This is a genomic window from Bradyrhizobium sp. Y36 (genome assembly GCF_002531575.1).
Classification (GTDB): Bacteria; Pseudomonadota; Alphaproteobacteria; order Rhizobiales; family Xanthobacteraceae; genus Bradyrhizobium.
Window position 1 is genome coordinate 1 of sequence record NZ_NWTI01000025.1, and the last position, 57,671, is coordinate 57,671.

Sequence of the window (57,671 nt, forward strand, 5' to 3'; positions counted from 1 at the left end):
GAAGGCGCTCGCCGAGCAGACCGCGAAGGCCACCGGCGAGATCGGCCAGCAGATCTCCGGCATTCAGGCGGCGACCAACGAATCGGTCGGCGCCATCAAGGAGATCTCCTCGACCATCGAGCGTCTGTCCGAGATCTCGTCGACGATCGCCGCCGCGGTGGAAGAGCAGGGTGCGGCGACGCAGGAGATCGCCCGCAACGTGCAGCAGGCCGCGCAAGGCACCCAGCAGGTCTCCTCCAACATCACCGACGTGCAGCGTGGCGCGACCGAGACAGGTTCGGCCTCCTCGCAGGTGCTGTCTGCGGCACAGATGCTGTCCAACGACTCGGGCCGGCTGAAGAGCGAGGTCAGCAAGTTCCTGACCAACGTCCGCGCGGCCTGAACCTGCACCGGCCAAACGACGAGCGGCGCCGAAAGCGCCGCTCGTTCTGTTTTTGCGGCAGCGATGATATCGCCCGCAGGTAGCAATCTCTGGGATCGCCCGTGGTGTTACGGGTGGCGCCTTTCACTGATGGTTAAATCGGATTAACGACAATCGAGGCGAGGGCAGCTTCGCGTTGGCGACGATCCCGTTTGAATAATCGATATTGCATTCCATCTTTTGGGGAGCCTGATGCGCAAGAATCTTCCCGTCACCGATCTAGAATATCCCGTCAGCGACGAAACGCTGATCGTCTCGCGGACCGATCTCAAGGGCAAGCTCAGCTTCTTCAACGAGGATTTCATCGCGGCCGCCGGCTTCACGTCGGCGGAGCTGATGGGGCAGCCGCACAACATCGTCCGTCATCCCGACATGCCGCCGGAGGCGTTCGACAATCTCTGGGACACGCTGAAGGCCGGCAAGCCGTGGCTCGGCGCCGTGAAAAACCGCCGCAAGAACGGCGACTTCTATTGGGTGCTGGCGACGGCCTCTCCGATTCGTGAGAACGGCGAGGTCAAGGGCTATACTTCGATCCGCACGAAGCTGCCGGCCGACCAGCGCAAGCTCGCTGAAGAGGTCTACGCGGCGATCCGCGAGAAGAAGTCGCATGGCTATCGCATCGACGCCGGCATCATCCGCCGCCGCTCGTGGCTCGACCGCTTCAGCCTCTTCACCGGCACGCTGAAGGCGCGCCTCGTCACCACGATGGTGCTCCAGGGGCTATTCATGCTCGCGCTCGGCATCGTCGGCGCGCTTTCCACCAGCGGCTCGACCAGCCTCATCCTGGCGGCACTGGCCGTCGTCGGCACCGCCATGGTCGGCTTTGCGGGCCTCTCAACCATGCGCGCGATCCAGGAGCCGATGCAGCGGCTCAACGAGATCCTGGTCAATCTCGTGCAGGACAAGCTCGACAACCGCATCGTGATCGAGCGCGACGACGAGATCGGCGAGGCGCTGCGCAACCTTCAGACCGTGCAGACCATCATCCGCTTCAGCCGCGACGAGGTGCAGGCGGTACAGCGCCGCGCCGAGACCCAGCGCAAATCCGACATGACCAAGCTTGCCGACGGCTTCGAGGCCGCGATCGGCGAGATCGTCGAGACCGTGTCGTCGGCCGCAACCGAGCTCGAGGCTTCGGCCTCGACGCTGTCCTCGACTGCGGGTCGGGCGCAGCAATTGGCAACGGCGGTCGCAACCGGCTCGGAAGCGGCTTCCTCCAACGTCCACTCGGTCGCCTCCGCCGCCGAAGAGATGTCGTCCTCGGTGCGCGAGATCGGCCGCCAGGTGCAGGACTCCTCACGGATTGCGGGCGATGCCGTCAATCAAGCGCAAGCCACCACCGAACGTGTCGGCGAATTGTCGCGCGCCGCGTCCCGAATTGGTGATGTCGTCGAACTGATCAATGCCATCGCCGGCCAGACCAATCTGCTGGCGCTCAATGCCACGATCGAGGCGGCACGGGCCGGCGAGGCCGGTCGCGGCTTTGCCGTCGTGGCCTCCGAGGTCAAGGCGCTCGCCGAGCAGACGGCCAAGGCCACCGGCGAGATCGGCCAGCAGGTCGGCGGCATTCAGGCCGCGACGCAGGAATCGGTCAGCGCCATCAGCGAAATCTCCGGCACGATCGCGCGTCTGTCCGAAATATCGTCGGCGATCGCGGCAGCGGTGGAGCAGCAGGGTGCTGCAACCCAGGAGATCGCCCGCAACGTTCAGCAGGCCGCCCACGGCACTCAGCAGGTGTCGTCCAATGTCGGCGACGTCCAGCGCGGCGCCTCCGAAACCGGCTCGGCGTCCTCGCAGGTGCTGTCGGCGGCGCAGATGCTGTCGCGCGATTCCAACCGTCTCAAGCTCGAGGTCGGCAAGTTCCTGAATTCCGTCCGCGCCGCGTAGCTGCGGGTTCAGCTAAGCTCGCATGACGAACAACCAAGCTGCGATCGCTCCGATCGCAGCTTGGTTGCTGCTTGCGCGGCACTTGGCAGGTAACGATTCGATAGTCATACGATCGATGAATCGCACTGGAGGCGAGGTTCGGCGAAGATCTTTGACGTGAGTCAATCCCAAGTTGCCTAGGCCGACTATTGCTTCGCGGAAATGCTGCTTTTTATTTGTTGCCCACGATAGGACGGCGAGCCGTGCATTTGCGAATTGGAACGATCCTGCCTCTGATTGTCTCGGCTCTCGCCCTGATGGGAGTGGCCGCCACCGGTTACACTGCCTTCGGGGCCTATCACGACCGACAGGAGGCGAACGCCTTCGTCGAGCTCAACGGCATATCGCAACAGCTGCTGCACAGTGCGGGGCAATGGGCTCTGGAGCGGGGAATGACCAACGCGGCGCTCAACGCGCCCGAGGCCATCGCTGCAGATCGCCGCGCCGAGATCGATCGGGTCCGTACAGCTTCGGGTCGGTCGTTCCACGATGCCGCGCAGCGCCTGCGCGGCCTGCCCGCGCTGAAATCCATCGAAACCAACATTGCGGATGCCGAGCGCGTTCTTGAAGGAGTCGAGAGCCTGCGCCGCAAGGTTGACGCTGATCTGGTCAAGCCGAGAGCCGAGCGCGATCCCGCCGTCGTCAGGGCCGTCGTTCCGGCCTTGACCGAGCTCATCGAGGTCGCCGCCAACCGGCTGCGATTGACCTTGGAGACGCTGACCGATTCGCCGTCGGCCGCGATGACACGGCTTGTCGGGCTTCGTCATCTCACCGCGGAGATGGCCGAGAATGCCGGCCGCGAGCGAGCCTTCCTCGGGGGCCTGATCAGCGCCCGTGCGAAACTTACCGCGGACGGCATCGGCGTGATGTCCGGGTTCCGCGGTCATGTCGATCTCGCCTGGGAGACCATCTCCCCTGTCGCCCAGCGCGCCGATGTCTCGGCGGACCTTGGCAAGGCGATCAAGGACGTGGAGCAGAAATACTTCGGCACTTACGGTTCGCTGCGCGGAGACGTGATTGGTGACGGCAGGACGGGCGAATACAAAATCTCGGGCAACGACTATGTAGCGAGCGCCACGAGCGCCATCGATGCGATCCTCAAGCTTGGTCAGGCCATCGCCGCGGATGCGGATCGGGAAGCCGCCGGCCTTGCCGCAAGGAGCACGTCTAATCTGATTGCCAGCGGTGGGATCCTCCTTGCGAGCGTCGCGCTGGCGCTGCTCAGCTTCTGGGTCGCGTTTTCGCGGATCTTGCGCCCGCTGTCTGCCCTGACGGGCGCCATGGGCGAACTTGCCGCCGGCCATTTCTCCATCGTCCTGCCCGGCCTCGGCCGCAAGGACGAGATCGGCGACATGGCGCACGCGGTCGAAGCCTTCAAGGTCAAGGCCGAAGAGAAGGCACGCGCGGAAGCCGAGGCCAAGATCACGCAGGATCGGATCGCCGCCGAGCAGCGCAAGGCCGACATGCACAGTCTCGCCGGGGCATTCGAGACCGCCATCGGCGAGATCATCGAAACGGTGTCCTCAGCGTCGACCGAGCTCGAAGCCTCGGCGGGCACGCTGAATACGACTGCAGAGCGCGCACAGCAATTGGCGGGTGTGGTGGCAGCCGCGTCGGACGAAGCATCCTCGAACGTCCAATCGGTGGCCTCGGCGACCGAGCAGCTCTCGTCCTCCGTCAACGAGATCAGCCGACGGGTCCAGGACCAGGCCCGGATGGCCAACGAGGCGGTCGGCCAGGCGGGACGAACCAACGACAGAATCGGCGAATTGTCGCGAGCGGCCTCCAGGATCGGCGACGTCGTCGAGCTGATCGACCAGATCGCCGGCCAGACCAACCTCTTGGCGCTCAACGCCACGATCGAGGCCGCGCGTGCGGGCGATGCCGGCCGTGGCTTCGCGGTGGTCGCGTCCGAGGTGAAGGCGCTCGCCGAGCAGACGGCAAAAGCAACCGGGGAGATTTCCCAGCACATTACCGGCATACAGGCGGCCACCCAGGACTCCGTCGGCGCGATCCGGGACATCGGCGGCTCGATCGGACGTCTGTCGGAGATCGCCTCGGCCATCGCGGCGGCCGTCGAAGAGCAGGGCGCTGCGACCCAGGAGATCGCGCGGAACGTGCAGAAGGCGGCTCAGGGAACGCAACAGGTGTCGGCCAATGTCGGCGAGGTCGAGCACGGCGCCAGCGAGACCGGTTCAGCCTCGTCCCAGGTGCTGTCGGCAGCGCAGATGCTGTCCCGAGATTCCAATCGCCTCAAGCTCGAGGTCGGCAAGTTCCTGGACACGGTCCGCGCCGCCTGAGGACGGCCTGCCGCATGGCTGTGATGTCCGTTTCGCAGTGCGGTAGCAGGGAATTGAATGCAGGATAGTTCTGGTTATTAGCGTTTCCGGCGGTGCTCGGGTAAAGGGGAATGGGGATCGCCGTGGGGGCGGCTTCCGTAGTCTCGTTTGACCTGGATTTGCCTGGCGCATGATTGCTCTGGTCCGTATCGCCTTGAGCCGGCCCTATACGTTCGTCGTGCTCGCGCTTCTGCTGCTGATCATCGGACCGCTCGCGGCGCTGCGGACCCCGACCGACATCTTCCCTGACATCCGCATTCCCGTGATCGGCGTGGTCTGGCAGTACACCGGCCTGCCGCCCGACCAGATGTCCGGCCGTATCACGACGCCGTTCCAGCGTGCGCTGACGACGACGGTCAACGACATCGAGCACATCACCGCCAATTCCTACAACGGCTTTGGCATCATCAAGATCTTCTTCCAGCCCAATGTCGACATCCGCACCGCCAACGCGCAGGTCACCGCGATCTCGCAGACGCTGATCAAGCAGATGCCGCCGGGCGCGACGCCGCCCTTGATCCTGAACTACTCCGCCTCCACCGTGCCGATCATCCAGGTGGCGCTGTCGGGCGACGGCCTCACCGAGCAGAATCTCGCCGACATCGGTATCAACAATCTGCGCACGCCGCTGGTCACCGTGCCCGGCGCGGCCATCCCGTATCCGTTCGGCGGCAAGCAGCGGCAGGTCCAGATCGATCTCGATCCCACCGCGCTCCAGGCCCGCGGGCTATCAGGCCAGGACGTCGCCAATGCGCTCGCCGCGCAGAACCTGATCACGCCGGTCGGCACCCAGAAGATCGGCCAGTTCGAATACAACATCCAGCTCAACAACTCGCCGCTGAAGATCGACGAGCTCGGCAACCTGCCGATCAAGACCGTCAACGGCGCCATGGTCTATGTGCGCGACGTCGCCACCGTGCGCGACGGCAACCCGCCGCAGACCAACATCGTCCATGTCGACGGCAACCGTTCGGTGCTGATGATGGTGCTGAAGGCGGGCGCGACCTCCACGCTCGACATCATCGCCGGCATCAAGCAGAAGGTGATCGACGTCAAGGACCAGCTCCCCGACGCGCTCAAGATCGGCTTCATCGGCGACCAGTCGGTGTTCGTCCGCGGCGCGATCCAGGGCGTCGCCATCGAGGGCGTGATCGCGGCGCTGCTCACCAGCGTCATGATCCTGCTGTTCCTCGGCAGCTGGCGCTCGACCATCATCATTGCGGTGTCGATCCCGCTCTCGGTGCTCGGCGCCATCATCATGCTGTCGGCGATCGGCGAGACGCTCAACATCATGACGCTCGGAGGGCTGGCGCTCGCCGTCGGCATCCTTGTCGACGACGCCACCGTGACCATCGAGAACATCAACTACCATCTGGAGCAGGGCAAGCCGGTCGAACAGTCGATCCTCGACGGCGCCAACCAGATCGTGACGCCGGCCTTCGTCTCGCTGCTGTGCATCTGCATCGTGTTCGTGCCGATGTTCTTCCTCACCGGCGTTGCGCGCTTCCTGTTCGTGCCGATGGCGGAAGCGGTGATGTTCGCGATGATCTGGTCGTTCATCCTGTCGCGCACGCTGGTGCCGACCATGGCGAACTATCTGCTGCACGCCCACGTCCATCACGAGGGCGAGCCGCCGAAGTCGCGCAATCCGCTGGTCTGGTTCCAGCGCGGCTTCGAGAAGCGGTTCGAGCGCATTCGCGGTTTCTATCACGACTTGCTCGGCCTCGCGCTGGCGCACCGCGCGGTGTTCGTGATCGGCTTTCTCTGTGTCGTCGGCGCGTCGTTCGCGCTGGTGCCGTTCCTCGGACGCAACTTCTTCCCCGCGGTCGATGCCGGCAACATCCTGATGCATGTCCGCACGCAGGTCGGCACGCGCGTCGAGGAGACCGCCAACCAGCTCGCCGACGTGCAGAAGGCCGTGCGCAAGCTGATCCCGGGCGAGATCGAGACCATGACCGACAACATCGGCATGCCGATTTCCGGCATCAACATGACCTACAACAACACCGGCGTGATCGGCCCGCAGGACGGCGACATCCAGATCAAGCTCAGGGAAGGCCACAAGCCGACCGAGGAGCATGTGAAGGTGCTGCGCGAGCAATTGCCGCGGTTGTTCCCCGGCGTCAGCTTCGCGTTCCTTCCCGCAGACATCGTCAGCCAGATCCTGAACTTCGGCGCGCCGGCGCCGATCGACCTGCAGATCCGCGGCGCCAATCTTGCCGGCAACTTCGCCTACGCCAACAGCCTGCTGGCCAAGGTCCGCAAGATCCCCGGAGTGGCGGACGCACGCATCCAGCAATCCCCGAACGCGCCGACGTTCAACATCGATGTCGACCGTACCCGCGCGCAATATGTCGGCCTGACCGAACGCGACGTCACCAACAGCCTCGTGGTCAATCTCGCCGGCTCCTCGCAGGTCGCGCCGACCTACTACCTCAATCCCGACAACGGCGTGTCCTATTCGATCGTGATGCAGACGCCGCAATACCAGATCGATTCGCTCAGCGCGCTGCAGACGTTGCCGATCACGGCGGCCGGCAATGCGCAGTCACCGATCCTTGGTGGCATCGCCGACATCAAGCGCTCGGCCTCGAGCGCGGTGGTCTCGCAATACGACATCCAGTCGATGGTGCAGATCTTCGCGACGACCTCGGGCCGCGATCTCGGCGCGGTCGCCGCCGACATCCGCCAGGTGATCGCCGACACTGCCAAGGAGGTGCCGAAGGGCTCGTCCGTGGTGCTGCTCGGCCAGGTGCAGACCATGAACGGCGCCTTCACCGGCCTGTTGTTCGGCCTGCTCGGGGCGGTCGTGCTGATCTACTTCCTGATCGTTGTGAACTTCCAGTCCTGGTCCGATCCGTTCGTGATCATCACGGCCCTGCCGGCCGCGCTCGCCGGCATCGTCTGGATGCTGTTCACGACCGGGACCACGCTGTCGGTTCCCGCGCTGACCGGCGCCATCATGTGCATGGGCGTTGCTACCGCCAACAGCGTGCTCGTGATCTCCTTCGCGCGCGAGCGCTATGCCGAACTCGGCGACCCCATTGCGGCCGCGCTCGAAGCCGGCTTCGTCCGGTTCCGCCCGGTGCTGATGACCGCGCTCGCCATGATCATCGGCATGGCGCCGATGGCGCTGGGGCTGGGCGAGGGCGGCGAGCAGAATGCGCCGCTCGGCCGCGCCGTGATCGGCGGCCTGATCTTCGCAACCTTCGCCACGCTGATGTTTGTTCCCGTGGTGTTCAGTATGGTACACAAGAAACAAGGCGCCACAGTCGCCGCCCCCTTGGAGACCTCGCATGTCGCCCACTGAACCCCGCTCGCCGGTCTCGCACCGGAAACTGGGCATCTTCGGCGTGGTGGCGCTGATCGCGGCGGGCCTCGTCGTCGGCACCGGCATCCGCGCCCGCGAGGAGCAGGGCTCCAAGCTGAGGGAATGGACCGACGACCAGGCCATTCCGAGCGTGGCGGTGACGTTGCCGAGCGCCAAGGCGCTCAACGCCACCATCGACCTGCCCGGCCGGCTGGAAGCCTATTACCGCGCGCCGATTTTCGCGCGCGTCTCGGGCTATCTGAAGAGCTGGAGCGCCGATATCGGTGCGCGCGTCAAGGCAGGTCAAGTGATCGCCGAGATCGAGGCACCCGACCTCGACCAGCAGCTGCTGCAGGCGAGGGCCGACCTCGCCAGCCAACAGGCGAGTGCGCGGCTCTCGGAAGCCACGTTGAACCGGCGCAAGACGCTGGTCGCCTCAAACTTCGTCTCCGCCCAGGAGATCGACGAGCGCACCGCGGATCTCTCCAACAAGAACGCCGCGGTCAAGTCCGGCCAGGCCAATGTCGAGCGGCTGGAAGCGCTGGCCGGCTACAAGAAGATCACGGTGCCGTTCGACGGCGTGGTGACCTCGCGCGACACCGATGTGGGCGCGCTGATCAATGCCGGCGGCGGCTCGGGACCTGCGATGTTCGTGGTCTCGGACATCACCAAGCTGCGCGTCTATGTCAACGTGCCCCAGAATTATGTGCCGGCGATCAAGATCGGCGCCAAGGCCGTCATCACGTTGCCGGAATATCCGAACCGCACCTTCCAGGCGACGGTGGAGGCGTCCTCGCAGGCCGTCGACGTCGCCTCCGGCACCACGCGCATGCAGCTCGGGCTGGACAATTCGAACGGAGAGCTGATGCCCGGCGGCTATGCCAGCGTGAAGCTCAACCTGCAGCGCGATTCCGCCCCGCTCAGCATCCCGGCCAGCGCGTTGATCTTCAACAGCAACGGCTTGCGTGTCGCGACCGTCGGGACTGATGACAAGGTGCTGTTCAAGCCCGTGACCATCGCCCGCGACCTCGGCCGCGAGATCGAGCTCGCCTCGGGAATCGCCGCGGACGATCGCGTCATCACGGCCCCGCCGGATGGCTTGTCGGACGGCGATGCTGTGCGCGTCGTCGGCGCCAAGGGCAAGCCGGCGACGGCATCGGAAAAGCAGGCGCCGAAGGGCTGAAGCAGTCTCGTAGGGTGGGTTCGCGCAGCGTAACCCACCTCTTCTTTCTCCGCGATGAAAACACTGGTGGGTTACGCCTTCGGCTAACCCATCCTACGAGATCACGCCACGCGCCACGCCGGCGCACCATCCGCGGCCATCGTGATTTCGCCCAGCGATCCCACCGGCGTGCGGTTCATATCGAGCAGATGCGCCAGCGTCGCGCCATCGCTCGCCGGGATCCGCGCCAGCGTGCGCCTATCATCTTCCGTCCGCAGCATGACCACACCGTGCTCTACATCCCCGCTGCGGCCGTAGAGCACCGTGAAACTCTCGACCTTGCCCTTGCCCGCGGCTTCGCTGACGAACTCCGGCACCGCGCGCTTGTTGCGGTCGGCTTCGCCTTGCATGCTGGTTTCCTGCGCCAGCGCCGCGCGCGGCGCGGTTTTCGCCACCACCAGCGCGTGATGCTTGGTGACGAAGCCGCCTTGTCCGTAGAGCAGGCCGAGCTTCGCGCCGTCGCGCACACGCCGCACCATCGCGCAGGCCGCATGTGTCATGTAGGTGTTGAGCGGCGCGCCGAAGAAGGTGAGGCCGCCGGTCACCGTCGGCTGCACGTCGGCGCCGAGCCCGAGCGTCCGCCGCGCCATCTTGGGTACACAGGGGAAGCAGCTATAGAGCTCGATGGCGTCGAACCTCTTGCCGTCACCGCCGGCAAGGTCCATCGCCGCTCTCAATACCGCGTTCTGCGGATGGCTCTCGTAGAACTGATCCCGCAGCAGATAATCGCGTGGCTCTTCCGCCGAGGCGCCGCCGAGCGGATAGACCAGCTTGTCCTCGGGAATCTCGAGCGCACGCGCCTTGGCAAGGCTGGTCAGCAGCAGGGCGCCGCCCATGTTGACGCTGGGGTTGGCGACCATCAGCTTGTTGTAGGGCCAGGCGATCAGGCGGTTGTCGGCCGTCGGCGTCGTGATCTCCTCCGGCGTGTAGCGTCGCTTCAGCCAGGCATTGGGATTTTGCGCGGCGGCTTCCGAATAGCGCGACCACAATGTGCCCGACTCCGCCATCGCCTCGCGCGGCGTCTGGCCCCAATGCGCGGCGGAGGCGGCCTCGTAGAACGGATAGACCGTGACGGGTCGGAACACGCCGAGCGTCACCGCCAGCGGCTTCTGGAACGCCGCGCCGCGCTTGGGCTCCTCGACATCATGGGCGAACGGCGTCCATGGCAGCTTGGCGCCGGCACGCTCCGCCTTGGTTGCGGTGGACTGCGCCTCGGCACCGCAGACGGCCGCCACCGTGCATTCGCCGCGCGCGATCCGCTTGGCGGCTTCGTGAATGTAGCGGATCGGGCTCTCGCCGCCGACCGGACCGTAATAGCAATGCGTCGGCGAGACGCCGAGGCGCTGTGCCAACAGCTGCTCCGGATCGCGATAGCGCCAGCTCAGGAAGTTGACGACGTCGAGCGACTGCACCTCGCCGAGCAGCTTTGCGCCGGCGTCCGCCTCCGCGCGCCGCAGCGCCTGTTCGAGCAGGTCGAGCGGCTCGAGACCGGCGGTGATCTCCTTGGGGCGGTCGACGATCTCGCCGATGCCGACGATGACGGGGATGCGGTCAGGTGAAACAGTCGTCATTGTTCTTGCTTCTTTGCTCTCTCAGAAATCTCCGACCTCATCCTCAGGAGACTGCGCAGCAGGCGTCTCGAAGGATGGGCCGCGGGCTCTCATGGTTCGAGACGGCGCTTGTGCGCCTCCTCACCATGAGGATCTACAGCTACTCCGCCACCAGCGCATTCATGTGCTCGACGGCTTCGGCGAACTCTTCCTTGAACTCCTGCACCACGGCGCCGGCCGACTTCACGCTGTCGATCAGGCCGACGCCCTGGCCGACGAAATAGCTGACGAGATCGCGCGCCCGCGCATTGCCGCTCGCGGCGGCGCGGTCGATCGAGTTGAAGGCATCGCGGCTGATGATGCTCTGCAGCGGCATCGGCAGCGCGCCCGGGCTTTCGGCCGCGCGATCCCAGGCATCGGTCCAGACCGAGCGGAGCTGCCGGGCCGGCTTGCCGGTGCGGCCCTTCGAGCGCACCGCGTCGCGCGAGGACGCCGCGATCATTTTTTCGCGGAAGATTTCGCTGGTCTCGGACTCGACGGTGGCCAGCCACACCGAGCCGGTCCACGCGCCGGCCGCGCCCATCGCCATGCAGGCCGCCATCTGGCGGCCGGTCATGATGCCGCCGGCGGCGAGCACCGGCACGTCGCGGATCGGCTTGATCGCCTTGATCACCTCGGGCACCAGCACCATGGTCGAGACCTCACCGCAATGGCCGCCGGCCTCGGTGCCCTGCACCACGAGGATATCGACGCCAGCCGCGACCTGGCGCAGCGCGTGCTCCTTGGCGCCGACCAGGGCTGCGACCGGCACGCCGTGCTTCTTGCCCATCTCGATCATCGCTTTCGGCGGCACGCCGAGCGCATTGGCGATCAGGCGGATCGGATGATTGAAGGAGACCTCGAGCAGCTCCAGCGCCGTCTTGCCGTCGAACGGCTGCGGCTGATCGGCTGAGACCTCCGTCGTCGTCAGCTCGATGTCGTATTTCTTCAGCAGATCGCGCGTGTAGCTGCGATGCTCCTGCGGCACGCGCGCTTCCAGGCTCTTCCAGGTGACGTCCTTCTCGCCCGCGGTCGAGATGTTCTCGGGGATCAGCACGTCGATGCCGTAGGGCTTGCCGTCGACGTAATCGTCGATCCATTTCAGCTCGCGCTCGAGCGTATCGGGCGTGTGCACGGTGGCCCCCAACACGCCGAAGCCGCCGGCGCGGCTGACGGCGGCGACGATATCGCGGCAATGGCTGAAGGCGAGCAGCGGGAACTCGATGCCCAGCATGTCGCAGATCGGCGATTTCATGGTTCTATCTCCGGAGCAGCCCTCGCGTTTTCTGGCTTTTGCTCGCAAAGCAGGGGGACGCTGGCTGATCGATGACATGCCGGATTCGGCAAGGCATCTTGTGTGTAGGCGTCGCTCGGCGTCCGACCTGACGTCGTCATTCCGGGGCTCGCGCCAGCGAGAACCCGGAATCCATTTTTCCGAGCATTCCTGGCGGCGCGATGGATTCCGGGCTCGCCCTGCGGGCGCCCCGGGATGACGGGGAGGGGGCTTGCCATAACGAAACGGTGAGATGCCGCGCCCGGCCATGCACCTCATAGGGCTTGCCATCGGCCAATCGCGGTCTAATTAATGCAGACGCATCTTTCTGCCGGAGCCCCCGCATGACCGACACCCCCGCCTACGTGCCGCCCAAGGTCTGGACCTGGAACAAGGAGAATGGCGGGCAGTTCGCCAGCATCAACCGCCCGATCGCCGGCCCCACCCACGACAAGGAGCTCCCGATCGGCAAGCATCCGCTGCAGCTCTATTCGCTGGCCACCCCGAACGGCGTGAAGGTCACGGTGATGCTGGAGGAGCTCCTGGCGCTCGGCCACAAGGGCGCCGAATACGACGCCTGGCTGATCAAGATCGGCAACGGCGACCAGTTCGGCAGCGGTTTTGTCGACATCAACCCGAACTCGAAAATTCCGGCGCTGATGGACCGCTCCGGGCCGGAGCCGATCCGGGTGTTCGAATCCGGCTCGATCCTGTTCTACCTCGCCGAGAAGTTCGGCGCCTTCCTGCCGAAGGACATCAAGGCCCGCACCGAGGCGATGTCCTGGCTGTTCTGGCAGATGGGTAGCGCGCCCTATCTCGGCGGCGGTTTCGGCCATTTCTACGCCTATGCGCCGTTCAAGATCGAATACGCCATCGATCGCTTCGCGATGGAGACCAAGCGTCAGCTCGACGTGCTCGACCGGCGCCTTGCCGACAATGAATATCTCGGCGGCAAGGAGTACACCATCGCCGACATCGCGGTGTGGCCCTGGTACGGCGCGCTCGCCAAGGGGCTGGTCTACGGCGCCGGCGAATTCCTGTCGGTGCAGGACTACAAGAACGTGCAGCGCTGGACCGACCAGATCGCGCAGCGCCCCGCCGTCAAGCGCGGCCGCATGGTCAACCGCGTCTCCGGCGATCCCGCCAGCCAGCTCCACGAGCGCCACGACGCCGGCGATTTCGACACCAAGACCCAGGACAAGGTCGCGCCTGCAACGTAATTTCCCTGCGGCCTATCCGTCGAGACGCCCGCCTTCGGCGGGCTCCTCAGGATGAGGTGCGGAGTGCGCGGCTGCAGTTGAATGGGCGCAAATGCTGCCTAGCCTCATCCTGAAGAGGCGCGTAAGCGCCGTCTCGAAGGACGAGGCGCGCGCCCTGCCGCTCGCTGCCCAGCGCCTCAATCCGGCAGCATCTCGCCGGTGCCGCCGAGTTCCGCGGGCAGGTCGGCATATTTCGGCAAGCCATCCCTGACCGAGACCATCTTGCTCGCGTAGTTCGCGTGCAGGGTCGGCAGGTGTTGATATCCTTTCAGCAGATTGGCGTAGACGTCGATCAGCCGCATTCGCGGATGCTCGGTCATGACGTGGCCGCCGCAGCGCTTGCAGAACTTCCGATGGGAATGCTCGGTCTTGTTGAACGTCCCGAGCTCTGCCTCGCCCTTGATGATGCGCACGCTGTCCGACTTCCAGAGGCTGAACGCGTTGATCGGAGAGGCCGACCACGCCTGGCAATCGGCGCAATGGCAATAGCCCGAAAACATCGCCTTGCCGGTGACCTCGACCTCGACAGCTCCACAGAAGCAGCCGGCGCGATAGCTCGCCTGCGGCTCAGCGTCCGCATCCCCGCCCTCCGCCAGGAGGTCGTTGTAGCCGGGATCCTTGCGCATGAAGTTGCGGATGAAGTCGCACTCGACGGACAGCTTGCGACCCTGCGCCCGCACCGCATCCAGCGTGGCGCGGCCGAGCTTCGAGCCGATGCCGCGGCCGCCGAGTTCCGGCGGCACCTCGGTGTGCACCAGCGTGATCGCGCCGTCGGTCTTGCGGTAGGTGACGAAGGCGATCGGCCCGTCGACGTCGAGCTCGAACCGCTCACGCTCTTCGTTGTCGCGAAAGGCTTCCGGCATCGTCGCGCTCCCGGGTTCGGTTATCTGGTCTTCGCGCCTTCCGCCGCCGGAAACACCACGCGGTCGTCGGTGCGGCAGTAGCGGTCGGCGAACATGCGGCCGATCGGGTGATAGCGGTCCATGTGCACCCGCATCGCCTCGTCGTCCCACAGCTCGTCGCGGATGTGGAAGTGGAGGCCTTCGCCCATGATAAGGCGGCGATCGTCGTTGACGTCGATCAGCTTCCAGAGCTTGCACTCCATCGCCCAGGGCGTGTCGGCGAGCCGCGGCACGGCGATTGTCGTCGAGGGCATGAGCTTCAGGCCGAGATAATCGGGCTCGCCGATCTCTGGCGGAAAGTCGCCGCTGCTCTCGTGCATCGCCCGAGCCAGCGGCTCATCCGCGAGATTGACCACGAACTCGCCGGTGCGCTGGATGTTGAGGAAGGTGTCCTTGTCCTGACCGTCAGGCTTGCGGTTGGCCGCGAACATGCACAGCGGCGGATCCTCGCAGAAGGCGTTGAAGAAGCTGAACGGGGCGGCGTTGACCACCCCGGTTGGCCCGATCGTCGTCACCCAGGCGATCGGCCGCGGCAGGATGAAGGACGTCAGCACCTTGTAGCGCTCGCGTGGCGTCAGCTCGCTGGCGGCGTACTGCATGAAGGCTCCTTGAGGACGAAGCTTCGTAGGGCGGATTAGCCGAAGGCGTAATCCGCCATTGCGCAAGGAAAATGGCGGATTACGCTTTGCCAATCCGCCCTACGATCTCTGGGCAAGTCGTCATTGCCGGGCTTGACCCGGCAATCCATCAATCCTGAAGAAATGCTCCCTTGGATGGATGCGCGGGTCAAGCCCGCGCATGACGAGTTGTGATTACGCCATGCTCAGCTCGTGGCGCCCCACCACCATCCAGTGCACCTCGTCGGGGCCGTCCGCAAAACGCAAATGGCGGACGTCCTGGTACATTTCGGCGAGCGGCGTCCAGTGCGAAATGCCGGTGGCGCCATGCATCTGAATCGCCTGGTCGATGATCTTGCAGGCGCGCTCGGGCACCATGGCCTTGACCATGGAGACCCAGACGCGGGCCTCCTTGTTGCCGAGCACGTCCATCGCCTTGGCGGCCTTCAGCACCATCAGCCGCATCGCCTCGATCTCGCAGCGCGCCTGCGCGATGATCTGCATGTTGCCGCCGAGATGGGCGATCTTCTTGCCGAAAGCCTCGCGGGTGAGGCCACGCTGCACCATCAGGTCGAGCGCCTTCTCGGCCTTGCCGATGGTGCGCATGCAGTGATGGATGCGCCCTGGTCCGAGGCGGAGCTGCGAGATCTCGAAGCCGCGGCCTTCGCCGAGCAGCATGTTCTCCTTCGGGACCCGCACGTTGTTGAAGCGCATGTGCATGTGACCGCGCGGCGCGTGGTCCTGGCCGAACACATACATGGGGCCGAGCACCTCGACGCCGGGCGTGTCGCGCGGCACCAGGATCTGCGACTGCTGCTTGCTCGGCGCCGCGTCCGGATTGGTCTTCACCATCACGATGAGGATCTTGCAGCGGGGATCGCCCACGCCCGAAATGTAATACTTCTCGCCGTTGATGACCCATTCGTCGCCGACGAGCTTTGCCGTCGTCGAGATGTTCTTGGCGTCGGAGGAGGCGACGTTCGGCTCGGTCATGACATAGGCCGAACGGATCTCGCCGTTGAGCAGCGGCTTCAGCCACTTCTCCTTCTGCTCCTTGGTGCCGACGCGCTCCAGCACCTCCATGTTGCCGGTGTCGGGCGCCGAGCAGTTCATGGTCTCCGAGGCCAGCGGGCTCTTGCCGAGCTCGGAGGCGATATAGGCGTAGTCGAGATTCTTCAGGCCCTGGCCGGTCTCGTCATCCGGCAGGAAGAAGTTCCAGAGGCCTTCCTGCTTGGCCTTGTTCTTGGCCTTCTCCAGCACTTCGAGCTGCTTCGGCGTGAAGCTCCAGCGGTCTTCCTTGCCTTCGCCGGCCTTGGCGAACTCGATCGACATCGGCTCGACGGTGTCGCGGATGAACTTCTTGACGTGATCGTAGAGCGGCCGGACCTGGTCCGACATGCGCAGGTCGTTGAGCTCGTCGCCGGGATTGAGGGTGTAGTTGGTGGTGCGGGGAATGTAGGTGTGTTTTGTCATTGTTTCTCCCGGTGACGCTGTGATCGAATTGGCCGGGAGAATAGTCGCAGCGCCGCCAAAGTGCGAGCGCGTATTTTCTCGCGCGGGGCCATGCCATGCGATGGAATATCGCGAGGGCGTTTGAAATGTTGTTTGAACGGGCGCGCGCTGGTCACGCCCGCGCCGCACTCTCCGCCGTCATCGCCCGCGAAGGCGGGCGATCCAGTATTCCAGAGGCTGCGGTGATGAAATCGAGACGCCGCGGCGTACTGGATGCCCCGGTCAAGCCGGGGCATGACAGCGGTGGTTGTGGCCAGCCTAGTTCGGCAGCCGATGCATCGCGCAGATCTTGTTGCCGTCGAGATCGCGCAAATATGCGAGATAGAGCTTGCCACCCGGACCCTGGCGGATGCCCGGCGGATCCTCGATCGATTTTGCACCTGCCGCAACGCCGGCCGCATGCCAGGCATCGACCTGCTCGGGCGAATTGCAGGCAAAGCCGATCGTGCTGCCGTTCGCGCAGGTTGCCGGTTCGCCGTTGATCGGCTTCGACACCGAGAATACGCCGGTCTTGGTGATGTAGAAGATGCGATGGCCGTCGACCCTGGCCGGCCGCACCTCGAGCGTGCTCAGCAAATTGTCGTAGAACGTCTTGGCCTTGTCGAGATCGTTGGTGCCGATCATGATGTGCGAGAACATTTGCCCATTCCCTCAGTGTTGTAGCCCGGATGGAGCGAAGCGAAATCCGGGTCTTGCTTGCTTTTGGCCGTCCCGGATCGCGCTTCGCTCCATCCGGGCTACGAGAATCAAAACGCCGTATAGCCGCCGTCGATCACGAACGTATCCGCGGTGTGATACGACGACGCCTTGCTCATCAGATACACCGCGATGCCGCCGAAATCGGAGGCCTCGCCGAAGCGGCGCTGCGGAATGCGCGGCATCACGTTGGCGACGAATTTGTCGTTGGCCATGATGCCTGCGGTCATGTCGCTCTTGATCCAGCCGGGCAGGATTGCGTTCGCGGTGACGCCGTGGCGGGCGAGCTCGACGCCGAGCGCGCGCACCAGCGCGTTGATCGCGGCCTTGGTCGCCGCATAATGCTCGTTGCGCGCCGTGCCGAAGATCGAGGCGAGGCTCGAGGTCGCGACCAGCCGGCCGAAGGGATCGCCGGCATTGGCGCGCTCGGTCATGTGTTTTGCCGCGGCTTGAAAGGCGTGGAACACGCCGTCGAGGTTGGTCGCGAACATCGTGCGCCATTCCTCTTCGGTGCGCTCGATGAAGGACCTGCGGCCGCCGCCGCCGATGCCGGCATTGGCGAAGCAGCCGTCGACCCGGCCGAACACATCGAGCGTCGCCTTCATCGCGGCATTGACGGAGGCCGGATCGGTGACGTCGCAGACGCGGGAATCGACCTTGCCTGGCAGCCCCGCCATGCTCGCGGCGGCGGCCTTGTTCTTGTCGGCGTTGCGGCCCCAGATCGAGACGTTACAGCCCTGGCCCGCGAGCGCCTGCGCGATGCCGAGGCCGATGCCGCCATTGCCGCCGGTGATCACGGCGACGCGGCCGGAGAGGTCGAAAAGGTTCATGGCGCGTTTCCTGTTCTTGCTGTGAGGCGGCATCAGCCGCTGCGCGCAAGATTGCTTGCTATGCTCTGATCACCATGGACAAGACCGCGCCAAAAATCAAATATGCGCCCCGACAAAACGAATTCCGGTCTGCGAAACTGACGCAGTCCGCAACTGACGAGGAAACCATGCAGTTCAAACACGTCACGCTCGATTTCGATGGTTCGGTCGCAATCCTCAGGCTCGACCATCAGGAGGTGATGAACGCGGTGTCCGTCGACATGCTGGGCGGCCTTGCCGAAGCGCTCGATACGATCGAGGAGAAGAAGGACGAGGTGCGCTGCGTGGTGCTGACCGGCGCCGGCCGCGCCTTCTGCACCGGCGCCAATCTGCAAGGGCGCAACAACCAGTCGAAGAAGACCAAGGCCGGGCTGACGCTGGAGACGGGTTTTCACCCCTTCCTGCGCCGCATCCGCAATCTGCACTGCCCGATCATCACCGCGGTCAACGGCCCGGCCGCCGGCGCCGGCATGAGCTTCGCGCTGCTCGGCGACATGATCCTGTGCGCGCGCTCGTCCTATTTCCTCCAGGCTTTCCGCCGCATCGGCCTCGTGCCGGATTGCGGCTCGACCTGGCTGCTGCCGCGCCTCGTCGGCCGGGCGCGCTCGATCGAATTGTCGCTGATGGGCGAGCGGTTGCCGGCGGAGAAGGCGCTGGAATGGGGCCTCGTCAACCGCGTCTATGACGACGCCGTGCTGATGGAAGAGGCGATGAAGCTCGCGCGCGATCTCGCCAGCGGCCCGACGGTGGCGCTGTCGCTGATCCGCAAGCTCTATTGGGACAGTCCCGAAAATTCCTTCGAGGATCAGCTCAACCTCGAATTCCAGTGCCAGCTCCGCGCCGGCGACACCCAGGATTTCCGCGAGGGTGTCGGCGCGTTCCTGGAGAAGCGGCCCGCGCAGTTCAAAGGCAAATGATCGAAGCCGAGCTTTCCCGCAGCGTCCAGCGCTGGTGCAAAGGCGCGACCGGCGCGACCTCTGCGGCCAAATTGTCGGGCGGCGCCAGTCAGGAAACCTGGCGCTTCGACATCACCCATCCCGATGGCGCGATCGGCGCGATCCTGCGGCGCTCGCCGAAGGGATATGGCGCCGCGCCGACGCGCGCGGCGGGCCTGGCCGCCGAAGCGCAGCTGATGCAGCTCGCCTTCGAGGCCGGCGTGCCGTCGCCGCGCGTGCTGCATGTGCTGGTGCCGGAGGACAATCTCGGCACCGGCTTCATCATGCAAAGGATCGAGGGCGAGACCATCGCGCGCAAGATCCTCCGCGATGACGACTACGCGGCAGCGCGGCCGCATCTGGCGCGCCAGATCGGCGGCATTCTCGCCGGCCTCCATCGCCTGCCAAAGGACAAGCTGCCGGAGCTGCGCAGCCGCGGCGCGACCCAGGAGATCTCCGAGTTCGATCGCGATTACCGCAGCCTGAACTGGCCCAAGCCGGTGTTCGAGCTGGCGCTGCGCTGGCTCCGGGATCACGATCCCGGCCCGTCGACCGAGACGACGCTGGTGCACGGCGATTTCCGCAACGGCAATCTCATCATCGGTGCCGATGGCGTGCGCGCCGTGCTGGACTGGGAGCTCGCCCATCTCGGCGACCCCATGGAGGATCTCGGCTGGGTCTGCGTCAACTCCTGGCGGTTCGGCGAGATCGACAAGCCCGTCGGCGGCTTTGGTTCGCGCGAGGACCTGTTCGCGGGCTATGAGGCCGCGGGCCACAAGGTCGATCCGGCGCGCGTGAAATTCTGGGAAGTGATGGGCACGCTGCGCTGGGGCATCATGTGCGGCGGCATGATGCAGCGGTTCCGCGAGGGCCCCGACCACTCCATGGAGCGCGCCATGATCGGCCGCCGTGCCTCAGAGACCGAGATCGATCTGTTGCGGCTGCTGGCGCCGCGCGGGAGCTGACACATGCAGGACGAGCCGACCCCGATCGAGCTGACCAAATCCGTCGCCGATTTCCTCCGCAACGACATCACGCCGCTGATCAGCGGCCACCCGGCCTTCAAGCTGCGCGTCGCCATCAACATCCTCGACCTCGTCACGCGGCAGCTGACGCAGGAGGAGGCGAGCGATGCTGCGGAGGTCGAGCGACTGCGCGCGCTGCTCGGTGTGGACGGCTCGGTGACGGATCTCAACCGTGCGCTGGCCGAGCGGATCGCAAAAGGTGAGGTGGACCTTTCAACGCCGGGCCTTGCCGAGCATTTGTGGGCGACCACGATGGACAAGCTTGCTGTGGATCAGCCGAACTACGCCTCGTACAAGCGGGAGCTGGGCCGGGGCGGGTAGGCGAGCCAGATTCCCCGCTGTCATCGCCCGCGAAGGCGGGCGATCCAGTACTCCGAGACGGTTGTGGCCAAATCGATAAGCTGCGGCGTACTGGATGCCCCGCCTTCGCGGGGCATGACACCGGTGATGTTGGAACGTCTCGTCCCGGTTAACGGAGAGTCCCTACTTCCCCACCCATTGCGGTGGCCGCTTCTCCGAGAACGCTTTCGGGCCCTCGATGTAATCCTGCGAGGCCGCCATCGCCTTCACGGCCGGATAGTCGCGCTGCTCCGCGATCGCCTGCTCCAGCGAGACGCCGAGGCCCTTCTGGATCGCCTGCTTCGACGCCCGGATCGACATCGGCGAGTTCTTGGTGATCATCTCCGCCCAGCGCAGTGCGGCGGCGAGCGCCTCGCCCTGCGGCACCACCTCGTTGACGAAGCCGAGCTCGAGACCTTCCTTGGCGCTGACATGGCGAGCGGTGAGGATCATGCCCATGGCGCGCTTCAGCCCGATCTGCCGCGGCAGGCGGTGCAGGCCGCCGGCAAGCGCAGCAAGGCCGACGCGCGGCTCGGGCAGGGCGAAGGTTGCATTCTCCGAGGCGATGATGAGATCGCATGCGAGCGCAATCTCGAAGCCGCCGCCCATTGCGACGCCGTTCACGGCGGCGATAACAGGCTTGTCGCAGTCGAATCGCGAAGTGAGGCCGGCGAAGCCGCCCTTGTCCCAGCCGCGCTTGCCGCCCGCGGCCTGCCACTTCAGGTCGTTGCCGGCACAGAACGCCTTGTCACCGGCGCCCGTGACGACAGCGATCCACTGTTCGGGGTCCGCGGAGAAATCGTCGAACACCTTCTGCAGCTCGAAATGCGCATCGGTGTGCAGCGCGTTGTAGACCTCGGGCCGCGACAGCGTCACGATCGTGATCGGCCCTTTGCGTTCCACCTTGGAAAATTTCAGCTCCATCGCGCGCTCCCCGCATTGTGTCGTGAAGGAATGTTGGCCTCATACTACCGCGGGCCGGCGCGCGCGCACCACCAAATTGCGCTGGTGCGCCTTGCGCGCCGGCACGCCTTCGCTCGCTTGACTTGCACGCGCTCTTCTCACCTTAATCGTGCGAAGCAAGAATGCGCCTAGCGCCTTAACGCAAAACGATAAAATCAATCCGGGAGAGAACCTGTGGATTTCTCATTGCCTGCCGATCTCGTCGCCTATCTCGGAGAGCTCGATCGTTTCATCGAACGCGAGATCAAGCCGCTGGAAGAGGCCGACGACAACATCCGCTTCTTCGACCATCGCCGCGAATGGGCGCGGACCGATTTCGAGAACGGCGGCCTGCCGCGTCACGAATGGGAAGCGCTGCTGCGCAAGGCGAAGGACCTTGCGGATGCCGCCGGGCATCTGCGCTTTCCGGTCGCGAAGCAGTATGGCGGCAAGGACGGCTCCAATCTCTGGATGGCCGTGATCCGCGAGCATTTTGCCGCGAAGGGCCTCGGCCTGCACAACGATCTCCAGAACGAGCATTCCATCGTCGGCAACTTTCCCGTCGTCACCATGCTCGACCGCTACGGCCGCGATGACCAGAAGGCGATGATCGACGGCTCGATCAAGGGCAAGTACCGCATCACCTTTGGATTGACGGAACCGCACCACGGCTCCGACGCCACCCACATGGAGACGCGCGCGGTGCCTGCAACGCGAGACAACGTCAAGGGCTGGATCATCAACGGCGAGAAGATGTGGACGACCGGCATGCACGTCGCCACGCATTGCGCGCTGTTCGCGCGCACGTCCGGCAACGACGGCGATGCCCGCGGCATCACCTGCTTCCTGGTCCCGGCCAAGAGCGACGGTGTCAGGATCGAGGAGTACATGTGGACCTTCAACATGCCGACCGACCATCCGCGCGTCAGCTTCACCGACGTGTTCGTGCCTGAGGATGCGCTGTTCGGCGAGGTCGGCCGCGGCCTGTCGCTGGCGCAGTGCTTCGTGCATCAGAACCGCATCCGGCAGGCCGCGAGCTCGCTCGGTGCTGCGGTCTACTGCATCAACGAAAGTGTCAAATACGCGCGTGAGCGCAAACCGTTCGGCCGGGCGCTGGCCGAGAACCAGGCGATCCAGTTCCCGCTGGTCGAGCTTGCGACGCAGGCCGAGATGCTGCGCCTTCTGATCCGCAAGACCGCCTGGGAGATGGACCAGCTCACCGAGGAGCAGATCGAGCGCACGCTCTCCGACCGCGTCTCGATGTGCAACTACTGGGCAAACCGCCTCTGCTGCGAATCCGCCGACCGCGCCATGCAGGTCCACGGCGGCATGGGCTATTCACGCCACAAGCCGTTCGAGCACATCTACCGCCACCACCGCCGCTATCGCATCACCGAAGGCAGCGAGGAGATCCAGATGCGGAAGGTGGCGGGATTCCTGTTCGGTTATATGGGGCCGGGGAAGCACTAGAGGCTTGCACCGGTTTCGTAGTCGTAGGGTGGGCAAAGGCGCTCTCGCGCCGTGCCCACGTCTTTCCGTCCGCGTGGGCACGGCGCGCGAAAGGGCGCGCCTTTGCCCACCCTACGGCACCGTTGGTCAATTCACCCGCCGGTCCTTCCCCGCCCAGTGCGGCTCGCGCAATTGTCGCCGCAGGATCTTGCCGCTCGGGTTCCGCGGCAGCGCCGGCAAAAACTCCACGCTCTTCGGCGTCTTGTAGCCGGCGATGCGCGTCCGGGTGAAGTTGATGATGTCGGTGGCGGTCGCCTCCTTGCCCGGCTTCATCACCACCACGGCCTTCACCGCCTCGCCCCATTTCTCGTCGGGCACGCCGATCACCGCGGCCTCGGCGACATCGGGGTGATCGCACAATGCGCTCTCGACCTCTGCGGGGTAGATGTTCTCGCCGCCCGAGATGATCATGTCCTTGATGCGGTCGTGGATATAGAGGTAGCCGTCCTCGTCCATGTAGCCGGCATCGCCGGTGCGCAGCCAGCCGTCACCGCGCAATGTCGAAGCGGTCGCTTCGGGCAAATTCCAATAGCCGGCCATGTTGGAGCCCGAGCGCGTCGCGATCTCCCCGACTTCGCGCGGCGGCAGCGGCTTGCCGTCCGCATCCAGAATCGCGATCTCGACGCCCGGCAGCGCCTTGCCGGCCGAGCGCATCCGCTCCAGCCCCTCGACATGATCTTCCGGCGGCAGCGCGACGATGGTGCCGGTCGTCTCGGTCATGCCGTACATTTGCACGAAGCCGCATTTGAAGACCTCGATGCATTCCTTCAACAGCGCCGCCGGGATGGGCGAGGCGCCATACAACATGTATTTCAGCCGTGAGAAATCCACCGTCCTGGCGCGCGGCTGCCGCACCACGAACTGCATCGCCGCCGGCACCATGAACAGTTTGGTGATGCCGCTGTGCTCGAAGAAATCCAGCACCTTGGTCGGATCGAATTCGCGCGCGATCACGCCGCGGGCGCCGTGATAGAGCCCCATCACGCCCCAGCCCGACCCGCCGATGTGGAAGATCGGCATTGCCACCAGCGAGACGTCGTCGGTGGACCAGCGGTTCCACTCCGGCTTGTCCGCGGCATTGCCCGTTTGCACCAGGTTGAGGAAGTTGGCGTGGCTCAGCATCGCGCCCTTCGGCTTGCCCGTGGTGCCTGAGGTGTAGAGCTGGATCGCGATGTCTTTCGTGTCGATCGCAACCTTCGGATCGTCGCCGCTCTGCGCATCGCGCCAGGGCGTAAAGTCCTGCCATTCCGGCGCGCCGCCCTCTGTGGTGATGACGGTGCGCACGCCGGGCAGCTGGTCCTTGATCTGCTTAACCTGGGTGATGAACTCCGGCCCGACGAACAGCACGGGCGCCTTGCAGTCGGCGACGATGAAGGCGACCTCGGGCCCGGCGAGTCGCCAGTTCACCGGCGCCATCACCACGCCGGCCTTCATCGCCCCCATCAACAGCTCGAAATAGAGATCGCTGTTCTTGCCGAGATAGGCGATGCGATCGCCCTTCTTCACGCCCATGGCTAGCAGCGCGTTCGCGACCTTGTTGGTCTTGACGTCGAATTCGGCAAAGGATGTCGCGCGGCCTTCGAACTCGTAGGCGATGGCATTGCCGCGGCTCCTGGCGCGCTCGCGCACCATGTCGGCGAGGTCAGTCAATGGCTGTGTGGACATGTCTCTCCCGTGGCGTCTTGTTTTTATGCTGGGGAGTGTGGAGTCAATTGCGGGTGAAGACAAGATGGGAGAGGGGACGCTGGTTGTTGGCGCTGTCGCCACGAACAAGCGCGGTCCGGTGTCCCGGACCCGCTGCAGCACGTAGTGCTGCTGCGCAGAGCCGGGACCCAGCATGCGGTGACATGGGCCCCGGCTCAGCAGCGCATCACGCCGTACCGGACGATGCTTCGCATCGCCGGGGGCGCGCTGCGCTGCGTCCGGGGCACGAGAGTGTGCTACCCCCGCTTCGCCCGATCCTTCTCGTTCTGCGCCATGATGCTGTCGCGCGCGGTTTTCCAGTCGTCGTCGCTCCAGTCACGCAGCTGGTAGAAATTGCCGCCCATGGCGAGCGCCTGCGCGCCGTCCATGGCGATGGTCTCGCCGTTGATCCAGTCGCAGCCGCCGGAGATCAGGAACGTCGCGAGGTTCTGCAACTCCTCCATGGTGCCGACGCGGCCCATCGGGTTCATCGCCTTGGTGCGCGCGCCGGCCTCGTCGCCCGGCTTGATGCGCTTGCTCATGCCCTCGGTCGGAATTTCCCCGGGCGCGATGGTGTTGAGGCGGATGCCGTAGCGGCCCCATTCGGTCGCGAGCGACATCGTCATGGCGTGGATCGCCGACTTGCTCATTGCCGACGGCACGACGTAGGGCGAGCCGTTGCGCACCCAGGTCACGGTGATCGAGACGACGTTGCCGGGCTGCTTGTCCGCGATCCAGCGCTTGCCCACCGCATGGGTCACGTAGAACGTGCCGTGCATGACGATGTTGGCGACCGCATCGAAGCCGCGCGGCGACAGCTCCTCGGTGCGGGAGATGAAGTTGCCGGCGGCGTTGTTGATGAGGTCGGTGAGGCCGCCGTCGCGGAAGATGTTCTCCACCATTTCCTCGACCGCGAGCGCGTTGCGGATGTCGACGCCGTGGCTGGTGACGCGGCCGCCATAGAGATCCATCAGCTCGGTCGCGGTCTCGTCGCACACGATCTTGCGGCGGCCGCAGATGTGAACTTCGGCGCCGAGCTGGAGGAAGCGCGCCGCCATCGACTTGCCGAGACCGGTGCCGCCGCCGGTGACGAGGATGCGCCGGCCGGCCAGAAGATTTTCCTTGAACATGGCTGTTTCCCCCGTAGGGATTGTCAGTTAATTGGTCGATTGACTAAATCCGGCCGCCAGCGTCCTGTAAAGCGGCAACCGGTCAAGAACAGGCAAGAACAGGGGAGAATTCATCCATGGAAGAGCGCGTCTCGATCTCGATCTCGGAAGGCGTTGCCGACGTGCGCCTGGTGCGCGCGGACAAGATGAACGCGCTGGATCAGGCCATGTTCGAGGCTCTCGTCGCCGCAACCGACCGGCTTTCGAAGGACAGAAGCGTGCGCGCCGTCGTGCTCTCGGGCGAGGGCCGCGCCTTCTGCGCCGGTCTCGACATGGGACGTTTTGCCGCCATGAAGGAGAAGGGCGGCAACGGAATTCCGGGTGGCGAAAATCGCGATCTCACCAAGCGCACGCACGGCCAGGCGAACTTCCCGCAACAGGCGGTATGGGGGTGGCGTCAGCTTCCTGTTCCCGTGATCGCAGCGGTGCACGGCGTTGCCTTCGGCGGCGGCTTCCAGCTCTCGCTCGGCGCGGATATGCGCTTTCTCTCGGCGGACGCGCGGATGTCGATCATGGAGATCAAATGGGGTCTCGTGCCCGACATGGCGGGCACGCCGATCCTGGCCTCGCTCGTGCGCGACGACATCTTGCGCGATCTCACCTACACCGGCCGCATCTTCTCCGCGCAGGAGGCGATGACCTACGGCCTCGCCACGCGCATCTGCGACGACCCGCGCGCCGCCGCGCTCGACGTCGCGCGCGAGATCGCCGGCAAGAGTCCCGATGCGATCCGCGCGGCAAAACGTCTGCTGAACAATCTGTCGGTCGATCCGGGTCCGGCGCTGCTCGCGGAATCCGTCGAGCAGCAGAAGCTGATCGGCAGCGCCAACCAGACCGAGGCGGTGCGCTCGAACCTGGAGAAGCGCGCGCCGAAGTATGCGGATTGAGGTCGTGATTCCGGGATGCGCCAAAGGAGCAGACCCGGAATCCATCGCGCCTCATTGTCCGCCGTGAGATGGATTCCGGGCTCGATGCTTCGCATCGCCCCGGAACGACAGCCGCCAACAACAAAGAAGAACAAAAATGAGCGAAACGTCTGACTTCCTCGGCATCGTCTCCGGCGACCGCCGCCGCACCCATGCCGAGGTCGCATCCCGCGCCGACCGCATCGCATCGGGCCTTGCCAAAATCGGCGTCCGCCAGGGCGATTGCGTCTGCATGCTGATGCGCAACGACATCGCGTTCATCGAAGCGGCCTACGCCGCGATGCGCCTCGGGGCCTATGGCGTGCCGATCAACTGGCACTTCAAGCCGGAGGAGATCAACTACATCCTTGGCGATACCGGCACGTCCGTGCTGATCGGGCATGCCGACATGCTGCATGCCTTGCGCGATGCGATTCCCGCAGGCGTCACCGTGCTCAGCGTGCCGACACCGCCGGAGATCCTGTCCAACTACAAGATCGATCCCGATCATCTGACGACGCCGGAGTTTGCGATCGATTTCGAACCCTGGCTCGCGCAACACCAGCCCTACGAGGGCCCGGTCGTGCCGCAGCCGATGAACATGATCTACACTTCGGGCACGACGGGCCATCCCAAGGGTGTCCGCCGCAACGCGCCGACGCCGGACCAGCAGGCGGCCGGCGAGCGCATGCGCGCGATGATCTATGGGCTCAAGCCCGGCGCCCGCGCGATCCTGCCGGGCCCGCTCTATCATTCCGCGCCGAACTCGTTCGGCATCCGCGCCGGCAAGCTCGGCGGCGCGCTGGTGCTGATGCCGCGCTTCGAGGCCGAGGAGTTCCTGGAGGCGATCGAACGTTTCAAGATCGACACCATCTTCATGGTGCCGACCATGTTCATCCGCCTGATGAAGCTGCCTGAGGAGGTTCGGAGGAAGTACGACGTCTCCTCGCTGCGCCACGTCATCCATGCCGCCGCGCCGTGTCCGGCGGACGTCAAGCGCGCCATGATCGAATGGTGGGGGCCGGTGATCTACGAATTCTACGGCTCGACCGAGTCCAGCGCCGTGACCTTCGCAACCTCGGAAGACGCGCTGAAGAAGCCCGGCACGGTCGGCAAGGTCTCGCCCGGGGCGGAGCTGCGCTTCATCGGCGACGACGGCCGCGTGCTTGGCGTAGGCGAGATCGGCGAGATCTATTCCCGCATGGCGGAGCTCGCCGATTTCACCTACCACAACAAGCCGGAGAAGCGCGCCGAGATCGATCGCGACGGCTTCATCACCTCCGGCGATGTCGGCTACATCGACGCGGACGGCTATGTCTTCATCTGCGACCGCAAGCGCGACATGGTGATTTCGGGCGGCGTCAACATCTATCCCGCCGAGATCGAATCCGTGCTGCATGCCGTATCGGGCGTGCACGATTGTGCGGTGTTCGGCATCCCCGATGCCGAGTTCGGCGAGGCGCTGATGGCGGTGGTGGAGCCGCAAGCCGGCGTCACGCTCGACGCCGCAGGTGTTCGCGCGAGCCTGAAGGCGCATCTGGCCGACTACAAGGTGCCCAAGCACATCGAGATCCGCAGCGGCCTGCCGCGCGAAGACTCCGGCAAGATCTTCAAACGCCGCCTCCGCGATCCCTATTGGGAGCAGGCGGGGCGGAAGATCTGACGAGGTGCCGTAGAGGCATGCCGTAGGGTGGGCAAAAGCGCGTAGCGCTGTGCCCACGATTTGGAAGTGGTGGGCACACTTCGCTTTGCCCACCCTACGAGATCAGGGGATAAGGAGACACTCGCACATGACCGACGCCGCAACCGAAGTCCTCTACGAAGTCGCCGACCATATCGCGACCGTCACCCTCAACGCGCCGGAGCGCATGAACACGATTTCCGGTCCGATGCTGAACGATCTGGCGCGGCTGCTGACCGAAGCCAACGAGGACAAGAACGTCCGCGTCGTCATCCTCACCGGCAAGGGCAGGGCGTTCTGCGCCGGCCTCGATTTGCGCAAGGAGCGCGACGGCAACGGCCTCAGCGCCGCGTCCTCGCCGACCACGATCAACCTGCGCAACACGCCGCCGACGGTGTTGCAGGCGATGGACAAGCCGACCATCTGCGCAGTCAACGGCGGCGCGGCCGGCTACGGCATGGACACCGCGCTCGGCTGCGACATCCGCATCATGGCAGAGTCCGCAAAGCTCGCCGCCGCCTTCGTCAAGCGCGGCGTGGTGCCGGAATCCGGCGGCACCTGGCTGTTGCCGCGCATGCTCGGCTGGGCCAAGGCCTCCGAGCTGATCTTCACCGGCCGCACGCTCGGCGCCCGCGAATGCCTCGACTGGGGCCTCGCCAACGAGGTCGTGCCGCACGCCGAGCTGATGACCCGCGCCACCGCGATAGCCCGCGAAATCGCCGCCAACGCGCCGCTTGCCGTGCAGGCCTCCAAGCGCATGATGCGGATGGGCCTGAACGAAAATTTCTCCGACCACGTCCACCACGTCTATCTCCAGCTCCTGCCGCTGTTCAAAACCCAGGACATGGCCGAGGGCATGAAGGCGTTCATGGAGAAGCGCGAGCCGAAATTTACGGGGCGGTAGCCGGCTGCGGCTATCGGACCGTCCTGGCGGGGACAAAATTCGATCCTATATAGACGGCGTCGTTGGCTCCCTCGGATTATCCCATGACCCCCGTTTCCATGCTGCTCAACATCCTCTGGATCCTCATCGGCGGCGCCTGGATGGCGGCCGGGTGGCTGATCGCCGCGGTCATCATGGCCGTCACCATCATCGGCCTGCCCTGGGCGCGGGCGGCGTTCAACATCGCCGTCTACACGCTGCTGCCGTTCGGCTCGCGTGCGGTCAACCGCTACGATGTCACGGGTATCGAGGATGTCGGCACCGGCCCGCTCGGGCTGATCGGCAACATCATCTGGTTCGTGCTCGCCGGCTGGTGGCTGGCGCTCGGCCACTTGTTGACCGCGCTGGCGCTTGCGATCACCATCATCGGCATTCCCTTTGCCTGGGCGCATCTGAAGCTCGCCGGCATCGCGCTGTGGCCGATCGGCAAGGTGATCGTGCCGGCCTAAGTCGGCACATCTGAGATCAAATCTCCTTCCACCAATGCCAGGTTGCGGCCATGGCCAGCAGGCCCAGCGCGCCGGTGACGGCCGTGGCGTTGTGGGATCCGATGCGGTCGGCGAGCCAGCCCAGCCAGAAGAAGCCGAGCGGACCGATGCCGATGCAGACGGTGAGGACGCCGAGGATGCGCGAGCGCATGTCCGGTGGCGAAGCGAGGTAGACCAGCGTGGCCTGCATCGTTCCAAAACCGGCGCCGCCGATCCCCGTCACGATCAACGCCGCCCCCGCGAGCGCCGGGCTCTGCGACAGCGCGAACGTCACGACCGTCACCATGTAGCAGAGCACGCCGCCGACAAAGGCCCGGCCGTACCATCTCGGGGTCAGCCACAGCGCCAGCACGAGAGCGCCTGCGAAGGCGCCGATGCCGTCCATGGTCGCGAGCAGGCCGACGCCCTCGGGGCCCAGATGCAGGCGATCGCGCCCGATCACCGGAATCATGCTGGTGAACGGCCAGGCAAAGACATTGTAGATGATGGTCACGATCAGCACGCCGCGGATACGTTTGTCGCTGCGTGCGAGGGCGAGACCCTCGGCGATGCGCGCCAGCACGGGCCCCGCCTGCACAGCGTGAGCATGGTGTGCGCGGATCGTCAGGACGGCCGCCAGCGCCGCGCCATACATCAGCGTGCTCAACAGCAGGACGCCTTGCAGACCCGCTCCGGCGAGCAGGGTCCCGCCGATCACGGGACCAACCATGCGGCTGGCATTGCTGGCGCCGACGTCGAGCGACATGGCGAGGCTCATCTTCTCGCGGCCGACGGCCTCGCCGATCATGACGCGCCGCACCGGATTGTCGGTGCACCAGCCGCAGCCGTTGACGAAGCTGGCGAAGGCGAGATGCCAGATCTCGAGCCGTCCGGTCGCGTTCAGGATTGCGACGATGGCGGAGGTGCCGGCCATCAGAGCCACGACGACGAAGAGCATTCGACCGCGGTCGAGGCGCTCGGCGAGCGCACCGAGAAACACGCCGAACAACCCCATCGGAAGCAGGCGGAGCATGGTCATCATGGCGACGAGAAACGCGGACTCGGTGCGCTGGTAGACGACAACCCCGACCGCGACGGTCTCCACCCAGCGGACGGTGGCGATAATCAGCCCAACCCACCACAATCGCCAGAAGTCCGGTGCGTCGATGATCCGCCGGAACGGCGATTTGCTCACAGCCTCGTTTCCTCGCGGGCACTTCTCGGCCCTTTGCTCTTCAACTACCGGAAGCGCGCCGTATGAAACAAGCCCTTTTCAACAAGCAATTCTTGGGAACCAATTGTCGGTGGGGCTCAACCTCTCGCGCTGCCTGACGGGCAAAACACGCTAGTTATAGGTCAAGGCATGGACCTGCAAAAGATTCTGATTGACCGAATTCGCTGTTTCGGCTAAACCGCATTCCATCCCGGCCCGTCAAAAGGGACGTTTCGCGATCGTCACGATACGGTGGTTGGGATGCGATGGACGCGGTAGCGCCGGCGCGTGAGGCGGTGGCAGGGCGGGCGAGGCTCGTGAGCCGTCGCGATCCGCGGCACGACACGGCGCGGTCACAGCGGTTCTTTTCGGCATCGGGAGTGAGCACGCGCGAGCTTCCGGTTGTTCGGGGAGGGACGTCCGCGGACGGCAAAAGCGTGTGGTCCTGATGCCCGGGGTTCTGGCGTCAAGGCTTGCGGTGATGAAGCGGCCCGACCGGGTGCGCGCATCGTTCATCCGCAAGGCGACGGGGGCAATAGTGCATCGCTCCCCGGGGAGAGCGCGCCATAAGCCGTAACACCATTGCGCAGGGAAGGCCGGTGTCCGGCATCACCTGTGGTCACCCCGCGTGCGTTCTTCGCGTGCGGACCTTCGGGTGCCAGCCGGCGCCCGGCCTTCCCTGCGCCCTTTGTTCTTGGTGAGGGCGAAAAGGCAGCAAAGCTCGGGCGAACCACGCCGCGAGATCGCGAAGACGTGTTTGTTGAAAAGGCTGCTTCTCCGCGTGCCCCGGACGCAGCGCAGCGCGCCGCGATTTCGCGGCATCCCGGCTCTGCGCAGCAACGCTAAGGGGCGTTGCAGCGCGTCCGGGACACAAGCGGCACCAGTGTGCACCGCTCCCAAGTTCATCTTGCGCTGCGGTAGAAAAATATCGCACACTCCCCGGACCGGGGAGCCGCAAGGAGCTCTTGAAGAGGAGCGAACCATGTCCCTCCAGACCGTATCGTCCGACAGCGCCGACCAACGCGCCAACCGTCCTGAGGATGCCCAGGCGCTGGAGGCCGATGCGCGGCTGCGCGACGACATCCGCCTGCTCGGGCGCATCCTCGGCGACACCGTGCGCGACCAGGAGGGCGCCGAACTGTTCGACCTGGTCGAGCGTATCCGGCAGACCTCGATCCGCTTCCACCGCGACGAGGACCGGCTCGCCCGCCGCGAGCTCGAGCAGATCCTCGACAGCATGTCGACCTCGGAGACGGTGCGGATCGTCCGTGCCTTCAGCTATTTCTCCCACCTCGCCAACATCGCCGAGGACCAGAACAACATCCGCCAGATGCGCGCCCGCAGCGCGGGCAAGGAGACCGGAGCGCGCGGCGGCTCCGGCGTGCTGGCGGAAACGCTCGCCCACGCCAAGGCGGCGGGCATCGGTCCCGATCAACTCCGCAGCTTTTTCAAGTCCGCGCTGGTCAGCCCGGTCCTGACCGCGCATCCGACCGAAGTCCGCCGCAAGAGCACCATGGACCGCGAGATGGAGGTCGCCAGCCTGCTCGACCGCCGCGAGCGCGTCGCGCTGACCGCGGAGGAAGCGGAGGCCAGCGACGAGCAGCTGCGTCGCGAGGTGCTGACGCTGTGGCAGACCAATCTGCTCCGCCGCACCAAGCTCACCGTGCTGGATGAGGTCGCCAACGGCCTGTCGTTCTACGACTACACCTTCCTGCGCGAGGTGCCGCGCCTCGTCAACGCGCTGGAAGACCGGCTGGAGGAGGGCGGCGAGGCGGCGGCCTCCGAGCTTGCCTCGTTCCTGCGCATGGGCAGCTGGATCGGCGGCGACCGTGACGGCAATCCCTTCGTCACCGCCGACGTGATGCGCGGCACGCTGCGGCTGCAGTCGAGCCGGGTGCTGCAGTTCTATCTGGAAGAGCTGCATGTGCTCGGCTCGGAATTGTCGATCGCGGCGCATCTGGCCGACGTCTCCGAGGAGCTGCGCACGCTGGCGGAGCGCTCGCCCGACACCTCGCCGCACCGGAGCGGCGAGCCCTATCGGCTGGCGGTCTCCGGCATCTATGCGCGCCTGACCGCGACGGCCGAGAAGCTCAAGGTCGAGATCACGCGCCGCCCGGTCGGCAAGGGCGCGCCATATGCGAGCGTGAAGGAGCTGCAGGCCGATCTCGACGTGCTGCACCGCTCGCTGATCTCCAACAACGCCCGCGTCATCGCCCGCGGCCGGCTGCGGCTCTTGCGGCGCGCGGTGGATTGCTTCGGCTTTCATCTCGCCCGGCTCGACATCCGCCAGAACTCGGCCGTGCACGAACGCACCATCGCCGAGCTGATGGATGCCGCCAACCCCGGTATGTCCTATCTCGCCCTCGGCGAGGACGCGCGCATCTCGCTGCTGACCAACGAATTGCGCTCGACGCGCGCGCTGGTCTCCCCATTCGTCAAGTACAGCGACGAGACCATGGGCGAGCTCAACGTATTCCATGCGGCCGCGGAGGCGCATGCGATGTTCGGCTCGGACGCCATTCCCCAATGCATCATCTCGATGTGCAAGGGCATGTCGGACATGCTCGAGGTCGCCGTGCTCCTGAAGGAGGTCGGCCTCGTCCATCCCTCGGGGCGCAGTGCCATCAACATCGTGCCGCTGTTCGAGACCATCGAGGATCTGCAGGCATCATCCGGCATCATGGACCGCATGCTCTCGCTGCACGATTACCGGCGTCTGGTCGACAGCCGCGGCAGCGTGCAGGAGGTCATGCTCGGCTATTCCGACAGCAACAAGGACGGCGGCTTCGTCACCTCGGGCTGGGAGCTCTACAAGGCCGAGATCAATCTCGTCGAAGTGTTCGAGCGCCATCACGTCCGCTTGCGCCTGTTCCACGGCCGCGGCGGCTCGGTCGGCCGCGGCGGCGGGCCGAGCTATGACGCCATCATCGCCCAGCCCGGCGGCGCGGTGAACGGCCAGATCCGCATCACCGAGCAGGGCGAGATCATCTCGTCGAAATATTCCAACGCCGAGGTCGGCCGCAACAATCTGGAGATTCTCGCCGCCGCGACGCTGGAGGCGAGCCTGCTGCATCCGCGCCAGAGCGCGCCGCGCCGCGAATATCTGACCGCGATGGACGAATTGTCGAACCTCGCGTTCAAGGCCTATCGCGGCCTCGTCTACGAGACCGAGGGGTTCGTCGATTATTTCTGGTCGTCGACCGTCATCAACGAGATCGCGACGCTGAACATCGGCAGCCGTCCGGCCTCGCGCAAGAAGACCCGCGCCATCGAGGATCTGCGCGCCATCCCCTGGGTGTTCTCCTGGGCGCAGTGCCGCCTGATGCTGCCGGGCTGGTACGGCTTCGGCAGCGCGGTCGAGCAGTGGATCGCCGCCCACCCCGACAAGGGCATGCCGTTCCTGAAGGAGCTCTACCGGGAATGGCCGTTCTTCCGCATGCTCTTGTCGAACATGGACATGGTGCTGGCGAAAAGCTCGATCGCGATCGCCTCGCGCTATGCCGAGCTGGTGCCGGACGAAGCCTTGCGCGAAAAGATCTTCGGTCGCATTCGCCGCGAATGGCACGCCTCGATCGAGACGCTGCTCGACATCATGGGCCAGGACCGGCTGTTGCAGGGCAATCCGCTGCTGGAGCGCTCCGTGCGTCACCGCTTCCCCTATCTCGATCCGCTCAACCACGTGCAGGTCGAGCTGCTGAAAGAGCATCGCGCGCAGAACCCGGACGAGCAGGTGCTGCGCGGGATTCAGCTGACGATCAACGGCATCTCGGCGGGGTTGCGGAATACCGGGTAGGGCGAATGGCGAGTAGCGAATGGAGCCCTGTTCCCCATTCGCCACTCACGACACGCTTCGTTCAACAGAAATGCGCGCCTTGCGTCTCCACATAGACCGCATACAGCGACTGGCTCGCGGTCATGAACAGGCGGTTGCGCTTCTTGCCGCCGAAACAGACATTGGCGCAGGTCTCCGGCAACAGGATCTGGCCGATCCGCGCGCCGTCGGTTGGTGCGAACACCTGCACGCCGTCGTAGCCGGGGCCGACCCAGCCGGCACCGACCCAGATGTTGCCCTCGGTGTCGACCCGCAGGCCGTCGGGGAAGCCCGACTTGCCGTCGAGCGTCATGTCGATCAGCTTCTTCGGATTGGACAGCTTGGCACCGTCGATGTCGTAGGCCCAAACCACGTTCTTGGCTTCGGGATAATGCGTGATGCCGGTGTCGCAGACATAGAGCTTCTTGTAGTCGTGGGAGAAGGCGATGCCGTTCGGCTTGAACGGCTCGTCGGCGACCTTGGCGAGCTGTCCCGACTGGGTGTCGAGACGATAGACGGCTTCCTTCTGGTGCGGCTGCAGCGAGCCGGTATTGGCGAGCTTGCCCTCGTAGATGCTGATCGCGCCATAGCCGGGATCGGTGAACCAGATCGACTTGTCGTTGGGATGCACGACCATGTCGTTCGGCCCGTTCAGCGGCTTGCCGCCGGCCTGCTCGGCCAGCGTCGTCAGCGAGCCGTCATGCTCGTAGCGGACGAGGCGGGTGCGCTCGGCGCTGAGCTGGCGGCCCTCGGTGTCGAAGGAGTTGCCGTTGGCCTCGTTCGACGGCTTGTGGAACTGCTCGGAGATGTGGCCGTCGTCGTCGAGATAGCGCAGCTGCCGGTTGGCGGGAATGTCGCTCCAGACGAGATATTGGCCTTGCGCATTCCACGCCGGCCCCTCCGCCCACAGGCAGCCGGTGTAGAGCCGCTTGATCGCGGTGTTGCCGACCTTGGCCTTGAAGCGCTTGGGATCGATGGCGATGATATCGGGGTCGGGATAGCGCTGCGGCTCGGCATTGGCGCCGAAGTCGCGGGCCTGCGCATTGGAGGCGAGCAGGGTCGATGCGGCGAGCGTCGCCGCACCCTGGAGCAAGGTGCGGCGGGCGAGGCCGCCGCGTGCCGTGGTGTCGTCGGAGTTGGTCAGTATTCTTGTCATGGTTTCCTCCCAAAGTGTGCTGGGAGGCGCACCATTCGCCTGCATTCAGGCTTAAAGCGGAGCAATCTCCGGCTGAGACAACCGGAGATCGCAGGGCAGGGATGCCGGAAATGCGGCTAGACGGGATCCCAAGCCTAGACGGGATCCCAGGTGAAGATGTCGGCGGAGCGGTCGAGCTTGTAGAACGAGCCCTTCAGCGCCGGCATGCCGTGTTCCGCGATCGACTGCGGCGTCCAGCCCTCGCTCCGCTGCACCGAACGGATCGGTCGGTTCTGGCTGAACAGGAAGATCTCGTTCATGCGCACGCCAAAAATCTGTCCGGTGACGTCCTTGGCGGAATCGGAGATCAGGTAGCCGCAGAGCGGGGCGATCTTTTCCGGGCCCATCTGCTTGATCTTCTCGACCCGCGCCTTTTCCGCTTCGGTCTCGGTGGGGATGGTGCCGATCATGCGGGTCCAGGCGAACGGCGAGACGCAGTTGGAGCGGACGTTGAAGCGTCCCATGTCGAGCGCGATCGACTTGGAGAGACCGACGATGCCGAGCTTGGCGGCGGCGTAGTTGGCTTGTCCAAAGTTGCCGATCAGGCCGGAGGTCGAGGTGAAGTGCACGAACGAGCCGCTCTCCTGCTCGCGGAAGATGCGCGCCGCGGCGTGGCTGACATAGAACGAACCCATCAGGTGGACCTTGATGACGGCCTCGAACGCTTCCACGCTCATCTTGTGGAAGATCATGTCGCGCAGGATGCCGGCATTGTTGACGACGCCGTCGAGCCGGCCGAAATGATCGGTCGCCGTTTTCACGATCTTGCTCGCCGGAATGGCTTCCGCGACGCTTTCGAAATTGGCGACCGCGGTGCCACCGCGCTTCTTGATCTCCTCGACCACCTCTTCGGCCGGCGCCGCGTTCGAGCCTGCGCCGTCGGCGGCACCGCCGGGATCGTTGACGACGACCTTGGCGCCTTCCGCCGCACAGAGCAGCGCGATCTCGCGCCCGATGCCGCGGCCTGCGCCGGTGACAATGATGACCTTGTCTTGCAGTGATTTGCTCATGTGGGTTTCTCCGCTAGCCTTTCCAAATTCCGCCGTCATTCCGGGGCGCGCCACTTGGCGCGAGCCCGGAATCCATTTCTCCGCTCGCCCGCTGCACGATGGATTCCGGGTTCGCGCTGCGCGCGCCCCGGAATGACAGCAACTACCTCTCGTTCGTGAACACGATCGTGCCCGACGCGGCGAACATGCCGCCGACGCCGTGGCACACCGAAATTGTCGCGTTCGGCACCTGCGCCGGCGCAATGCCGCGCATCTGGCGCACGCTCTCCTGGAGCGCGTACATGCCGTACATGCCCGAATGCATGTAGGAAAGTCCGCCGCCATTGGTGTTGAGCGGCAGCTTGCCGCCGGGCCGCGTGTTGCCGTCGGCGATGAACCTGCCGGTCTCCTCGTGCGGCATGAAGCCGAGATCGCCGAGGCCGAACAGCGGCAGATGGGCGAACGCATCGTAGATCATGAGATGATCGACGTCCCCGTGGCCGATGCCGGCTTCCTTGAAGGCCAGCGGCCCCGCCGTCTTGAACGCGCGCGAGGAGTTGAACGTCTCCATCTGGCTGACCATTGGCGTTTCCACGCTCTCGCCGGTGCCCATGATGTAGACGGGCTTGCGCGGAAAATCCTTGGCGCGGTCGGCCGAGGTCAGGATCAGCGCGCCGCCGCCGTCGGTGACGAGGCAGCATTGCAGCAGGCGGAACGGATAGGCGATCATGCGCGAGTTGAGCACGTCGGCGACCGTGATCGGGTCCTTCATCATCGCCCGCGGATTCTTCGCCGCCCATTCCCGCTGCACCACGGCCACCGAGGCCAGCTGCTCGTGCGTGATGCCGTAGGTCTTCATGAAGCGCAGCACGGGAATCGGGAACATGCTGGGCGGGCCGTAGACGCCGTAGGGTGCCTCGAACTGGCCTTGCAGGCTGTCGGCCGGGATTGAGCGCGGCGCCTTGCCGATCATCGACTTGCCGCTTTCGGCATGGGTGATCAGCACTGTCTTGCAGAGGCCAGCTTCGATCGCCGCGGCGGCGTGGCGGACGTGCAGCATGAACGAGCAGCCGCCGACCGAGGTGCCGTCCACCCAGGTCGGCTTGATGCCGAGATAGTGGCAGACCTGCTGCGGCGTCTCGACCGCGGTGGCGAAGCCGTCGATGTCGGAGAGCTTCAGCCCGGCGTCGGCAATGGCATTGAGCGCTGCATCGGCGTGCAGCTGGAGCTGCGAGGCGTTGGGGATGACACCGAGCTCGGTGGTCTCGGCCGCGCCGACGACGGCAACCTGATTCCTGCGCATGGCTTACCCCTTCGCCGGACGGAACACGGGAAGGGTGATCTTGTCGTCGAGCGCCTCGAAGGCGACCTCGAGCTTCATGTCGAGCTCGAGTGCCTCCGGCGTCTGCGGGCAGTCGATGATGTTGCTCATCATCCGCGGGCCCTCGTCGAGCTCGACCACCGCGATCGCGTAAGGCGGGGTGAAGCCGGGCGCGGCGGGGCGGTGATTGATCACGTAGCTGTAAAGAAATCCCTTGCCGCTCGCCTTGAAGACCGAGACCTTGCGCGAGGCGCAGGACGGGCAGAACGGGCGCGGCGGGAAGTAGACATGCGCGCAGGCGTCGCAGCGCTGCAGGCGCAGCTCGCCGGCCTTCGCGCCATCCCAGAAATGCTGCGTCTCCGGCGTCGGTTTCGGTCGCGCGCGCTGTGGCTCGGCCATGTCGGAAAGCCCTCCCAAGGCAAGTCTTGATGAGGCAGGGCTTCACACCCGCCTGTTTCGATCTTGATGCGACAATCGACCATGGTGCGTCAACGGTCCAGCAATACGCATGCATGCCATCATGCGCACAATGCTTGTGTCGAACTGAGCCAGCGCTATAGATTGCGCGCGACAATATTCCGTGAGACAGACATGCCCGATTTCCCGACACTGGCGAAGCTCGCCGAAGACCTCGAAAGCGGCCGCACGACCTCCCGACAGCTGGTCGAGGCCTGCATTGCCAGAATTGCCGATCCCGCCGGCGAGGGGCAGCGGGTTTTCATCCATGTCGACAAGGACGCCGCGCTTGCGGCGGCCGACGCAATGGACGGCTTGCGCAAGGTCAAGGCGGCGCCGTCGCGCTATGCCGGCATCCCGATCTCGATCAAGGATCTGTTCGACATCAGGGGCCAGGTGACGCGCGCCGGCTCCCGCGCGCTCGACGATTCCTCGCCAGCCGAGCAGGACGCCGTCACGGTGGCGCGGCTGCGCAAGGCCGGCTTCGTCGTGATCGGGCGGACCAACATGACCGAGTTCGCCTATTCCGGCATCGGCATCAACCCGCACTACGGCACCCCGAAGGGCGCCTGGAACCGGGCAGAAGGCCACGTGCCAGGCGGCTCGTCCTCGGGCGCGGCGGTGTCCGTGCTCGACGGCATGGCGCATGGCGCGCTCGGCACCGACACCGGCGGCTCCTGCCGCATTCCCGCGGCCTATAACGGCATCGTCGGCTACAAGCCGACGCAGCGACGCGTGCCGCTCGATGGCTCCGTGCCGCTGTCGTTCTCGCTCGACAGCATCGGGCCGCTGGCGCGATCGGTCAGCTGCTGTGCCATTCTCGATGCCGTGCTGGCGAACGAGCCGGTCACGGCGCTGAAGCCGCGTCCGGTGAAGGGCATGCGGCTCGCCGTGCCGACCACGATCGCGCTCGACGACCTCGATGCAGAGGTCTCCGAGACGTTCGAGCGCGCGTTGAAGTCGCTCGCCGATCACGGCGCAATCATCGAGCGGATCGAGATGGCCGAATTCCACGATATCGGTCCGATGAACGCCAAGGGCGGCTTTGCCGCATCCGAGAGCTATGCCTGGCACCGTTATCTCATCACCGCGAAGGGCGACGTCTACGATCCCCGCGTTTCCGTGCGCATCATGCGCGGCGAGGCGCAGAGCGCGGCCGACTACATCGATCTCCTCAATGAGCGCCGCTCGCTGATCGCGCGCGTGAATGCGCGCATCGCGCCCTATGACGCGCTGGTGCTGCCGACAACCGCCAACACGCCGCCGAAGATCGCCGATCTCGCCGACGACAAGGCCTTCACCACGCAGAACCTGCGCGCGCTGCGCAACTGCACCCTGATCAACATGATCGACGGCTGCGCCATCTCGATCCCCGCGCATCGCCAGGGCGACGTTCCCGTCGGCCTGATGCTGGCGGGCGCGGGCGGCTCGGACCGCCGCATCTTCGAACTTGCTGCCGGCATGGAGACTGTCATTCGTGTTTGACCTCACTTTCACCGTCGACGCCCAAGGTACCACCACGCCGCTGACGCTGGCGATCGACCAGATGGTCATCGCCGGTTGGACCGGCCGCGATCCCGTCGCGCGCGACAAGCACATCAAGGAGCTGCAGGAGATGGGCATTGCCCCGCCGGCCTCGACGCCGATCTACTATCGCGGCGCGGCACGGCGACTGACCCAGGAGGACAGCATCGAATGCACCGGCGGCGACTCGTCGGGTGAAGTCGAGTTCGTGCTGATCGGCTGGCAGGGCCGCATCTTCGTCGGCTGCGGTTCCGACCACACCGATCGCAAGGTCGAGGCCTACAACGTCACGGTGTCCAAGCAGATGTGCGACAAGCCGATCGCATCCACGCTGTGGGAGCTCGAGGACGTCATCGGCCACTGGGACAAGATGATCCTGCGCTCCTACGCCACCATCAAGGGCGAGCGCGTGCTCTACCAGGAGGGCACGCTCGACGCGATGCTGCCGGTCGCCGACCTCATCGCGCGCGGCTTTGACGGCGGGAAGCTGCCCGACGGCTGCGCCATGTTCGGCGGCACGTTTGCAGCCAAGGGCGGCATCCGCCCGGCGGAGCGCTTCGACTTCGAGCTGGAAGACCCCGTGCTGAAGCGGACGATCAAGCACGGCTACGACGTGGTGACGCTGCCGGTGAGGGGCTAGCTCCCTCCACGGTCCCGTAGGGTGGGCAAAGCGAAGCATGCCCACGTCTTACGAAGTCGTGGGCACGTCGCTTCGCGCCTTTGCCCACCCTAAGAGACCACTCCTCCGTCGTTGCGAGTGCGCAATGACGGGGAAATCGTCGTCGGAAATCGGGTGGCCGGGTGAACGCACCGCTGCGAAGGTGATTGCTATGACAATGACCGCACGAAAATCAGCCCCATTCGCCGCCGACCTCGCTGCCCGCGTCGACGCCCTCGACTGGCCGCAGATCACTGCCGAGCTCGACTCCCAGGGCTGCGCCATCCTCAAGCGCCTGCTGACGCCGGACCAGTGCCGCGCCATCGCCGCGCTCTATCCGGACGATGCAGGCTTCCGCAGCCGCATCGTCATGGGCCGCCACGGCTTCGGCCGCGGCGAGTACAAATATTTCGCCTATCCGCTGCCTGACCTGATCGCGCAGCTACGCCCCGCGCTCTACGCGCACCTGCAAGCCGTCGCCAACCGCTGGAACGAGGCGATGGGGATCGACATCCGCTATCCCACGGCGCACGCGGCGTTCCTGAAGCGCTGCCACGAGGCAGGGCAGGCGCGGCCAACCCCGCTGCTGTTGCAGTACGAGGCCGGCGACTACAACTGCCTGCATCAGGATCTCTATGGCGAGCACGTGTTCCCGCTCCAGGTCGCGATCCTGCTCTCCGAGCCGGGACGCGATTTCACCGGCGGCGAGTTCGTGCTGACCGAGCAGCGCCCGCGCATGCAGTCGCGCGCCGAGGTGGTTCCGCTGGCGCAGGGCGATGCGGTCGCCTTCGCCGTGCATCATCGCCCGGTGCAGGGGACACGCGGCACCTATCGGGTTAATCTCCGCCACGGCGTCAGCCGGATTCGCTCTGGCCAGCGCCATACGGTGGGTGTGATCTTTCACGATGCCAAATGAGCGTTCCGATTGACGGCTGATCTGTTCGACAGCGTCGCCGAGGCACAGCCGTCGCGCGAGGAGATCGCGGACGGCGCGGTGCTGCTGCGCGGCTTCGTCAGGCCGATCGAGAGCGAGCTGATCGACGCGGTCCGCGCCATTGTGGCGCAATCGCCGTTTCGCCGCATGACCACGCCCGGCGGCCACCTGATGTCGGTGGCGATGACCAATTGCGGCGAGCGCGGCTGGATCACCGATCACACCGGCTACCGCTACGATCCCATCGATCCCCGCACCGGCGCGCCGTGGCCGGCGATGCCGCCGGTGCTGCGCGATCTGGCCTTGCGCGCCGCTGAGCAGGGCGGCTTCCACGGCTTTTCGCCCGATGCCTGCCTCGTCAACCGCTACGAGCCCGGCACGCGGCTGTCGCTGCACCAGGACAAGGACGAGCTGGACTATTCGGCGCCAATCGTCTCGGTCTCGCTCGGCCTGCCCGCAACCTTCCTGTTTGGCGGCCTGGCGCGCAGCGACAAGCCGCGCCGCTTCCGTCTGGTGCACGGCGACGTCGTCGTCTGGGGCGGCCCGTCGCGGCTGGCCTATCACGGCGTCGCGCCGCTCGCCGAGGGCGAGCATGCGCTGCTCGGGGCGAAGCGGATCAATTTGACCTTCCGCAGAACGCGCTAACGCGTTTCCTCGCCGGCCTCGCTCGTCTAAGCTCTGCAACGGGGAGGCGGCGACATGACGATCACAGGGCACACGGCCAATGCCGGGACGGCCAATCGCACCGGCCTTTATCTGGCCGCGCTGCAACTGGTATTCACGCTGGGCTGGACCACCTACGTCATCTACCTGCCGAAGCTCGCCGCCGAGGTCGGCATTGCGCCGTCAGCCGTCATCCTCATCCTGATGCTGGATCAGGCTATCTTCACCATCGCCGACACCGCAATGGGCATCGCGGCCGACAGGATCGCGCCCCATGTCGGCAGGCTCAGCCTGTTCGTCGGGCTCGTCGCTGCGATCTCGTGCGCTGCGTTCGTCGCGCTGCCGTTCGTCGCCGGGGCCGGCGTGGCGGGCCAGGGCTGGTTCATCGCGCTGATCGTGGTCTGGTCGATCACGTCCTCGGCGCTACGCGCGCCGCCGCTGACCTTGCTCGGCAAATACCGCGCCAAGCCACAGGTGCCGTTCCTCGCGGCACTGGCGCTGCTCGGCTACGGCATTGCCGGCGCGGTCTCGCCCTATCTCGGCGTGGTGCTGCGCGAGCACGATGCACGGCTTCCTTTCGTGATCTCCAGCGCGGTGCTGCTGCTCACGGCGCTCGGGCTGTCGCGGATCGAGCATGACGTGGCGCGCGACACCGTGCCGCCGAGGCCAGACGAAGCCGCAAAGCCGCTCGGTCTCGTTCCGATCGCCTTCATCGTCGCGATGGTCGCGCTGGCGCTCGGCTACCAGTTGCACTTTGCCATGAACAGCGCGCCGTCTTACTTGCGGTTCGCCGCATCCGGTGAGCTGCAATGGCTGATGCCGGTGTTCTGGATCGGTTTCAACATCGCGATGTTTCCGGCGAGCCTCGTCGTCAAGCACCGTGGCGGCCTGATCGTGATGGGCGCTGCCGGATTGCTCGGTGCGGTCGCGATCGCGGCAGCCGAGCTTGCCGGCAGCCTCAACACGCTGATCGCGGCGCAGTTCCTCGCCGGCGCCGCCTGGGGCTGCATGCTCATGAGTGCGATCTCGGCGGCGCTTGCGATCGGCTCGACCGGTGCGGAGGGCAAGGTCACGGGCCTTGTGTTCTCCGCACTCGCGCTCGGCACCTTCGCGCGGATGGCGGCCGTCGCCGGCGGCCTGCAGAAAATGCCGGACTATGCACCGCTACTGCACTGGGCGCCGGTCGCCTGCTGGTCGGTCGCAGGCGCGGGCCTGCTCGTGATCGCGGCGGCCCGGCTACAGGGCGGTGCTCACGTCAAGGCTTCGGCGGATGGATGAACGCCCAGGGGCTCACTTCGGAGTCTCGCGTCACCTCGACCGAGATCAGATACGGCCCGCCGTGGCCAAGCGCTTTTTCCATCGCCGCCTTGAACTGGTTCGGCGCGGTGACGCGCGCGGCCGCGACGCCAAAGGACTCCGCCAGCTTGACGAAATCCGGGTTGACGAGATCGGAGGCCACCACGCGGCCGTCGAAGCGCTCGCGCTGGTCGCGGCGGACATTGCCATAGGCGTTGTTGTTGAACACCAGCGTCACCACGCCGATGTTGAACTGCACGGCGGTGGCAAGCTCCTGCACGCCGAACATGAAGCCGCCGTCGCCGGTGATCGCCACCACGGGCTTGTCGGGATTGGCGACCTTGGCCCCCAGCGCGGTCGGGAAGCCCGAGCCGAGCGTGCCCTGATAGCCCGAGGTGATGAAGGTGCGCGGCTCGTAGACCGGAAAGCCGTACCAGGAGGCGAAGCCGAACTGCGACAATTCATCGGTGACGATCGCGTTGTGCGGCAGTACCTCGCGCAGGATGTTGAGATAGGCCATCTGCGGCTGGATGCGCTGGATCTCGGCTTGCGCGGCCGCGGCGGCCTCGCGGATCTCGCCGCGCCGCGTGCTGCTCCTGGCATAGCCGGCCCTCTTCACGGCTGCGGCGAGGTCGGCGGTGCCGTCCCGGGCGTCGGCGACGATGGCGACATCGGCGGCGAGCCGGCGCATCTCGGCCGGATCGATGTCGATGCGGATGGATTTGAGGCCGCTCGGCTGATAGGGCCAGCGGAAGCCGGATGCCGGCAGCTCGGCGCGCGTGCCGATCGCGATCATCAGATCGGTCGTCGGCCACAGCTTGTAGGCGGCGGCCATGGTGAGGCCGAGCTCGTGCGCGTTGGAGACGATGCCGCGGCCGCTGCGGAAGGCGACGACGGGCGCATCGATCATCTCGGCGAGCTCGAGGATTTCGTCGCGCGCCTCGATCGCACCGCTGCCGACGAAGATCATCGGCGCCTTGCTTGACTTGATCAGCGCCGCCGCCTGCTTGACGAGATCGGGGTCGGGTTGCGGGGCGGGCAGCGGCGTCAGCACCGGAGCTGCCGCCGTTGCGGCGCGCTGGGTGAAGACGTCCCAGGGCATTTCGACCGAGGCCGGGCCGCGCCGCCCCGACATCATCTCCTGGAAGGCGCGCGCGACGACGGTCGGCGCATTGCCTGGATATTCGATCCGGTCGGCCCATTTCACATAGGTACGCAAGGTCGCAAGCTGGTCCGGCATCTCGTGCAGATGGCCGCGGCCCTTGCCGAGAAACTGCGTCGGCACCTGGCCGGTGACGCACAGCACCGGCTCGTTGCAGCCGAAGGCGGTCAGCAGCGCCGCGCTGGCATTGAGCACGCCGGGGCCGGGCACCACGCTGAACACGCCGGGCTTGCCGCTGGAGCGGGCATAGCCGAACGCCATGTAGCCGCAGGCCTGCTCGTGCCGCGCGCCGATCACCTTGAGCTGGGCCTGGTGGAAGGCGTCGAAGAGGCCGTAGACCTGCGCGCCCGGCAGGCCGAACACGGTGTCGACGCCATGGGCGACAAGGCCGCTTACGATCGCTTCGCCGCCGGTGAGGGTGGTCATTGCATCATTCCACTTCGATTGTTGGTCAGGCTTCGTCGACGACACCGTTGCGCAGCAAGCCGATGCCCTCGGCAGCGACCTCGACGACGTCCCCGGGCTTCAGGTAACGCGGCGGATCGAACCGCGCGCCGGCGCCGGTCGGCGTGCCCGTGATGATGATATCGCCGGGGACGAGGGTTGCGAAGGTCGAGATATAGTTCAAGAGATAGCGGAACGAGAACATCAGCCGGCTGGTGCGATCGTCCTGCCTGAGCTCACCATTCACGTGCGTGGTCAGCCTGACGTCGGCGATCTGCGATTCCCGCATATAGGGCACCAGCCAGGGCCCGAGGCTGCCGCTGGAATCGAAGTTCTTGCCCTGGGTGACGTTGAACTTGGCGTGGCGCAGCCAGTCGCGCACCGAGCCTTCGTTGCACAGCGTCAGCGCGGCAATGTGGTCGAGCGCGCTGCTTTCGGGAATGTGCCGGCCGGCCTTGCCGATCACCAGCACGATCTCGCCCTCATAATCGAGTTGAGCGGAGGCACGCGGGCGCACCAGCGGCGTGTCGTGGCCGACGAAAGAGCGCGGCGAGCGCATGAACATGCTCGGATATTTCGGCGCGTCCTGGCCGTCCTTGTACTCCGCATTGCGGTCGGGATAGTTCACGCCGATGCAGATGATCTTCTCCGGCGCGGGCACCGGCGGCAGCCAGGTGATGTCGGCGAGCGCGTGATCCGGCGTGCGGCTGGCGGCTTCCTCGGCAAGGCTGATGAGCTTGCCGGCCGCGATCACCTCGCGCAGCGTCGGATAGTGTTTCGCATAGCGCGTGGAGAGGTCGACGATGCCGCCCTCAAGGACGGCGCCGTAGTGGACATCACCCTTGACCGCGTACGTGGCGAGGCGAGGAAGTTTCATAGGCAGTCTATCTCTCTTGTCGTCCCTGCGAACGCAGGGACCCATACCGCGTGATCCATCGATAGCGCACGGTGACGATCCCCGAACGACCAATCTTCGCAAAACTCCTCCCTGTGGTTATGGGTCCCTGCTTTCGCAGGGACGACAGGAAGAGAAGCTCGGCAGGTCATGGGCATCAGTCCGCGACCAGCACGTCGGCCACGAATTTCGGCTCGCGCACGGCCTGGCCGCTGAACGGCGAGCCCTGCTCGAACCAGGAGCGCGGGGCCGGGGCGCCCCACAGCGTCTGGCGGCGCGGATCGCGCAGCGACCAGCGCAGCGGCTCGTGGTCGTGATCGCCGGTAAAGTAGTCGCTGGTGTAGAGTTCGAGGCGGTGTCCATCGGGGTCGCGGACATAGAGGAAGAACGCGTTCGAGATGCCGTGGCGTCCCGGGCCGCGCTCGATGTTCTTCACGAACCCTTGCGAGGCCATGACGTCGCAGAGATGGATGATGTTCATCGCCGTCGGCGTCCAGTAGGCGAAATGGTGCAGGCGAGGGCCCTTGCCGTTGGTGATGGCGAAGTCGTGCACGTTGCCCTTGCGATGCATCCAGGCCGCGGCGATGCGTCCGTTTGGACCGTCCTCCTCGGCATATTCAGTGAGACGGAAGCCGAGCCGAGCATAGAAATCGACGGTGTCCTGCACCTCGGCGGCGAAGACGTTGAAATGATCCAGCCGCTGCGGATGACAGCCCCGATACAAATCGTAGCGGCGGAGCAGGTGCGGCCGTCGCTCCATCGACGCATAGAGCTCGATCTGGAAGCCGAAGGGATCAGTAAACTGCAGGGTGCGGCCCTGGAAGGGCTGGTCGACGAAGGCGTAGGAGAGGCCGTTCTCTGACAGGAACGCGGCGGCCTTGTCGAGGTCTTTGTCATTGCCCACCTTGAAGCCGAGCCGGGCGCACGCCGGCGCTGCCGCTTTGCGCAGCACCAGCGAGTGATGCTGATGCTCCTCGGCGGCGCGCAGGTACACGACCTTGTCGTCGGCATCCTCGACATGCAGGCCGACGGTGGTCTCGTAGAATTCGCGGCTCAGCTTCAAATCGGTGACGTCGAGCACGACATGGCTGGAGCGGATGATGTTGAACGGCGGCTCGAAGATGTGTTGCGGTACCGGCATTGCGTTTCCCCTCGGTCCTGTCATTCCGGGGCGGCTCGCAGAGCCGAACCCGGAATCCATCGTGCAGCAGAGTTGGTGGATGAATGGATTCCGGGCTCGCGACTTCGTCGCGCCCCGGAATGACTCAAATTCCCAGTTTTTGAATCTTGTGCGTGCCCCGCGCCAGCGAGACGTGCTTGGTTTCCATGTAGAAGTCGAACGAATAATCGCCGCCGTCGCGGCCGATGCCTGAGGCCTTCATGCCGCCGAACGGCGTCGGCAGATGGCGGACGTTTTCCGAGTTCAGCCAGATCATGCCGGCCTCCAGCGCGTCCGCGACGCGCAAGGCGCGGCCGACGTCGTTGGTCCAGACATAGCCGGTGAGGCCGTAGCGGGTGTCGTTGGCGATCTCGATCGCGTCAGCCTCGTCCTTGAACGGCAGCACGGTGAGGAAGGGGCCGAACACTTCCTCCTGCGCCACGCGCATCTTGCCGTGCGCGCCGGTGACCAGCGTCGGCTCGACATAATGTCCGCCGCCGGGGCCGTCATGGGTCTTGCCGCCGACCGCGATGGTTGCGCCGTCCTGGCGCGCGACGTCGAAATAGGAGCAGACTTTTGCCAGATGCCGCTCGTGGATCAGCGGCCCGATCTCGGTGGCGGGATCGAGGGGATGGCCGACCTTGAGCGCCTTCACGCGCGCGGTCAGCTTGTCCACGAATCTGTCCGCGATGCCTTGCTGAATCAGCAGTCGGCTCGACGAAGTGCAGCGCTCGCCGTTGAGCGAGTAGATCATGAACACGACCGCATCGAGCGCACGGTCGAGATCGGCGTCGTCGAACACGATCACGGGATTCTTGCCGCCGAGCTCGAAATGCACGCGCTTCAGGGTCGGCGCGCCCTGAATCATGATGGCCGAACCGGTCGCGCTTTCGCCGACGAAGCCGATCGCCTTGATGGCGGGATGCTCGGTCAGCGCCTTGCCGGCCTCTTCGCCGAAGCCGTGGACGGTGTTGAGCACGCCGTCGGGCACGCCGGCTTCCTTGACGAGCCTCGCCAGAATGGAAGCCGTCACCGGCGACCATTCGGCGGGCTTGTGCACGACGGTGCAGCCGGCCGCCAGCGCCGGGGCGATCTTCCAGGTCGAGAGCATGAACGGCGTGTTCCACGGCGTGATCACGCCGACAGGGCCGATCGGCACGCGCGTCGAGACGTTCCAGTGCTCGTCGCTGGGCGTGTTGAGGCCGTCTCTGGCTTCCGCGCATTTGTCGGCGAAGAAGCGGAAATTCTCGGCGGCACGGATCGCGGCCTTGGCCATGAAGCGGTAGGCCTGGCCGGTGTCGATGCATTCGAGCACGGCGATGTCGTCGGCATTGTCCTCGATGGCGTCGGCGACGCGGTGCAGAAGCTTGCGCCGCATCGCCGGGCCCATGTCGCGCCAGGATTTGAAGGCGAGCGCGGCGGCCGTTGCTGCCGCGTCGATATCCTCGGCGGTGCCGCGCGCGACGCTTGCGAGCGTTGTGCCGTCGACCGGTGATTTCGTTTCGAACGTCTCGCCGGAGATCGAGGCAACGGTCTTGCCGTCGATCATGTGACCGATGCCGTCGGCTCGCAGCGTCTTCAGGAGCCGGGCGACGCGGTCGCGGTTGGCCTGGAACACATCGGCTTTCGGGCTGGGCTTATCCATGGGCGGCTTCCGCTTTCAGGGCGTCGTGGATGTTGTTGCGCTTCCAGCTGGTGTCCTTGTCGTTGATCTGCATGTCGAACGACAGGGCGAACTTGCTGGCAGCGAAGACGGGATCGAGATGTCTTGAGAGCGCCTGGAAGATGTGCTCGCCGGCTTTCTGACGCGTGGGAAGGTCGCGGCCCTCGCCGATGCGCAGCACCATGTCGAGGAAGCCGTAGTCGTTCCGCGCGTCGGCGATCGCATAATGCTCGCAGCGGATGGCGCGCACGCGGATGCCGCCGAGCGGGAAGATGCCGGTCTCGACCGCCGCCTTGCGCACGACCTCGCACACCAGCTTCATGTCGAGACGGCTGTCGAGATTGGCCGAATATTCGATGGTGAAATGCGGCATCGCGGTTTCACTCCCTGTGTCGTCTCATTGCTTTACGCGAAGTAGCAGCTGACCGAGCCGTAGGCGCCATAGTCGGCTTGAATTGTGTCGCCCTTGCGGGTCTCGATCGGACGGATGAACGAGCCCGCGAGCACGACTTGCCCGGGCTCCAGCGCAAGGCCGAGCGGCGCGATCTTGTTGGCGAGCCAGGCCACGGCCGTCGCAGGATGATTGAGCACGCCGGCGGCAAGGCCGGTCTCCTCGAGCTGGCCGTTCTTGAAGCACAGCGCGCCGATCCAGCGCAGGTCGGCGTCGAGCGGGCGGATCGGCCGTCCCCCGAGCACGATGCCGGCATTCGCGGCATTGTCGGCGATGGTGTCGTAGATCTTGCGCGTTGCCTTGGTCTTGGGATCGACGCGCTCGATGCGGGTGTCCAAAATCTCCAGCGCCGGCACCACGAAGTCGGTGGCGTTGAGCACGTCGAACAGCGTGCAGTCGGGGCCTGCAAGGCGCTTGCTCATGACGAAGGCGAGCTCGGCCTCGACGCGCGTCGCGATGAAGCGCTCGGTCGGGACCAGGCCGCCATCGGAAAAGAACATGTCGTCGAGCAGCACGCCGGAGTCCGGCTCGTTGATATCGAGCGCGCTCTGCATCGCCTTCGAGGTCAGGCCGATCTTGTGGCCCTTGACGATGCGGCCCTCCGCGATCTTGACGTCGACCCAGGCCTTCTGAATCGCGTAGGCATCGGCGATGGAGATGTGGGGGAAGTCCTGCGAGAGCTGGCGAATCTGCGTGCGGGTCTTCTCCGCCTGGTGCAGACGCCGCGCGCAAGCTTGGATATCGTCGTTGGAAAGCGCCATTTGTGATCTTACAAATTGGGGTGCCGGGAGATACTTAACATGTTAAGTGAATGCGTCAAACACAATTCCGGCTTGCTGCACTGCAAACGTTTGGCGGCTTGAAAGGGCGTCATGGTGAAGAGACCGGCTGATCCTGCGAACGGAAGCGCCCCCGCCGCGCGGCAGGTGCCGATGCGCGATTTCTCGCGTTCGCTGCCGATGTCGCTGCTGCGGGCCCGCGAGGCGGTGATGCGGCAGTTTCGTCCTTCGCTGCGCGAGCACGGCTTGACCGAGCAGCAATGGCGCATCCTGCGCGCGCTGGCGGCGATCGAAGCGGTCGAGGTCACGGAACTGGCGCGCACCGCCTTCCTGCTCGGGCCGAGCCTGTCGCGCATCCTGCGCGATCTCGAGGCGCGTCATCTGGTCGAGCGCAAGACCGCGAAAGCCGATCAGCGACGCAGCATGGTCTCGATCTCGAAGGAGGGCGTGAAGCTGATGGCCTCGGTGGCGCCCACATCGGAAGCCATCTATGCCGAGATCACGCGGCGCTTCGGCGCGCGCAAGCTCGCCGAATTGCAGGACATGCTGGGCGCGCTCGAACAGAGTCTTGCAGAGCTCGGCGGCGCCGAAGAGGCAAGTTCCGAGGAGTGACAGCAGATATGCGCGTCCGGGTGACGCAAGCCATGGACATGAATGCGCATTTTCGCGCAAATAGTGACCCAGGCTGGCGGTCGATCAGGCGCCGATTCCCGGCGCCAGAAGGCGGCCGCATAGGCGTTGCGTCATTGCGAGCGTAGCGCGGCGGCCCGGTTCGCGGTAACAGCGGGGGCGTGCTGTCGCGGCGCTCGTCATGGTGACGAAGGTCCAATTAACACGGTCCAAACAACAAAGAAGGAAGGCAACGTGGCGAACAAGGTCAAGGAAATCTGGAAGTCGGGCAAGGCCGTGGTCAACGCGTGGCTCGCAATTCCCTCCGGCTTCTCGGCCGAGATGATCGCGCAATGCGGCTTCGACAGCGTCACCGTCGATATGCAGCATGGCGTGCAGGACTATCTCTCGATGGTGCAGTGCTTCCAGGCGATGGACAAGCATCCGGTCACCCCGATGGTCCGCGTGCCCTGGAACGAGCCCGGCATCATCGGCAAGGTGCTCGACGGCGGCGCCTATGGCGTGATCTGCCCGATGGTCAACACGCCGCAGGAAGCGAAGAACCTCGTCTCCTATGCCAAATATCCGCCGCAGGGCGTCCGTTCCAACGGCCCGATCCGCGCCGGCATGTACGGCACCGCCGGCTCCTATCAGAAGACGGCGAATGCCGACACGGTGCTGCTGCCGATGATGGAGACCCGGACCGCGGTCGAGAACATGGAAGCCATCCTCGACGTCGAGGGCATCGACGGCGTCTATATCGGCCCGTCCGATCTCGGCTTCTCCTACGGCCTCGAGCCCAAGCTCGATCGCTCGGAGCCCGAGATCCTCGCGATCTACGAGAAGATCATCAAGGAATGCGGCAAGCGCGGCCTCAACCCGGGCATTCATTGCAGCGGCGCGGAAGGCGCGGCGCGCGCCATCAACATGGGCTTCAAGCTGGTGACGCTCTCGAACGAGGTCGGCCTAATGACCACCTACGCCAAGATGCAGGTCAACGCGACCCGCAAGGATTCCGGCGGCAAGGCGTAATGCTCTTTCTGTGTCCCGGACGCGATGCAGCGCGCAGCGCTGCTGCGCAGAGCCGGGACCCAGAAGGCTGCGAAGTACATGACGTGACAACTGGGCCCCGGCTCGGCAGCGCACCGTTTCACGCTGCGCTGCGTCCGGGGCACGACACTTGAAGACCCAAGGAGACTCCCATGACCATCAGCCCCGTCATCCGCCTGCATCCCGATGATGGCGTGCTGATCGCGCGCGCCAGCCTGCCGCCGGGCACGGTCGTCGCCGACGGCGTCACCACGGTCGAGCGCATTCCCTCCGGCCACAAGGTCGCGATCAAGCCGTTCGCGGTGGGCGAGCCCGTCATCCGCTACGGCCAGATCATCGGCTTTGCGACCCAGGCCATCGCGCCGGGCCAGCACGTGCATGTGCAGAACATCGGCATGGGCGATTTCGCCAAGGACTATGCCTATTGCGCCGACGTCAAGCCGACGCCGAATTTCGATCTGCCGGCGACCTTCGAGGGCATCCGCCGCCCCGACGGCCGGGTCGCCACGCGCAACTATATCGGCATCCTCACCTCGGTGAATTGCAGCGCGCATGTCGCGAGCCTCGTCGCCGACGTCTTCAAGAAGAATCCCTTCACCGGCGACAATCCGCTGGCCGAATTCCCCAATGTCGACGGCGTGGTCGCGCTGACCCACAAGACCGGCTGCGGCATGACGCAGAACGAACCGCTGGCGCTGCTCCGCCGCACCCTCGGCGGCTATGCGCGGCACGTCAATTTCTCCCATGTCATCGTGCTTGGCCTCGGCTGCGAGGTGAACCAGATCGGCGGTCTCATGGAAGAGCAGAAGCTCGCCGGCCGCCTGCGCGCGATGGACATCCAGGAGGTCGGCGGCACCCGCAAGACCGTGGAGGCCGGCATCGCCTTCGTGCGCGAGGCGCTGGCCGACGCCAACAAGGTCAAGCGCGAATCCGTGCCGGCGAGCGAATTGACCGTGGCCCTGCAATGCGGCGGCTCCGACGGCTATTCCGGCGTGTCGGCCAACCCGGCGCTGGGTGCGGCCAGCGATCTCATCGTCCGCCACGGCGGCACCGTGATCCTGTCAGAGACGCCGGAGACCTATGGCGCAGAGCATCTGCTCACCCGCCGCGCCGTCAGCCGCGAGGTCGGCGAGAAGCTGGTCGACCTGATGCGCTGGTGGGACGAATACACGGCGCGGGAAGGTGCGGAGATGAACGCCAATCCGAGCCCGGGCAACAAGGCCGGCGGTCTCACCACCATCCTGGAGAAGTCGCTGGGGGCGATGGCGAAGGCCGGCACCACCAACCTCGTCGAGGTGCTGCGCTACGCCGAGCCCATCACCAAGAAGGGTTTCGTCTTCATGGACACGCCCGGTTACGACCCGGTCGCGGCGACCGGCCAGGTCGCCGGCGGCGCCAATCTCGTCTGCTTCACCACCGGCCGCGGCAGCGTGTTCGGCTGCAAGCCGGCGCCCTCGATCAAGCTTGCCACCAACACGCCGATGTACAAGCGCATGGAAGAGGACATGGACGTCAATTGCGGCACCATCCTCGAAGGCGAGGAGAGCGTGCAGGAGTGCGGCCAGCGCATCTTCGATCTCATTCTCAAGACGGCGTCGGGCCAGCCGACCAAGAGCGAGAGCTTTGATTTCGGCGGCGCCGAGTTCGCGCCCTGGGTGCTCGGCGCGACGATGTAGTCGCGCCCGGCGCAAATCGCTGCCGGGATCTGCAGCCCTCAAGGAGGGGGCTTACGTAACTTTACGGAGGTACCGCGTAGCCGCACGGGTTCCTTCGGTCACCTATGATTAATAGTTCCCGTCGTAATTCTTGAGTCACGCGGGCCACTCCTTCGAGGGCGCTGCCCTTCGACAGGATACGTCAACGATGACGCATGCGGTAAGGCCAAATGGCGTGGAAAATCTCCTCGGTGAGGAGGAGCTGATCGTCTCGAAGACCGATCTCAAGGGCCGCATCACCTACGCCAACGACGTGTTTCTTCGCATGGCGAAGTATCCCTGGAAGGAGCTGATGGGCGCGCCCCACAGCCTGATCCGCCATCCGGACATGCCGCGCTGCGTCTTCAAGCTGCTGTGGGATACGCTGCAGGCCAAGCAGGAAATCTTCGCCTACGTCGTCAATCTCGCCGCGGACGGCAGCCATTACTGGGTGTTCGCCCATGTCACCCCGACGCTGGACGATCGCGGCAACATCATCGGCTATCACTCCAATCGACGCAGGCCCGATCCGGCGCCGGTCGAGAAAATCAAACCGATCTACAAGGCGCTCTGCGCGGAAGAGGCTCGGCACGCCAATGCCAAGGAGGGCATGCGTGCAGGCTTCGACATGATGGTCGGTCTGCTCAAGCAAAACGGTGTCGGTTACGATGAATTTGTGCTCTCTCTCTAAGTCGCAGGGAGCGACTGCCGCCGCGTGTCTTCTCGCCGGCGTCGCGTTCGTGGTCTCGCTGCTCGGCGGAAGCGGAATCATCAGTGCAGCGCCGCTCGGTGCGGCGATCCTGCTGCTCGGCTACGCGCTCTGGTGCCAGCACCGTATGGCTGTGGCCGTCGACGAGGTCGCTGATGTCTGCCGCAAGGCGGCGCGCGGCGATCTTGAAGCGCGGATCCTGAGCGAGCGCCAGGCCGGGCGGATCGGCGCCATCCAGAAGTCGGTCAACGACATGCTCGACATCGCCGACGCCTTCGTCCGCGAGGCCTCGGCATCGATGGACTATGCCAGCCGCGGCAAGTATTTCCGCAAGATCCTCGCGCGCGGATTGCCCGGCTCGTTCCGCCGCTCGGCGACCGTCATCAACGCCGGCACCGACAGCCTCGGCCGCCGCGTGGTCGAGATCGGCGACCTTGCAAAGCAGTTCGGCACGCATCTCGACAAGGTTGCAGGCAGCCTCATGAGCGCAGCGGCCGACCTTGAATCCGACGCCGGCCAGATGGCGGCGGCGGCGGAGATGACGAACCGCCAGACCTCCGGCATGCGCAGCGCGTCCGATCAGGCCTCGAGCAATGTTGCGACGGTGGCGAGCGCGGCCGAACAGCTCGCATCCTCGATCGCCGAGATCAGCCGCCAGGTGGCCGGCTCGACCACGAGCACGGGGCGCGCCGTCGACGAGGCCAATCGTGCCGGCAATGAAATTCGCTCTCTCGCGGATGCCGCGATGCGGATCGGCGACGTCGTCAAGCTGATCAGCGAGATCGCCTCGCAGACCAACCTGCTGGCGCTCAACGCGACCATCGAGGCGGCGCGGGCAGGCGAGGCCGGCCGCGGCTTCGCGGTGGTGGCCTCCGAGGTCAAGAGCCTCGCCAACCAGACCGCGAAGGCGACCGAGGAGATCAGCGCCAAGGTCGGCGAGATGCAGCAATCGACCAGCACTTCGGTCGCCGCCGTCGAGGCGATCGCGCAGACCATTGCCGAGATCGACGGCATCACCGCGAGCATCGCGGCCTCGATCGAGCAGCAGGGCTCCGCGACGCGTGAGATCGCCCGCAACGTTCACGAAGCTACCGCCGGCACTTCGCAGGTCTCCTCCAATGTCAGCGGCATCAGTGACGCCGCCGCCGACACGGGCCGCGTCGCCAGCCGCGTCAACAGCGCCTCCGAGCGCGTCCACGGCGAGGTCGAGACGCTCCGCCGCGAAGTGACGCAGTTCCTGCAGCGGCTCACCACGGCGGCGTAGGGTTTTCGCAAATGCGCCGTGATGGCCGGGACAAGCCCGGCGATCACGCTGCTGCGCGGCCCATCACCAAAGGCAGAGCCGTAGGGTGGGCAAAGGCGCGCGCTTGCGTGCCGTGCCCACGAACTCTCACAAATCAGATACAGATCGTGGGCACGCTTCGCTTTGCCCACCCTACGATACTTTTCGGGTCGCCCGCACCTTACCTAGGCACGCTCTGCCCGTTGTTAGTGCTTGATCGCTTTGACATCAGGTGTTCTGCTCAAAAAAGCTGCTGGAGCACCGCACCCCGTGTCGATCTACGTCGCACTGCATCACGTCACGCACTACAAATACGACCGCCCGATCGATCTGGGACCGCAAACCATCCGCCTGCGCCCGGCGCCGCATACGCGCACGCCGATCCTGAGCTATTCGCTCAAGGTCACGCCATCCAACCATTTCGTGAACTGGCAGCAGGATCCGCAAGGCAACTGGCTCGCTCGCTACGTCTTCCCGGAGAAGACCACCGAGCTGAAGTTCGAGGTCGATTTCACGGCGCAGATGACCGTGGTCAACCCGTTCGACTTCTTCGTCGAGCCCTATGCCGACAGTTTTCCGTTCGACTATCCGAAAGATCTCAAGACGGAGCTTGCGCCGTACCTCGAGACGGTCAAGCCCGATCGCCTGTTTGCGAAATATCTCGATACGATCCCGCAGGAGGCGCCGAACACCGTCAACTTCCTGGTCGAGCTCAATCGCCAGCTCCAGAGCAGAATCCGCTACATCATCCGGATGGAGCCGGGCGTGCAGACGCCGGAGGAGACGCTCGCCTCGGGGGCCGGGTCATGCCGCGACTCCGCCTGGCTTCTGATCCAGACCTTCCGGCATCTCGGGCTCGCCGCGCGTTTCGTCTCCGGCTATCTGATCCAGATCCGCCCCGACATCGATCCGATCGAAGGGCCGCCGGAAGTGGAGAGCGACTTCACGGACCTGCACGCCTGGGCCGAGGTCTATCTGCCGGGCGCCGGCTGGATCGGCTTCGATGCGACCTCGGGCATGCTCGCGGGCGAGGGCCACATCCCGGTCGCCGCCACGCCGCATTATCGCTCGGCCGCGCCGATCTCCGGCGGGGCCGGCTTTGCCGAGGTCGAGTTCGCCTTTGACATGAGCGTTCGCCGCATCCGCGAGGCGCCGCGCATCACAAAACCCTTCTCCGACGACTCCTGGGCACGGCTCGACGATCTCGGCGAGCAGGTCGACGGCGATCTCGCGAGCGCCGACGTGCGGCTCACCATGGGCGGCGAGCCGACCTTCGTCTCTGTCGACGATCTCGAGGCGGCGGAGTGGAATACCGAAGCCGTCGGCCCGACCAAGCGCGCGCTGGGCGACGATCTGATCCGCCGCCTGCGCGATCGTTTCGCGCCCGGCGGTCTGCTGCATTACGGCCAGGGCAAATGGTATCCGGGCGAGAGCCTGCCGCGCTGGGCCTTCGGTCTCTACTGGCGCAAGGACGGCGTGCCGATCTGGAAGAATGCCGATCTCATCGCCAGGGTCGAAAATCCGCAGCCCGCCGCGGCGAAGGACGCCGAGGCCTTCATGGAGGGCACGGCACTGCGGCTCGGGCTCGATCCCGGCTACATCATGCCGGCCTATGAGGACACCGCGCTCTGGCTTCAGAAGGAAGCCGAGCTTCCGGCCAATGTCGATCCCTCCGATTCCAAATTGTCCGATCCGGAGGCGCGCGCGCGCATCGCGCGGGTGTTCGAGCAGGGCCTCGACAAGCCACGCGGCTTCGTGCTGCCGGTGCAGCGCTGGAACGCGCCGCCGCGCTGGCGCAGCGAGCGCTGGCAATTGCGGCGCAATCATCTGTTCCTGACGCCGGGCGATTCACCGCTCGGCCTGCGCCTGCCGATCGGTTCGCTCGGCTACGTCCCGCCCAACCAATATCCCTACATCGTCGAGCGGGACCCCTTGGAGCCGCGCGGCAAGCTGCCGGTGTTCACGCTCGCGGCGCGCCCGGAAGCGCCGCCGCGGGTCGCGCCCGAGCATCTCAACACGTCGGTCCCGGTCCGCACCGCGATGTCGGTCGAAGTCCGCGACGGCGTGATCTGTGCCTTCATGCCGCCGGTCGAGCGCATCGAGGATTATCTCGAGCTGGTCGCGGCGTTAGAGGCGACCGCCGAGGAGATGCAGCTCCGGGTCCATGTCGAGGGCTATCCG

Annotated in this window: 46 protein-coding genes and 1 pseudogene (1 of these 47 running past the window's edge); 26 read left to right on the forward strand and 21 right to left on the reverse strand. The window is 65.5% G+C overall.

Annotated features, from left to right (window positions below):
* The 5 genes and pseudogenes from CO669_RS30325 to CO669_RS30345 form a co-directional block, all read left to right on the forward strand.
* Window positions 1-382 (forward strand): annotated as a pseudogene (locus CO669_RS30325) (methyl-accepting chemotaxis protein); the annotation flags it as partial.
* Window positions 383-613: 231 nt separating this feature from the next.
* Window positions 614-2,308, forward strand: a complete 1,695-nt coding sequence (locus CO669_RS30330; protein WP_097665429.1) for a methyl-accepting chemotaxis protein — start codon at window positions 614-616, stop codon at window positions 2,306-2,308.
* Between the two features lie 242 nt (window positions 2,309-2,550).
* Window positions 2,551-4,647 carry a methyl-accepting chemotaxis protein gene (locus CO669_RS30335; protein WP_245444583.1) on the forward strand — a complete coding sequence of 699 codons (2,097 nt, stop codon included), beginning with the start codon at window positions 2,551-2,553 and terminating at the stop codon, window positions 4,645-4,647.
* Window positions 4,648-4,816: 169 nt separating this feature from the next.
* Window positions 4,817-7,996, forward strand: a complete 3,180-nt coding sequence (locus CO669_RS30340) for an efflux RND transporter permease subunit (protein WP_097665437.1) — start codon at window positions 4,817-4,819, stop codon at window positions 7,994-7,996.
* Entirely contained in the window at window positions 7,983-9,179 is a 1,197-nt protein-coding gene (locus CO669_RS30345; protein WP_097665442.1) for an efflux RND transporter periplasmic adaptor subunit, read from the forward strand. The genes CO669_RS30340 and CO669_RS30345 overlap by 14 nt, the downstream gene beginning before the upstream one ends.
* Before the next feature lie 101 nt (window positions 9,180-9,280).
* On the opposite strand, the gene CO669_RS30350 is transcribed toward CO669_RS30345, so the two are convergent.
* Both CO669_RS30350 and CO669_RS30355 read right to left on the reverse strand, forming a co-directional pair.
* On the reverse strand, window positions 9,281-10,789 hold the full coding sequence (locus CO669_RS30350) for an acetyl-CoA acetyltransferase (RefSeq protein WP_097665456.1): 1,509 nt from the start codon (window positions 10,787-10,789) through the stop codon (window positions 9,281-9,283).
* 139 nt (window positions 10,790-10,928) lie between these two features.
* On the reverse strand, window positions 10,929-12,062 hold the full coding sequence (locus tag CO669_RS30355) for a nitronate monooxygenase (protein ID WP_097665502.1): 1,134 nt from the start codon (window positions 12,060-12,062) through the stop codon (window positions 10,929-10,931).
* A 362-nt stretch (window positions 12,063-12,424) separates the two neighbouring features.
* Between CO669_RS30355 and yghU the strand changes: the two genes are divergently transcribed.
* Window positions 12,425-13,300, forward strand: coding sequence for a glutathione-dependent disulfide-bond oxidoreductase (gene yghU / locus CO669_RS30360; protein ID WP_097665517.1), 876 nt, complete (start codon window positions 12,425-12,427; stop codon window positions 13,298-13,300).
* A 176-nt stretch (window positions 13,301-13,476) separates the two neighbouring features.
* Here the strand turns inward: yghU and CO669_RS36670 are convergent, their stop codons facing one another.
* The 5 genes from CO669_RS36670 to CO669_RS30385 all read right to left on the reverse strand — a co-directional run bounded on the left by CO669_RS36670 (window position 13,477) and on the right by CO669_RS30385 (window position 17,896).
* Window positions 13,477-14,202 (reverse strand): N-acetyltransferase, encoded by a 726-nt coding sequence (locus CO669_RS36670; RefSeq protein ID WP_502694531.1) that lies wholly within the window; start codon window positions 14,200-14,202, stop codon window positions 13,477-13,479.
* Window positions 14,203-14,222: 20 nt separating this feature from the next.
* Window positions 14,223-14,840 (reverse strand): flavin reductase family protein, encoded by a 618-nt coding sequence (locus CO669_RS30370; RefSeq protein WP_097665522.1) that lies wholly within the window; start codon window positions 14,838-14,840, stop codon window positions 14,223-14,225.
* Window positions 14,841-15,053: 213 nt separating this feature from the next.
* Window positions 15,054-16,331: an acyl-CoA dehydrogenase family protein gene (locus tag CO669_RS30375; RefSeq protein WP_097665525.1), complete on the reverse strand. Its 1,278-nt coding sequence runs from the start codon at window positions 16,329-16,331 to the stop codon at window positions 15,054-15,056.
* A gap of 297 nt (window positions 16,332-16,628) precedes the next feature.
* Window positions 16,629-17,009, reverse strand: coding sequence for a VOC family protein (locus CO669_RS30380; RefSeq protein WP_097665529.1), 381 nt, complete (start codon window positions 17,007-17,009; stop codon window positions 16,629-16,631).
* Window positions 17,010-17,116: 107 nt separating this feature from the next.
* Window positions 17,117-17,896 carry an SDR family NAD(P)-dependent oxidoreductase gene (locus tag CO669_RS30385; protein ID WP_097665690.1) on the reverse strand — a complete coding sequence of 260 codons (780 nt, stop codon included), beginning with the start codon at window positions 17,894-17,896 and terminating at the stop codon, window positions 17,117-17,119.
* A 167-nt stretch (window positions 17,897-18,063) separates the two neighbouring features.
* Between CO669_RS30385 and CO669_RS30390 the strand changes: the two genes are divergently transcribed.
* From CO669_RS30390 to CO669_RS30400, 3 genes are read left to right on the forward strand one after another with little or no spacing between them, the layout of a single operon-like run.
* Window positions 18,064-18,852, forward strand: a complete 789-nt coding sequence (locus CO669_RS30390) for an enoyl-CoA hydratase/isomerase (protein ID WP_097665692.1) — start codon at window positions 18,064-18,066, stop codon at window positions 18,850-18,852.
* Window positions 18,849-19,835 (forward strand): phosphotransferase family protein, encoded by a 987-nt coding sequence (locus CO669_RS30395; protein WP_097665536.1) that lies wholly within the window; start codon window positions 18,849-18,851, stop codon window positions 19,833-19,835. The genes CO669_RS30390 and CO669_RS30395 overlap by 4 nt, the downstream gene beginning before the upstream one ends.
* A gap of 3 nt (window positions 19,836-19,838) precedes the next feature.
* A complete protein-coding gene (locus CO669_RS30400) occupies window positions 19,839-20,216 on the forward strand; it encodes a DUF6285 domain-containing protein (protein WP_097665539.1) in 378 nt (125 codons plus the stop codon).
* A gap of 162 nt (window positions 20,217-20,378) precedes the next feature.
* Here the strand turns inward: CO669_RS30400 and CO669_RS30410 are convergent, their stop codons facing one another.
* Window positions 20,379-21,158: an enoyl-CoA hydratase-related protein gene (locus tag CO669_RS30410; protein ID WP_097665547.1), complete on the reverse strand. Its 780-nt coding sequence runs from the start codon at window positions 21,156-21,158 to the stop codon at window positions 20,379-20,381.
* 213 nt (window positions 21,159-21,371) lie between these two features.
* Between CO669_RS30410 and CO669_RS30415 the strand changes: the two genes are divergently transcribed.
* Window positions 21,372-22,646: an acyl-CoA dehydrogenase family protein gene (locus CO669_RS30415; RefSeq protein ID WP_097665551.1), complete on the forward strand. Its 1,275-nt coding sequence runs from the start codon at window positions 21,372-21,374 to the stop codon at window positions 22,644-22,646.
* A 126-nt stretch (window positions 22,647-22,772) separates the two neighbouring features.
* Here the strand turns inward: CO669_RS30415 and CO669_RS30420 are convergent, their stop codons facing one another.
* On the reverse strand, window positions 22,773-24,350 hold the full coding sequence (locus CO669_RS30420; protein WP_097665571.1) for a fatty acid--CoA ligase: 1,578 nt from the start codon (window positions 24,348-24,350) through the stop codon (window positions 22,773-22,775).
* Between the two features lie 275 nt (window positions 24,351-24,625).
* Window positions 24,626-25,498 carry an SDR family oxidoreductase gene (locus tag CO669_RS30425; protein WP_097665575.1) on the reverse strand — a complete coding sequence of 291 codons (873 nt, stop codon included), beginning with the start codon at window positions 25,496-25,498 and terminating at the stop codon, window positions 24,626-24,628.
* Window positions 25,499-25,614: 116 nt separating this feature from the next.
* On the opposite strand from CO669_RS30425, the gene CO669_RS30430 reads away from it, so the two are divergent.
* The 4 genes from CO669_RS30430 (at window position 25,615) to CO669_RS30445 (ending at window position 29,515) form a co-directional block, all read left to right on the forward strand.
* Window positions 25,615-26,424, forward strand: a complete 810-nt coding sequence (locus tag CO669_RS30430; protein WP_097665578.1) for a crotonase/enoyl-CoA hydratase family protein — start codon at window positions 25,615-25,617, stop codon at window positions 26,422-26,424.
* A gap of 136 nt (window positions 26,425-26,560) precedes the next feature.
* Complete coding sequence (locus CO669_RS30435; RefSeq protein ID WP_097665581.1) at window positions 26,561-28,105, forward strand: acyl-CoA synthetase; 1,545 nt, start codon at window positions 26,561-26,563, stop codon at window positions 28,103-28,105.
* Between the two features lie 127 nt (window positions 28,106-28,232).
* On the forward strand, window positions 28,233-29,027 hold the full coding sequence (locus tag CO669_RS30440) for an enoyl-CoA hydratase/isomerase family protein (RefSeq protein WP_097665583.1): 795 nt from the start codon (window positions 28,233-28,235) through the stop codon (window positions 29,025-29,027).
* An 83-nt stretch (window positions 29,028-29,110) separates the two neighbouring features.
* A complete protein-coding gene (locus CO669_RS30445; RefSeq protein ID WP_097665588.1) occupies window positions 29,111-29,515 on the forward strand; it encodes a YccF domain-containing protein in 405 nt (134 codons plus the stop codon).
* A 16-nt stretch (window positions 29,516-29,531) separates the two neighbouring features.
* Here the strand turns inward: CO669_RS30445 and CO669_RS30450 are convergent, their stop codons facing one another.
* Complete coding sequence (locus CO669_RS30450) at window positions 29,532-30,728, reverse strand: MFS transporter (protein ID WP_097665592.1); 1,197 nt, start codon at window positions 30,726-30,728, stop codon at window positions 29,532-29,534.
* Window positions 30,729-31,728: 1,000 nt separating this feature from the next.
* Here CO669_RS30450 and ppc point away from each other — a divergent pair.
* Complete coding sequence (gene ppc, locus CO669_RS30455) at window positions 31,729-34,539, forward strand: phosphoenolpyruvate carboxylase (RefSeq protein WP_097665600.1); 2,811 nt, start codon at window positions 31,729-31,731, stop codon at window positions 34,537-34,539.
* A gap of 61 nt (window positions 34,540-34,600) precedes the next feature.
* Here the strand turns inward: ppc and CO669_RS30460 are convergent, their stop codons facing one another.
* The 4 genes from CO669_RS30460 to CO669_RS30475 form a co-directional block, all read right to left on the reverse strand.
* A complete protein-coding gene (locus tag CO669_RS30460; protein ID WP_097665611.1) occupies window positions 34,601-35,713 on the reverse strand; it encodes an SMP-30/gluconolactonase/LRE family protein in 1,113 nt (370 codons plus the stop codon).
* A gap of 134 nt (window positions 35,714-35,847) precedes the next feature.
* Entirely contained in the window at window positions 35,848-36,762 is a 915-nt protein-coding gene (locus CO669_RS30465; protein ID WP_063196124.1) for an SDR family oxidoreductase, read from the reverse strand.
* A 142-nt stretch (window positions 36,763-36,904) separates the two neighbouring features.
* On the reverse strand, window positions 36,905-38,044 hold the full coding sequence (locus CO669_RS30470) for a thiolase C-terminal domain-containing protein (protein ID WP_097665615.1): 1,140 nt from the start codon (window positions 38,042-38,044) through the stop codon (window positions 36,905-36,907).
* Between the two features lie 3 nt (window positions 38,045-38,047).
* Window positions 38,048-38,461: a Zn-ribbon domain-containing OB-fold protein gene (locus CO669_RS30475; RefSeq protein WP_097665619.1), complete on the reverse strand. Its 414-nt coding sequence runs from the start codon at window positions 38,459-38,461 to the stop codon at window positions 38,048-38,050.
* Window positions 38,462-38,653: 192 nt separating this feature from the next.
* Between CO669_RS30475 and CO669_RS30480 the strand changes: the two genes are divergently transcribed.
* The 5 genes from CO669_RS30480 to CO669_RS30500 all read left to right on the forward strand — a co-directional run bounded on the left by CO669_RS30480 (window position 38,654) and on the right by CO669_RS30500 (window position 43,575).
* The gene (locus tag CO669_RS30480; protein WP_097665622.1) at window positions 38,654-40,003 is read left to right on the forward strand and encodes an amidase; all 1,350 of its coding nucleotides are present in this window, start codon (window positions 38,654-38,656) and stop codon (window positions 40,001-40,003) included.
* Window positions 39,996-40,682, forward strand: a complete 687-nt coding sequence (locus CO669_RS30485) for a DUF2848 domain-containing protein (protein WP_097665626.1) — start codon at window positions 39,996-39,998, stop codon at window positions 40,680-40,682. The genes CO669_RS30480 and CO669_RS30485 overlap by 8 nt, the downstream gene beginning before the upstream one ends.
* Window positions 40,683-40,872: 190 nt before the next feature.
* Window positions 40,873-41,616 carry a 2OG-Fe(II) oxygenase gene (locus CO669_RS30490; RefSeq protein WP_097665627.1) on the forward strand — a complete coding sequence of 248 codons (744 nt, stop codon included), beginning with the start codon at window positions 40,873-40,875 and terminating at the stop codon, window positions 41,614-41,616.
* A 9-nt stretch (window positions 41,617-41,625) separates the two neighbouring features.
* A complete protein-coding gene (gene alkB, locus CO669_RS30495) occupies window positions 41,626-42,279 on the forward strand; it encodes a DNA oxidative demethylase AlkB (protein ID WP_097665628.1) in 654 nt (217 codons plus the stop codon).
* 54 nt (window positions 42,280-42,333) lie between these two features.
* Window positions 42,334-43,575: an MFS transporter gene (locus tag CO669_RS30500; protein WP_097665629.1), complete on the forward strand. Its 1,242-nt coding sequence runs from the start codon at window positions 42,334-42,336 to the stop codon at window positions 43,573-43,575.
* Here CO669_RS30500 and CO669_RS30505 read toward each other — a convergent pair.
* The 6 genes from CO669_RS30505 to hpaH all read right to left on the reverse strand — a co-directional run bounded on the left by CO669_RS30505 (window position 43,553) and on the right by hpaH (window position 50,128).
* A complete protein-coding gene (locus CO669_RS30505) occupies window positions 43,553-45,181 on the reverse strand; it encodes a thiamine pyrophosphate-dependent enzyme (protein WP_097665630.1) in 1,629 nt (542 codons plus the stop codon). The two genes, CO669_RS30500 and CO669_RS30505, sit on opposite strands and share 23 nt — an antisense overlap.
* 25 nt (window positions 45,182-45,206) lie before the next feature.
* Complete coding sequence (locus CO669_RS30510; RefSeq protein ID WP_097665631.1) at window positions 45,207-46,076, reverse strand: fumarylacetoacetate hydrolase family protein; 870 nt, start codon at window positions 46,074-46,076, stop codon at window positions 45,207-45,209.
* A gap of 175 nt (window positions 46,077-46,251) precedes the next feature.
* Window positions 46,252-47,235, reverse strand: coding sequence for a 3,4-dihydroxyphenylacetate 2,3-dioxygenase (gene hpaD / locus CO669_RS30515; protein WP_097665632.1), 984 nt, complete (start codon window positions 47,233-47,235; stop codon window positions 46,252-46,254).
* Between the two features lie 124 nt (window positions 47,236-47,359).
* Window positions 47,360-48,898, reverse strand: coding sequence for a 5-carboxymethyl-2-hydroxymuconate semialdehyde dehydrogenase (hpaE, locus tag CO669_RS30520; RefSeq protein WP_097665633.1), 1,539 nt, complete (start codon window positions 48,896-48,898; stop codon window positions 47,360-47,362).
* Window positions 48,891-49,289, reverse strand: a complete 399-nt coding sequence (locus tag CO669_RS30525) for a 5-carboxymethyl-2-hydroxymuconate Delta-isomerase (RefSeq protein ID WP_097665637.1) — start codon at window positions 49,287-49,289, stop codon at window positions 48,891-48,893. The genes hpaE and CO669_RS30525 overlap by 8 nt, the downstream gene beginning before the upstream one ends.
* A 32-nt stretch (window positions 49,290-49,321) precedes the next feature.
* Complete coding sequence (gene hpaH, locus CO669_RS30530) at window positions 49,322-50,128, reverse strand: 2-oxo-hept-4-ene-1,7-dioate hydratase (RefSeq protein ID WP_097665642.1); 807 nt, start codon at window positions 50,126-50,128, stop codon at window positions 49,322-49,324.
* 111 nt (window positions 50,129-50,239) lie between these two features.
* Here hpaH and hpaR point away from each other — a divergent pair, with 111 nt between their 5' ends.
* The 6 genes from hpaR to CO669_RS30560 form a co-directional block, all read left to right on the forward strand.
* Window positions 50,240-50,758 carry a homoprotocatechuate degradation operon regulator HpaR gene (gene hpaR, locus CO669_RS30535; protein WP_097665646.1) on the forward strand — a complete coding sequence of 173 codons (519 nt, stop codon included), beginning with the start codon at window positions 50,240-50,242 and terminating at the stop codon, window positions 50,756-50,758.
* A gap of 252 nt (window positions 50,759-51,010) precedes the next feature.
* Window positions 51,011-51,787: an HpcH/HpaI aldolase family protein gene (locus tag CO669_RS30540; protein ID WP_097665648.1), complete on the forward strand. Its 777-nt coding sequence runs from the start codon at window positions 51,011-51,013 to the stop codon at window positions 51,785-51,787.
* Window positions 51,788-51,957: 170 nt separating this feature from the next.
* Window positions 51,958-53,481, forward strand: coding sequence for a UxaA family hydrolase (locus tag CO669_RS30545; protein WP_097665649.1), 1,524 nt, complete (start codon window positions 51,958-51,960; stop codon window positions 53,479-53,481).
* A gap of 187 nt (window positions 53,482-53,668) precedes the next feature.
* Window positions 53,669-54,190 carry a PAS domain-containing protein gene (locus CO669_RS30550; protein WP_097665694.1) on the forward strand — a complete coding sequence of 174 codons (522 nt, stop codon included), beginning with the start codon at window positions 53,669-53,671 and terminating at the stop codon, window positions 54,188-54,190.
* Complete coding sequence (locus CO669_RS30555; RefSeq protein WP_198964343.1) at window positions 54,168-55,472, forward strand: methyl-accepting chemotaxis protein; 1,305 nt, start codon at window positions 54,168-54,170, stop codon at window positions 55,470-55,472. Before CO669_RS30550 ends, CO669_RS30555 begins: the two co-directional genes overlap by 23 nt.
* 288 nt (window positions 55,473-55,760) lie before the next feature.
* Window positions 55,761-57,671, forward strand: partial view of a transglutaminase family protein gene (locus CO669_RS30560; protein WP_097665651.1) — the 5' portion only. 1,359 nt of this gene lie beyond the right edge of the window; only the first 1,911 of its 3,270 coding nucleotides appear in the window; the start codon lies at window positions 55,761-55,763; its stop codon lies off the right edge, out of view.

Coding starts and splice junctions, on each gene's coding strand:
- CO669_RS30330 (WP_097665429.1), top strand. CDS start 614: ATGCGCAAGAATCTTCCCGTCACCGATCTAGAATATCCCGTCAGCGAC.
- CO669_RS30340 (WP_097665437.1), top strand. CDS start 4,817: ATGATTGCTCTGGTCCGTATCGCCTTGAGCCGGCCCTATACGTTCGTC.
- CO669_RS30345 (WP_097665442.1), top strand. CDS start 7,983: ATGTCGCCCACTGAACCCCGCTCGCCGGTCTCGCACCGGAAACTGGGC.
- CO669_RS30350 (WP_097665456.1), bottom strand. CDS start 10,789: ATGACGACTGTTTCACCTGACCGCATCCCCGTCATCGTCGGCATCGGC.
- CO669_RS30355 (WP_097665502.1), bottom strand. CDS start 12,062: ATGAAATCGCCGATCTGCGACATGCTGGGCATCGAGTTCCCGCTGCTC.
- yghU (WP_097665517.1), top strand. CDS start 12,425: ATGACCGACACCCCCGCCTACGTGCCGCCCAAGGTCTGGACCTGGAAC.
- CO669_RS36670 (WP_502694531.1), bottom strand. CDS start 14,202: ATGCCGGAAGCCTTTCGCGACAACGAAGAGCGTGAGCGGTTCGAGCTC.
- CO669_RS30370 (WP_097665522.1), bottom strand. CDS start 14,840: ATGCAGTACGCCGCCAGCGAGCTGACGCCACGCGAGCGCTACAAGGTG.
- CO669_RS30375 (WP_097665525.1), bottom strand. CDS start 16,331: ATGACAAAACACACCTACATTCCCCGCACCACCAACTACACCCTCAAT.
- CO669_RS30380 (WP_097665529.1), bottom strand. CDS start 17,009: ATGTTCTCGCACATCATGATCGGCACCAACGATCTCGACAAGGCCAAG.
- CO669_RS30385 (WP_097665690.1), bottom strand. CDS start 17,896: ATGAACCTTTTCGACCTCTCCGGCCGCGTCGCCGTGATCACCGGCGGC.
- CO669_RS30390 (WP_097665692.1), top strand. CDS start 18,064: ATGCAGTTCAAACACGTCACGCTCGATTTCGATGGTTCGGTCGCAATC.
- CO669_RS30395 (WP_097665536.1), top strand. CDS start 18,849: ATGATCGAAGCCGAGCTTTCCCGCAGCGTCCAGCGCTGGTGCAAAGGC.
- CO669_RS30400 (WP_097665539.1), top strand. CDS start 19,839: ATGCAGGACGAGCCGACCCCGATCGAGCTGACCAAATCCGTCGCCGAT.
- CO669_RS30410 (WP_097665547.1), bottom strand. CDS start 21,158: ATGGAGCTGAAATTTTCCAAGGTGGAACGCAAAGGGCCGATCACGATC.
- CO669_RS30420 (WP_097665571.1), bottom strand. CDS start 24,350: ATGTCCACACAGCCATTGACTGACCTCGCCGACATGGTGCGCGAGCGC.
- CO669_RS30425 (WP_097665575.1), bottom strand. CDS start 25,498: ATGTTCAAGGAAAATCTTCTGGCCGGCCGGCGCATCCTCGTCACCGGC.
- CO669_RS30430 (WP_097665578.1), top strand. CDS start 25,615: ATGGAAGAGCGCGTCTCGATCTCGATCTCGGAAGGCGTTGCCGACGTG.
- CO669_RS30435 (WP_097665581.1), top strand. CDS start 26,561: ATGAGCGAAACGTCTGACTTCCTCGGCATCGTCTCCGGCGACCGCCGC.
- CO669_RS30440 (WP_097665583.1), top strand. CDS start 28,233: ATGACCGACGCCGCAACCGAAGTCCTCTACGAAGTCGCCGACCATATC.
- CO669_RS30445 (WP_097665588.1), top strand. CDS start 29,111: ATGACCCCCGTTTCCATGCTGCTCAACATCCTCTGGATCCTCATCGGC.
- ppc (WP_097665600.1), top strand. CDS start 31,729: ATGTCCCTCCAGACCGTATCGTCCGACAGCGCCGACCAACGCGCCAAC.
- CO669_RS30460 (WP_097665611.1), bottom strand. CDS start 35,713: ATGACAAGAATACTGACCAACTCCGACGACACCACGGCACGCGGCGGC.
- CO669_RS30465 (WP_063196124.1), bottom strand. CDS start 36,762: ATGAGCAAATCACTGCAAGACAAGGTCATCATTGTCACCGGCGCAGGC.
- CO669_RS30470 (WP_097665615.1), bottom strand. CDS start 38,044: ATGCGCAGGAATCAGGTTGCCGTCGTCGGCGCGGCCGAGACCACCGAG.
- CO669_RS30475 (WP_097665619.1), bottom strand. CDS start 38,461: ATGGCCGAGCCACAGCGCGCGCGACCGAAACCGACGCCGGAGACGCAG.
- CO669_RS30480 (WP_097665622.1), top strand. CDS start 38,654: ATGCCCGATTTCCCGACACTGGCGAAGCTCGCCGAAGACCTCGAAAGC.
- CO669_RS30490 (WP_097665627.1), top strand. CDS start 40,873: ATGACAATGACCGCACGAAAATCAGCCCCATTCGCCGCCGACCTCGCT.
- CO669_RS30500 (WP_097665629.1), top strand. CDS start 42,334: ATGACGATCACAGGGCACACGGCCAATGCCGGGACGGCCAATCGCACC.
- CO669_RS30505 (WP_097665630.1), bottom strand. CDS start 45,181: ATGACCACCCTCACCGGCGGCGAAGCGATCGTAAGCGGCCTTGTCGCC.
- CO669_RS30510 (WP_097665631.1), bottom strand. CDS start 46,076: ATGAAACTTCCTCGCCTCGCCACGTACGCGGTCAAGGGTGATGTCCAC.
- hpaD (WP_097665632.1), bottom strand. CDS start 47,235: ATGCCGGTACCGCAACACATCTTCGAGCCGCCGTTCAACATCATCCGC.
- hpaE (WP_097665633.1), bottom strand. CDS start 48,898: ATGGATAAGCCCAGCCCGAAAGCCGATGTGTTCCAGGCCAACCGCGAC.
- CO669_RS30525 (WP_097665637.1), bottom strand. CDS start 49,289: ATGCCGCATTTCACCATCGAATATTCGGCCAATCTCGACAGCCGTCTC.
- hpaH (WP_097665642.1), bottom strand. CDS start 50,128: ATGGCGCTTTCCAACGACGATATCCAAGCTTGCGCGCGGCGTCTGCAC.
- hpaR (WP_097665646.1), top strand. CDS start 50,240: ATGGTGAAGAGACCGGCTGATCCTGCGAACGGAAGCGCCCCCGCCGCG.
- CO669_RS30545 (WP_097665649.1), top strand. CDS start 51,958: ATGACCATCAGCCCCGTCATCCGCCTGCATCCCGATGATGGCGTGCTG.
- CO669_RS30550 (WP_097665694.1), top strand. CDS start 53,669: ATGACGCATGCGGTAAGGCCAAATGGCGTGGAAAATCTCCTCGGTGAG.
- CO669_RS30555 (WP_198964343.1), top strand. CDS start 54,168: ATGAATTTGTGCTCTCTCTCTAAGTCGCAGGGAGCGACTGCCGCCGCG.